The organism is Streptomyces sp. E2N166 (assembly GCF_003671715.1).
Taxonomy (GTDB): domain Bacteria; phylum Actinomycetota; class Actinomycetes; order Streptomycetales; family Streptomycetaceae; genus Streptomyces; species Streptomyces thinghirensis.
Genome location: NZ_RAIF01000012.1, coordinates 978,899 through 1,025,082, shown reverse-complemented (window position 1 = coordinate 1,025,082; position 46,184 = coordinate 978,899). Strand labels below are relative to the sequence as shown.

35 protein-coding genes, 2 tRNA genes and 3 pseudogenes are annotated in these 46,184 nt (G+C 70.6%); 29 read left to right on the top strand and 11 right to left on the bottom strand.

What is annotated here, in order from left to right:
• On the top strand, positions 1–616 hold a 616-nt coding region (locus EBH09_RS37790), incomplete at its 5' end, for a hypothetical protein (protein ID WP_193776257.1).
• 63 nt (positions 617–679) lie between these two features.
• Here EBH09_RS37790 and EBH09_RS12370 read toward each other — a convergent pair.
• The gene (locus EBH09_RS12370) at positions 680–3,988 is read right to left on the bottom strand and encodes a S8 family serine peptidase (protein WP_121747023.1); all 3,309 of its coding nucleotides are present in this window, start codon (positions 3,986–3,988) and stop codon (positions 680–682) included.
• Between the two features lie 250 nt (positions 3,989–4,238).
• On the opposite strand from EBH09_RS12370, the gene EBH09_RS12365 reads away from it, so the two are divergent.
• Together EBH09_RS12365 and EBH09_RS38835 are read left to right on the top strand one after the other, a co-directional pair.
• Entirely contained in the window at positions 4,239–4,724 is a 486-nt protein-coding gene (locus EBH09_RS12365; protein WP_238697280.1) for an NUDIX hydrolase, read from the top strand.
• 1 nt (position 4,725) lies between these two features.
• Positions 4,726–4,923, top strand: a pseudogene (locus EBH09_RS38835) (hypothetical protein); the annotation flags it as partial.
• A 127-nt stretch (positions 4,924–5,050) separates the two neighbouring features.
• On the opposite strand, the gene EBH09_RS12355 reads toward EBH09_RS38835, so the two are convergent.
• Together EBH09_RS12355 and pepN are read right to left on the bottom strand one after the other, a co-directional pair.
• Positions 5,051–6,127 carry a hypothetical protein gene (locus EBH09_RS12355; RefSeq protein WP_193776256.1) on the bottom strand — a complete coding sequence of 359 codons (1,077 nt, stop codon included), beginning with the start codon at positions 6,125–6,127 and terminating at the stop codon, positions 5,051–5,053.
• A gap of 205 nt (positions 6,128–6,332) precedes the next feature.
• Positions 6,333–8,912, bottom strand: coding sequence for an aminopeptidase N (gene pepN / locus EBH09_RS12350; protein WP_193776255.1), 2,580 nt, complete (start codon positions 8,910–8,912; stop codon positions 6,333–6,335).
• Between the two features lie 161 nt (positions 8,913–9,073).
• Here pepN and EBH09_RS12345 point away from each other — a divergent pair, with 161 nt between their 5' ends.
• Positions 9,074–9,712, top strand: coding sequence for a DsbA family protein (locus tag EBH09_RS12345; RefSeq protein WP_193776254.1), 639 nt, complete (start codon positions 9,074–9,076; stop codon positions 9,710–9,712).
• Between the two features lie 84 nt (positions 9,713–9,796).
• Positions 9,797–10,009: pseudogene (locus tag EBH09_RS12340) on the top strand (SAM-dependent methyltransferase); the annotation flags it as partial.
• Between the two features lie 137 nt (positions 10,010–10,146).
• On the opposite strand, the gene EBH09_RS12335 reads toward EBH09_RS12340, so the two are convergent.
• Entirely contained in the window at positions 10,147–10,788 is a 642-nt protein-coding gene (locus EBH09_RS12335) for a superoxide dismutase (protein WP_121747019.1), read from the bottom strand.
• 168 nt (positions 10,789–10,956) lie between these two features.
• Positions 10,957–12,339: an amino acid permease gene (locus tag EBH09_RS12330; RefSeq protein ID WP_121747018.1), complete on the bottom strand. Its 1,383-nt coding sequence runs from the start codon at positions 12,337–12,339 to the stop codon at positions 10,957–10,959.
• A gap of 331 nt (positions 12,340–12,670) precedes the next feature.
• Between EBH09_RS12330 and EBH09_RS12325 the strand changes: the two genes are divergently transcribed.
• The gene (locus EBH09_RS12325) at positions 12,671–13,252 is read left to right on the top strand and encodes a biotin transporter BioY (protein ID WP_121747017.1); all 582 of its coding nucleotides are present in this window, start codon (positions 12,671–12,673) and stop codon (positions 13,250–13,252) included.
• 341 nt (positions 13,253–13,593) lie between these two features.
• Here EBH09_RS12325 and EBH09_RS12315 read toward each other — a convergent pair whose 3' ends face one another.
• Complete coding sequence (locus tag EBH09_RS12315; RefSeq protein ID WP_121747015.1) at positions 13,594–15,045, bottom strand: amino acid permease; 1,452 nt, start codon at positions 15,043–15,045, stop codon at positions 13,594–13,596.
• Between the two features lie 206 nt (positions 15,046–15,251).
• Between EBH09_RS12315 and EBH09_RS12310 the strand changes: the two genes are divergently transcribed.
• Together EBH09_RS12310 and EBH09_RS12305 are read left to right on the top strand one after the other, a co-directional pair.
• Positions 15,252–15,737 carry a ribose-5-phosphate isomerase gene (locus tag EBH09_RS12310; protein WP_121747014.1) on the top strand — a complete coding sequence of 162 codons (486 nt, stop codon included), beginning with the start codon at positions 15,252–15,254 and terminating at the stop codon, positions 15,735–15,737.
• A gap of 162 nt (positions 15,738–15,899) precedes the next feature.
• Entirely contained in the window at positions 15,900–16,724 is an 825-nt protein-coding gene (locus EBH09_RS12305) for a DNA-formamidopyrimidine glycosylase family protein (RefSeq protein ID WP_121747013.1), read from the top strand.
• A 76-nt stretch (positions 16,725–16,800) separates the two neighbouring features.
• Here the strand turns inward: EBH09_RS12305 and EBH09_RS12300 are convergent, their stop codons facing one another.
• On the bottom strand, positions 16,801–18,063 hold the full coding sequence (locus tag EBH09_RS12300) for a GNAT family N-acetyltransferase (protein ID WP_193776253.1): 1,263 nt from the start codon (positions 18,061–18,063) through the stop codon (positions 16,801–16,803).
• A 162-nt stretch (positions 18,064–18,225) separates the two neighbouring features.
• On the opposite strand from EBH09_RS12300, the gene EBH09_RS12295 reads away from it, so the two are divergent.
• Both EBH09_RS12295 and EBH09_RS12290 read left to right on the top strand, forming a co-directional pair.
• Positions 18,226–19,443 carry a PP2C family protein-serine/threonine phosphatase gene (locus EBH09_RS12295; RefSeq protein WP_121747012.1) on the top strand — a complete coding sequence of 406 codons (1,218 nt, stop codon included), beginning with the start codon at positions 18,226–18,228 and terminating at the stop codon, positions 19,441–19,443.
• Between the two features lie 13 nt (positions 19,444–19,456).
• Positions 19,457–19,951 carry an HD domain-containing protein gene (locus tag EBH09_RS12290; RefSeq protein ID WP_193776252.1) on the top strand — a complete coding sequence of 165 codons (495 nt, stop codon included), beginning with the start codon at positions 19,457–19,459 and terminating at the stop codon, positions 19,949–19,951.
• Between the two features lie 29 nt (positions 19,952–19,980).
• On the opposite strand, the gene EBH09_RS12285 is transcribed toward EBH09_RS12290, so the two are convergent.
• Positions 19,981–21,171 carry an acyltransferase family protein gene (locus EBH09_RS12285; protein ID WP_121747010.1) on the bottom strand — a complete coding sequence of 397 codons (1,191 nt, stop codon included), beginning with the start codon at positions 21,169–21,171 and terminating at the stop codon, positions 19,981–19,983.
• Positions 21,172–21,833: 662 nt separating this feature from the next.
• On the opposite strand from EBH09_RS12285, the gene EBH09_RS12280 reads away from it, so the two are divergent.
• Entirely contained in the window at positions 21,834–22,028 is a 195-nt protein-coding gene (locus tag EBH09_RS12280) for a hypothetical protein (RefSeq protein WP_055416925.1), read from the top strand.
• Positions 22,029–22,051: 23 nt separating this feature from the next.
• Here the strand turns inward: EBH09_RS12280 and EBH09_RS12275 are convergent, their stop codons facing one another.
• Complete coding sequence (locus tag EBH09_RS12275) at positions 22,052–22,510, bottom strand: hypothetical protein (protein ID WP_238697279.1); 459 nt, start codon at positions 22,508–22,510, stop codon at positions 22,052–22,054.
• Positions 22,511–22,905: 395 nt separating this feature from the next.
• Positions 22,906–22,979, bottom strand: a tRNA-Gly gene (locus tag EBH09_RS12270).
• Positions 22,980–23,144: 165 nt separating this feature from the next.
• Between EBH09_RS12270 and EBH09_RS12265 the strand changes: the two genes are divergently transcribed.
• The 5 genes from EBH09_RS12265 to clpX all read left to right on the top strand — a co-directional run bounded on the left by EBH09_RS12265 (position 23,145) and on the right by clpX (position 28,090).
• Positions 23,145–23,221 (top strand) — tRNA-Pro (locus tag EBH09_RS12265).
• 179 nt (positions 23,222–23,400) lie between these two features.
• Positions 23,401–24,816: a trigger factor gene (gene tig, locus EBH09_RS12260; RefSeq protein WP_121747009.1), complete on the top strand. Its 1,416-nt coding sequence runs from the start codon at positions 23,401–23,403 to the stop codon at positions 24,814–24,816.
• Positions 24,817–25,211: 395 nt separating this feature from the next.
• A complete protein-coding gene (locus EBH09_RS12255; RefSeq protein WP_193776311.1) occupies positions 25,212–25,817 on the top strand; it encodes an ATP-dependent Clp protease proteolytic subunit in 606 nt (201 codons plus the stop codon).
• Between the two features lie 124 nt (positions 25,818–25,941).
• Positions 25,942–26,622 (top strand): ATP-dependent Clp protease proteolytic subunit, encoded by a 681-nt coding sequence (locus EBH09_RS12250; protein WP_121747007.1) that lies wholly within the window; start codon positions 25,942–25,944, stop codon positions 26,620–26,622.
• 181 nt (positions 26,623–26,803) lie between these two features.
• Positions 26,804–28,090, top strand: a complete 1,287-nt coding sequence (gene clpX / locus EBH09_RS12245) for an ATP-dependent Clp protease ATP-binding subunit ClpX (protein ID WP_121747006.1) — start codon at positions 26,804–26,806, stop codon at positions 28,088–28,090.
• A 73-nt stretch (positions 28,091–28,163) separates the two neighbouring features.
• Here clpX and EBH09_RS12240 read toward each other — a convergent pair whose 3' ends face one another.
• Positions 28,164–29,150, bottom strand: coding sequence for a hypothetical protein (locus EBH09_RS12240; RefSeq protein WP_121747005.1), 987 nt, complete (start codon positions 29,148–29,150; stop codon positions 28,164–28,166).
• A 138-nt stretch (positions 29,151–29,288) separates the two neighbouring features.
• Here EBH09_RS12240 and EBH09_RS12235 point away from each other — a divergent pair, with 138 nt between their 5' ends.
• The 13 genes and pseudogenes from EBH09_RS12235 to EBH09_RS38830 form a co-directional block, all read left to right on the top strand.
• Positions 29,289–31,913 carry a valine--tRNA ligase gene (locus EBH09_RS12235; protein ID WP_121747004.1) on the top strand — a complete coding sequence of 875 codons (2,625 nt, stop codon included), beginning with the start codon at positions 29,289–29,291 and terminating at the stop codon, positions 31,911–31,913.
• 162 nt (positions 31,914–32,075) lie between these two features.
• The gene (locus tag EBH09_RS12230) at positions 32,076–33,599 is read left to right on the top strand and encodes a folylpolyglutamate synthase/dihydrofolate synthase family protein (RefSeq protein WP_121747003.1); all 1,524 of its coding nucleotides are present in this window, start codon (positions 32,076–32,078) and stop codon (positions 33,597–33,599) included.
• A gap of 6 nt (positions 33,600–33,605) precedes the next feature.
• Positions 33,606–33,962 carry a DUF4233 domain-containing protein gene (locus tag EBH09_RS12225; protein WP_121747002.1) on the top strand — a complete coding sequence of 119 codons (357 nt, stop codon included), beginning with the start codon at positions 33,606–33,608 and terminating at the stop codon, positions 33,960–33,962.
• Positions 33,963–34,043: 81 nt separating this feature from the next.
• The gene (ndk, locus tag EBH09_RS12220; RefSeq protein ID WP_007449819.1) at positions 34,044–34,457 is read left to right on the top strand and encodes a nucleoside-diphosphate kinase; all 414 of its coding nucleotides are present in this window, start codon (positions 34,044–34,046) and stop codon (positions 34,455–34,457) included.
• Between the two features lie 318 nt (positions 34,458–34,775).
• Positions 34,776–35,795, top strand: a complete 1,020-nt coding sequence (locus EBH09_RS12215; RefSeq protein ID WP_052838153.1) for a rod shape-determining protein — start codon at positions 34,776–34,778, stop codon at positions 35,793–35,795.
• A gap of 181 nt (positions 35,796–35,976) precedes the next feature.
• Entirely contained in the window at positions 35,977–36,960 is a 984-nt protein-coding gene (gene mreC / locus EBH09_RS12210) for a rod shape-determining protein MreC (protein ID WP_121747001.1), read from the top strand.
• A 13-nt stretch (positions 36,961–36,973) separates the two neighbouring features.
• On the top strand, positions 36,974–37,645 hold the full coding sequence (gene mreD / locus EBH09_RS12205; RefSeq protein WP_121747000.1) for a rod shape-determining protein MreD: 672 nt from the start codon (positions 36,974–36,976) through the stop codon (positions 37,643–37,645).
• Between the two features lie 82 nt (positions 37,646–37,727).
• The gene (mrdA, locus tag EBH09_RS12200) at positions 37,728–40,037 is read left to right on the top strand and encodes a penicillin-binding protein 2 (protein ID WP_121746999.1); all 2,310 of its coding nucleotides are present in this window, start codon (positions 37,728–37,730) and stop codon (positions 40,035–40,037) included.
• On the top strand, positions 40,034–41,233 hold the full coding sequence (gene rodA, locus EBH09_RS12195) for a rod shape-determining protein RodA (RefSeq protein ID WP_121746998.1): 1,200 nt from the start codon (positions 40,034–40,036) through the stop codon (positions 41,231–41,233). The genes mrdA and rodA overlap by 4 nt, the downstream gene beginning before the upstream one ends.
• A 102-nt stretch (positions 41,234–41,335) precedes the next feature.
• Complete coding sequence (locus EBH09_RS12190) at positions 41,336–43,279, top strand: TIGR03960 family B12-binding radical SAM protein (protein WP_193776251.1); 1,944 nt, start codon at positions 41,336–41,338, stop codon at positions 43,277–43,279.
• Positions 43,280–43,330: 51 nt separating this feature from the next.
• The gene (locus EBH09_RS12185; RefSeq protein WP_121746996.1) at positions 43,331–44,419 is read left to right on the top strand and encodes a hypothetical protein; all 1,089 of its coding nucleotides are present in this window, start codon (positions 43,331–43,333) and stop codon (positions 44,417–44,419) included.
• A gap of 48 nt (positions 44,420–44,467) precedes the next feature.
• Positions 44,468–45,244, top strand: coding sequence for a TIGR03936 family radical SAM-associated protein (locus EBH09_RS12180; protein ID WP_121746995.1), 777 nt, complete (start codon positions 44,468–44,470; stop codon positions 45,242–45,244).
• 274 nt (positions 45,245–45,518) lie between these two features.
• Positions 45,519–46,184, top strand: a pseudogene (locus tag EBH09_RS38830) (ribonuclease E/G); the annotation flags it as partial.

Here is a 46,184-nt window from a genome sequence, read left to right as displayed (position 1 = left end):
CGTGGCGCTGCTGCGCGAACAGCTGGGTATCGTCGGGCGGTCGCTGAGCGAGCCGCTTCCCGGCCCCGAGGCCTCCCCGGCGGGGGCGCCGTCCCGCCGCCCCCGGCGCCGTCCGCTCGCCGTCGCCTTCGGCGCCCTCGCGGTGGCATGCGCCGGCGTGGTGGTGACGGGGCTCGGCTGGCTGGTGGTGCAGGGCGGGAACGGGGCCGAGGACGCGGCGAGCGGCAAGGCCGCGGCGAGCGACGGGCAGGCCGACTCCGCCGAGTCCGGTGGCGTCGCCTTCGGCAGCCCCCGCTACCTCGCCTGCGCCCGTCTGGTGGCCGAGGGCACGGTGGCCGGCGCCGAACCGGTGCCGGGGACCGGACAGCACCGGATCACCCTGGACGTGACCCGCAGCCACAAGCCGCAGGAGCGGCCGGGGAAGGCGGGCGAGCGGATCACGTTCGTCCTGGACGACACCACCGCCCGGCTCGTCGAGGGCGACCGCGCGCTGATCGGCATCCCCCTGCACGGCGACAGCCCGGACGCCGTGATCACCGGCGCGGAGGCCGTCGCCGCCGAACGCGCCTGGATCACCGCGTCCCTGCCGGAATCCCGCACCCTCACCTGCGACTGACCCCGGCATACGGAAAGGGCGGGCGCCCCGCGGAGCGCCCGCCCTCCCATGTGCCGCACCGGACTACGGCACGACCTTCCCGATCCGTACGCTGCCGAGGCCCGCGGCCGTGCCGTGGGCGTTCACCAGCTGGACCTGCCCGAAGAACTCGCGGCCCTCCGGAGCGGCGGCCAGCGCCGTGACGCTGCCGGAGACCGTCGCCGACTCGCCCGTGCCGAGCTTCACCGGCGCCGAGCCGTCCACGGCGACCGAGCCGAGGGACGCGGCGAAGTACACGTCCCGGTAGTCGTACTCCGTGGTGCCCGACGGCACCGCGTAGCCCACGACCTCGACGGTGTAGGCACCGGCGGCCGGCTTCGGCACGGAGACCGACTCCTCCGAGTCGCCGTCGGCGGACTGGCCGACGACGTTGCCGTCCTTGTCGTAGACCGTCAGGTCCAGGTCGGAGGCCGCGTCGGAGACGCCGCCGATGGCCACGTCCAGCGACTCGGCGCCCTCGGGCACCTCCACCGTGGAGGTCCTGGTCTCACCCTGCTCGATCGACGGGCGGGACGTCTCGGCCGAGCCGAGCGGACCGCCGACCAGCTTGCCCTCGATCGGGCCGTACTGGTTCGTCACCTTCCAGGAGGCGTCGGCCGGGGTGCCCACCTCGGCCTCGGGCACGGTCACGACCTCCGGGTCGAAGGTGGCGCCGAGGACGGTGACGTCCAGCTTGTACGGGTTGGTGAGCAGCGGCGAGGTGCGCCGCGACTCGACCTCGATCTCCCAGACGCCGGGCTGCGGGTCGGCGTACGCGCGCACGTCGGGCCGGCAGCCGTTGCCGTCGAGGTAGTTGTTGTAGCAGTACGGCGTGGAGGTGTTGTCGACCGGGACGCCGTACGGGTGGATGGCGATGAACCGGGTCTGGCTCCCGTCCTTCAGCCCGCTCATCGCCACCTCGAGCGCCTTCGCGCCCTCGGGGACGGTCACGAAGTACGACTCTGTGTCGTTGCGCTGCACGGAGTCCTTCGCGGAGAAGTCGTACTCCAGCGGGGCCGAGGCCACGACGGTGGTCAGGACCAGCTTGTCGGTGCCCTCGGTGCGCGGGTCGTCGACCTCGAGGATCGCGCTCTTGAGGCCCTCGGAGCGCGGCTTGGCCTGCACCTTGACGGTCACCGGCTCGTTCAGCGGCAGCTTCACCTCGTCTGAGCCGACGATGCGGAAGGTGCGGCCGGCGTTGTTCTCGAAGTGCAGTTCGTGCCGGATCGCACGGTCCTCGCCGGAGGTGCGGGTGAGCGTGATCTCGTAGGTCTTCCGCTCGCCGGCCTTCAGGCCGCCCTCGCGGTCGTAGAGGCCGGTGCCGTGGCCCGGGGTCTTCAGGAACTGGTCGATCGCGGTGTCGACCGGCGCCTCGACCGTGTACTCGTGGGCGGTGGCGCCCTTGCGGATCGATCGCCAGGCGTCGGGGATGTTGATCAGGCCCGCGCCCTCCTCGTACGCCTGCACGCCCTTGATGTGGTCGGCGGTGGAGGTCAGCGCCGTGCGCAGCTTCGCCGGGGGCAGGTCGATGTCCGCCTGCTTCGCGGCCGACAGCAGCAGCGCCGAGGCGCCGGCGGCCTGCGGGGACGCCATCGAGGTGCCCTGGAGCATCCCGTAGCCGGCCGGGAGGTCGTAGCCCGCCTCCGGGACCGGGGCGCCGGGCGCCCAGGTCTGGATGGTGTTGACCGCCGCGCCGGGCGCGGTCAGCGTCGGCGTGAAGCCGCCGTCCTCACGCGGGCCGCGCGAGGAGAACGGCATCATGGCGTACCTGGTCCGCACCGCGGAGCCGTAGTTGGCGGCCCAGGTCTCGCGGGAGATGGACGCGCCGACCGAGATCACCTTGTCGGCGAGCGACGGGTCGCCGATGGTGTTGGCGCCGGGGCCGGAGTTGCCGGCGGAGATCACCAGCTGGACGCCGTAGGTGTCGATGAGCCGCGTGTACAGCTCGGCACGCGCGTTGTTGCCGTCGTTGAGCGCGGGGAGGCCGCCGATCGACATGTTGACGATGTCGACGCCCCGGTTGACGACGAGGTCGATCATGCCCTCGGTGAGCGCGACGTTGGTGCAGCCGCCGCTCCAGGTGCAGGCGCGGGACGAGACGATCTTCGCGCCGGGCGCGGCACCGTCCATCCGGCCGCCGAACAGGCCGTTGGCGGCGGCGAGTCCGGCCACGTGCGAGCCGTGCGAACCCTCGATGACGCCGATGTTGACGAAGTCGGCCTTCGCGCCGGCCCCGTTGTGGACGACGTCCTCGCGGATCTCGACGACGAACGGCTGGCGCTCGGCCACGTCCGTCTTCGGGTCGTCGGTGCCGAAGTACCCGATCTGGAAGCCGTCCTTGTAGGGCTTCATCGGGGTGTCGTCGGCGAAGTCGTGGTTGTCGTTCAGGTCGACGCGGACCGTGCCGGCCTGCGCGTCGTAGAGGACGCCCCAGGAGTCGGTGGTGTCGCCGTCCCGGTTGGCGTCGCCCGCGGCGTCACCGCCGGTGGTGTACGACTCCAGGAAGGTGCTCACCTGGTACGAACCCGCGGGCGCCGTCCACGTCTCACCGCCGAAGGTGAAGGTCGGCCCGGAGACGGAGGTGGTCATCGGGCGCCAGGTGCGGTCGCCGTCGACGACCGGATCGGTCGCGGTGACCCAGTCGACGATCTTGCGCTCGCCGGTGGTGGTCTTCTGCAGTGCCGGGTGGGCGAGGTCGACGCCGGAGTCGAGGATGCCGATGGTGACGCCGCGGCCGTCCGCCTTCGGGTACTTCTTCACGAAGTCGACGGCGCCCGTCTCGAAGGACGGGTTGTACGGGTTCTCGGCGGGGGTCCGGCGGTCCGGCGCGGGGTAGGAGCGGCCCTTGTGGTGTTCGCCGCCCTTCGCCCGGTCGGCGCCCGGCGTCGGGTCGTCCAGCGGGATCTCGTCGCGCAGGTCGATGCCGTGCACGGAGGAGAGCTTCGTGGCGGCGGCGATGGCCGAGTCCGCCTTGGTGGTGGGCACGGTGGCGCGGACGTAGCCGAGCTTGTCGTACGTCCGGCCGACGGAGCCGCCGCCGACCGCGTCCAGTTCCTTCGCCACCTGCTCGGTCCGGCCCGGCGCGGTGGCGACCATCATCGTGACGTTCTTCGTGCCGTCGGCCTTCGCCTCGGCGAGCAGGTTCGCGTCGTCCGAACCGAGCTTGTCGTGGGCGGACTTGACGGAGGCGTCGGCGGGAGCGTCGACGGGGGGAGTGGTACCCGGGCCGTCGGCGGCCAGCGCCATGGGTATCGGTCCGACGGCGCAGAGCGCGGCGACGAGGCCCGTGGCCACGGCGACGCGGGCCGCGCGTCTCGCGCCCGGTATCGGTTCGCGCTGGGGGGTGTGGGTCATCGGCATCCCTTGTAGGTAAAGGAACGTGCGTGAACGACCGGGGCCGATCGGTCCTGGCCGCGGGAGTCCGGAATCCGATCCCGGACGACCGCTCAGCCTTACGTAAGGGTTCACTGTTTGGGGAGAGTTGTCCGGGGCGGGATGAACCCATGGCGTACTTCCGCCATACGCCATCGGGGACACAAGGGGCGCCCTGTGACAATCCTGTGAGCCGCGCCGCACCCCTCGCCCGGCGGGCTAACGTCTCGGAGTGCGCCGAAAGCTCAGGGTGGCGGCCTACGCCATATGTGTCCGCGACGGACAGGTGCTGCTCGCCCGGTCACCGGGCCCCGGCGGGGTCCCCGAGTGGGTGCTGCCGGGCGGCGGCACGGAACACGGCGAGGACCCCCACGACACCGTCGTGCGAGAGGTCGAGGAGGAGACCGGCTACCGCGTCGAGCCCACCGCCCTGCTCGGCGTCGGCTCCCACCGCGTCACCCGCCCGAGCCGCGCCGGACTCGGACGGCTCCTGCGGCGAACCGTCGACCATCACGCCGTACAGCTCGTCTACGAGGTCCGGGTCACCGGCGGCGGCCTGCGGTTCGAGGTCGGTGGCTCCACGGACCTGGCGGCCTGGCAGGACCTGACCGCCGTCCCGGGGCTGACCCGGGTGCCGATGGTCGACATCGGCCTGCGGCTGTGGCGGGAGAGACCGCCGTCGGGACGGGCGGACCGCCCGCGCGCCGAGGAGGGCTGAATCGCGCTCAACCACCCCGGGGCCCAGCAGCCGCGCGTACTCCAAGCCGGCCCCGACGGCCACGGGCCCGACCTGCGACGTCACCCGGCTCAACCCGTCCATCGCCGGTTCGGACGGCCGGCACGCGCTCGCCTTCAACCTCAACGGCGACTGGGCGGGCGACAGCGAGGTGGTGATCGAGGCGGAGTTCTGCGCCAAGTGGCGCGCCACGCACGAGGCACGCGCCACGCACGAGGAGGGGCCACGCACGAGGAGGGGCCACCGGCACAAGCGGTGGCCCCGGTGGCCCCTCCTCTCCCCTCCTGGTGACCGCCCCCGGTCCGTCACTAACGGGGCAGCACCACGACGTACGCGGCGGGTTCCCGGTCCCCGGCCGCCATCAACGCCGTACGGACGACGGCCGCCTGGTGTTCCGGGCAGTCCCGCAGCTTGCGCGGCGTGAGGTGGACGACCGTGATGCCGAGTCGTTCCAAGTGCTCGCGCTTACGGGCGTATTCCGCCCAGACCGCGTCGTCCTCCCGTTGCCGGTGGGCGCGGGTGTCCAGCTCCAGCGCCACCGAGTGCTCGGGCCAGAAGGCGTCGACGCCGCCGAGATGGGGGCCGCCCGGCAGGCGCAGGTCGACGTTCCAGAGCGGTTCCGGCAGGCCGTGCTCGCGCGCCATCCGGTAGAGGCGCTGCTCGGCCAGCGCCCGGCCCTCGGCGACCAGCGAGTCCACGGCGTCCACCACGTGCGGGCGGCTGAGCAGCCGGGCCCGGTTCAGTTCCCGTACCACCGCGGCCGGTTCGCAGTGCCCGCCGCGCACCGCCTCCGTCAGCAGCCGGCGGACGACGCCCGCGTCCGTCAGGTCCGCCACCGCGTCGGCCACGGCCCGCGCCACCGGCGCCACCGGAACCCCGGTGACCTGCATGGGGGTGGGCAGCGCGGTCGTGCGGACGATCCGCGCGCAGCCCGTCGTACGCAGCCGGCGCAGCCTCGGGACCAGGACGTCGATGGCGTCGAGGGACGGCAGCGGGGGAGCGGCGGAGAAGCCGTGCAGCGTCAGCGCGGCCAGCCCCGTGATCATCGCCTCGGCGTATGCGGGAGCGGGGGTCTCCTCCCTGCCCGGCTGGACCGGCACGGAGGCGGTGACACCGGCGGGCGCACCGCCGTTCGCGCCGGCGGTCCGCTCCCGCGCCGCGTACAGCAGCACCGCGTGCAGGCGCTCCTCACTGGTCGGCGGGCCCGGGTGGAGCAGGACGACGTTGGGGAGAAGCTGCTGCCAGGGCCCGCCGGGCCGGCACTGCTCGTTGGTCTCGGCGGCGGAGACACCGTGGGCCCGCAGCTGGGCGGCCGTCATCAGCCGGCGCCGGCCGTTGGCCAGGTGGTGGAGCGGGCGGGGGGAGAGCGGGGTGTTGTGCGTCATGACCGGGGGTTTCCCGCGCCCGAACCACCCCTTAACCGCTGTTACACGATCATCGCCGAATCCGGACAAGCCCGCCCTAAAGGACGGGTGTTCGGATGCCGAAAACCCCTGGTCCGTCGCAGTGCGGTCCAGGGGTTACGGCTGCTGTCGACCGAATTCCGTAACGATGACGGAACGCCCAATCATTGGCCAGAGGTTGGTGTGATCAGCGGCCCGCGGCCGCGTCGCACGCCTGGCCCCGCAGCGCCCGCGCCAGGTCGTCCCGCGCCTCCAGCACCAGCCGGCGCAGCGCGGGCGCGGCGTCCTCGTGCGCGGACAGCCACGCGTCCGTCGCGTCGAGGGTGTCCTTGGAGTCCCGCAGGGACGGGAACAGGCCCCGGACCACGTCCATCCCGATCTGGATGGACCGCTCGGCCCACACCCGCTCGATCGCCGCGAAGTACTTCTGCGCGTACGGCGCGATCAGCTCCCGCTGCGAGGCCTGCGCGAAGCCCGCGATGGTCGCCTCCACCAGGGCGTTCGACAGCGCGTCCGACTCCACGACCTGCGCCCAGGCCTGCGCCTTCACCACCTCCGACGGACGGGCCGCCAGGCAGCGGACCTGGTGGCGCTTGCCGGAGGCCGTGTCGTCGCGGGCCAGCTCGGCCAGCAGGACCGAGCCGTCGACCACTCCGTGCGCCGCGAGCGGCTCCAGGAACGCCCAGCGCAGCTCCTGGTCCACCTCCAGGCCCTCGATCTTCTCCGTACCCTCCAGCAGCCCGCGCAGCAGCCGCAGTTCGCTCTCGCCGGACGCCACCGCCGCCAGGAAACGCGCCCATGCCAGCTGCGGCTCGCCGCCCGGCGCCGCGTCCCGCAGCCGGCGCAGCGCGCCCTCGCCGAGCAGCCGGGCGCCGGTCTCCCGCCAGTCGGGGGCCGCGTAGTGCGTCAGCGCCGAGTTCGCCCAGGCGTGCAGCATCTGGAGGACGCCGATGTCGGACTCGCGTCCCGCGAAGCGCAGTACCAGGCCGACGAAGTCCCGCGCCGGGAGCAGCGCGTCCCGGGTCATGTTCCACAGCGCCGACCAGCACAGGGCACGGGCCAGCGGGTCGGTCAGGGCGCCCAGGTGGTCGCGCAGCGTCGCCAGCGAGGTCTCGTCGAAGCGCGTCTTGCAGTACGTCAGGTCGTCGTCGTTGACGAGCACCAGCTCGGGCGCCTCCGCGCCGGCCAGCTCCGCCACCACCGTGCGCGGCCCGTCGACGTCCACCTCGGCGCGCGCGTACCGCTCCAGCGCGCCCGCGCCCGTACGCCGGTACAGGCCCACCGCCACCCGGTGCGGGCGCAGTTCGGGGTGCGACTCGGCGGCCTCCTGCACCACCGCCAGTTCGTCGACGCGGCCCTCGGCGCTCAGCAGCACCTGCGGGGTGAGCGAGTTGACGCCCGCCGTCTGGAGCCAGGACCGCGCCCAGGCGCTCATGTCCCGTCCGCTGGTCTCCTCCAGCACCGAGAGCAGGTCACCGAGGCGCGTGTTGCCGTACGCGTGCCGCTTGAAGTAGCGCCGGGCGCCCTCCAGGAACGCGTCCTGGCCGACGTACGCCACGAGCTGCTTGAGCACGGAGGCGCCCTTGGCGTAGGTGATGCCGTCGAAGTTGAGCTTGGCGTCCTCCAGGTCACGGATGTCGGCCGTGATCGGGTGGGTGGACGGCAGCTGGTCCGCACGGTAGGCCCAGGCCTTGCGGCGGTTGGCGAACGTGATCCAGGCGTCCTTGAAACGGGTCGCGCCGACGTTCACGAACGTGCCCATGAAGTCGGCGAACGACTCCTTCAGCCACAGGTCGTCCCACCACTCCATGGTGACCAGGTCGCCGAACCACATGTGCGCCATCTCGTGCAGGACGACGTTGGCGCGGCCCTCGTAGGACGCCCGCGTCACCTTGCCCCGGAAGATGAACTCCTCCCGGAAGGTCACCAGTCCCGGGTTCTCCATCGCGCCGAGGTTGTACTCGGGCACGAACGCCTGGTCGTACTTCCCGAAGGGGTACGGGTAGTCGAAGTGGTCGTGGAAGAAGTCCAGGCCCTGCTTGGTGACCAGGAAGACGTCGTCGGCGTCGAAGTGCGGTGCCAGTCCCTTGCGGCACAGTGCGCCGAGCGGGATCTCCAGCCGCGTACCGTCCTCGAAGACGCGCTCGTAGGAGTCCGTCACGTAATGGTAGGGACCGGCGACGACGCACGTGATGTACGTCGAGATCGGCTTCGTCTCGGCGAACCGCCAGACACCGTCGGCGCGTTCGCCGGCGCCGTTGCTCCACACCGTCCACTCCTCGGGCGCCCGCACCTCGAAGCGGAAGGGTGCCTTCAGATCCGGCTGCTCGAAGTTGGCGAAGACCCGGCGGGAGTCGGCCGGCTCGTACTGGGTGTAGAGGTAGACCTCGCCGTCCTCGGGGTCGACGAAGCGGTGCAGGCCCTCACCGGTGCGGGAGTAGGCGCACTGGGCGTCGACGACCAGCTCGTTGTCGGCGGCCAGGTCCTCCAGGGCGATCCGGGAGCCGTCGAAGACCTCGCTCGGGTCGAGGTCCCGGCCGTTGAGGGAGACCGCGGTGACGCTCGGTGCGATCAGGTCGGCGAAGCTGCTCGCGCCGGGCTCGTTGCAGCGGAAGCGGACCGTGGTGACGGACCGGAAGGTGCGCGGACCCTCCCCCTCCGCCGCACCGGTGGCCGAGCGCACGTCGAGGGACACCTCGTACCCGTCTACGGAGAGCAGGGCGGCCCGCTCCCGGGCCTCGTCGCGGGACAGATTCTCACCGGGCACGGGCGGCACTCCCTCGGGTGGTGTTCAGTATGCGGACAGCACCGATCCTGCCATGCGGCCCTGACGCGCGGCAGCCGGGAATGACCGGGCGGGCCGGGAATGGCCGGAGCGGTGGGCGGGTTGCCTGGAGAAACGCTCGGTTGCGCCTCATGAGGAGAGACATGTCGGAGAAGACGCCCGTCGACTTCTGGTTCGACCCGCTGTGCCCCTGGGCCTGGATGACCTCCCGCTGGGTCCTGGAGGTGGAGAAGGCGCGGGACATCAAGGTCCGCTGGCATCTGATGAGCCTCGCCGTCCTCAACGAGGACAAGCTGGACGAGCTGCCCGAGGAGTACCGCGAGCTGCTGGAGACCAAGGCCTGGGGACCGGTCCGGATCGTCGCCGCCGCCCAGGAGGAGCACGGCACCGAGGTGCTCGGCGACCTCTACACGGCGCTCGGCACCCGCTTCCACAACCAGGGCGAGGGCCCGGAGAAGGAGACGGTCGCCGCCGCCCTGAAGGACGTGGGCCTGCCCGAGTCCCTCATGGACCACTGGGACTCCACCCCGTACGAGCCCCAGCTGCGCGCCTCCCACAAGGAGGGCATCGACAAGGTCGGCCAGGAGGTCGGCACCCCGGTCATCGCCGTCCCCGGCGCCGACGGCGAGCAGCTCGCCTTCTTCGGCCCGGTCGTCACCCCCGCCCCCAAGGGCGAGGACGCCGCGAAGCTCTGGGACGGCACCCTCGCGGTCGCCTCGGTCCCCGGTTTCTACGAGATCAAGCGCACCCGCACCAAGGGCCCGGACTTCAGCAACCTGTAGGGGCACCGCGGCGGCCTCCCGCCGGATTCCCGGCGGGAGGCCGCCGTCGTCGCCGTCGTGCCGCGCCCGCCCGTTTCAGCCGGCCCGGACTACGAGGCGGCCCAGGACGGCTACCACGAGACCGGCGCCGTCCCCTGCTTCCCGCGCCCGGTCGAGCAGATCGAGGCGTACTTCGAAGGGCTCGACCTGGTCGGCCCCGGCGTGGTGTCCGTCCCGCCGTGGCGTCCGGACCCGGCCCCGGACGGCACGGGTCCGCAGCCGGCCGGCCGGCACGGCGGCCTCGCCCGCAAGCCCTGACGCGCCTGTGCGGACACCTGGGCGCACACAGAAAGCCCCCGCGAGTCACGTCCTCGCGGGGGCTTTCCCTCTTCCGCCTGCCGCCGTGAAGGGTGAGAAGACGATCACGAGGCAGGACGACTCGGGAACTCAGCCGGTCACGGCGCCAGCAGCAGCGTGTTCGTACGGGACTTGGCGGCCTCGTAGCGCTTCGCCACGTCCTGCCAGTTGACGACGGCCCACATGGCGTCGATGAAGTCGACCTTCTGGTTCTTGTACTGGAGGTAGAAGGCGTGCTCCCAGGCGTCGAAGACCAGGATCGGCGTGGCGCCCTGACCGACGTTGCCCTGGTGGTCGTAGACCTGCTCGACGATCAGGCGACCGCTCAGCGGTTCGTACGCCAGCACACCCCAGCCGGAGCCCTGGGTGGTCGCGGCGGCCTTGGTGAGCTGCGCCTTGAAGCCCGCGAAAGAGCCGAACGACTCGGCGATCGCATCGGCCAGCTCGCCCACGCCGTCCGCCTCCAGCGGCTCGCCGCCGCCGTCACCGGTCATGTTGTGCCAGTAGATCGAGTGCAGGATGTGCCCGGAGAGGTGGAAGGCCAGGTTCTTCTCCAGGCCGTTGACCGATCCCCACGTCTCCTTGTCGCGCGCCTCGGCGAGCTGCTCCAGCGTGTCGTTGGCGCCCTTCACATAGGCCGCGTGGTGCTTGTCGTGGTGCAGCTCGATGATCTCGGGGCTGATCACGGGGGCCAGCGCGGAGTAGTCGTACGGCAGTTCAGGAAGTGTGTAGACGGGCATGGCGGGTCCCCTCCGACCTCTTATTGCAAAAGGCTTGCAAGTGCACGTTAGCAGCAGGAGGCTTCCGGGGGTGCGGGGGAGGGCCGGGCGTGCCGCGGCACGCGAAAGGCCCCCGCACGGATCGGTCTCCGTACGGGGGCCCTCGAAGAGCTGAGGGTCGGTGGCTGGCTAGCCGCGCGCCCGTCGCCGCTGCCACGCGTAGCCGACGGCGGCCAGGACCAGCGTCATCGCGCCCGTCGAGTACAGCTGCACCCGCGTGTCCGGCTCCCGGGCCATCAGTACGAACACCGTGGCCATGCCCGCCAGTGCCAGCCAGGTCAGGTACGGGAAGCCCCACATCCGCACGACCAGCTTCTCGGGCGCCTCCCGCTCCAGCCGGCGGCGCAGCCGCAGCTGGGAGGCGGCGATGAAGATCCAGACGACCAGGATGACCGCGCCGATCATGTTCAGCAGCCAGGAGAAGACGTCGTCCGGCCGCCAGTAGCTGAGCAGCACGCAGCCGAAGCCGAAGAGGGAGGAGACGAGCACCGCGATCCGCGGCACCCCGCCCGACACCCGGCCCAGCGCCTTCGGTCCCTGGCCGCGCTCGACCAGCGAGTAACCGATGCGGGAGGCGCCGTAGATGTTGGCGTTCATCGCGCTGAGCAGCGCGACGAGCACGACGACGTTCATGAGCTGCCCGGCGCCGGGAATGCCGAGTTCGTCGAGGGCGGCGACGTACGGGCCCTTCTCCACGACCTCCTTGGAGTCCCAGGGCACCAGGGTGACGATGACCGCCATCGAGCCGATGTAGAACAGCGCGATCCGCCACATCGCCGTGCGTACGGCGCTCGCCACGCCCTTGACCGGGTTCTCCGACTCGGCCGCCGCGATGGTCACCGTCTCCAGGCCGCCGTAGGCGAACACCGAGGCGAGCAGGCCGATGATCAGGCCGTTGCCGCCGTTCGGCAGGAAGTCGCTCAGGTGCGAGGTGCCGGGGGAGTCGGTACCCGGCAGGACCCCGGCGATCGCCAGCACGCCCAGCACCAGGAACAGCGAGATGGCGCCGACCTTGAGGGCGGCGAACCAGAACTCGAACTCGCCGAAGTTCTTCACGGCGGCCAGGTTCGTCCCGCAGAACACCACCATGAACAGCGCGACCCACACCCACTCGGGCGTGCCCGGCAGCCAGCCGTGCACGATCGCCGCCGCGCCGATGCCCTCCAGGCCGACGGCCGTGCACAGCAGTACCCAGAACGCCCAGCCCGCGGTGAAGCCGGCCCAGGGGCCGATCGCCCGCTCGGCGTGCGCGGAGAACGAGCCCGACGACGGATACGCGGCCGACATCTCGCCCAGCATCCGCATCACCAGCATCACGAGGAGGCCGGAGAGGGTGTAGGCGACGACGATCGACGGCCCGGCGGCGGCGATGCCGGCCCCGGAGCCGACGAACAGCCCGGCGCCGATCACCCCACCGAGGGCGATCATCGACAGATGGCGCTGCTTGAGGCCGTGGGAGAGGGCGGCGTCGTCCGACTCGGGCGGCGCCTTGGTGGTGGTGCTGTTGGACATGGGGCGGCTCGTCCAATGCGTGGGGGGCGGGGGCAGGGCAAAAACGCCCACAGTCTCCGGTCTCGCGCCGGTGGGCGACAGCGGTTGCCCACGATGCGGACGATGTCGATACGGAACGTGCTCGTCCGAATGCACCGTTCCGCTTCCGGGTGACGCTCGCCTCCCCTCCTCGGTGACCGGTGTCACGCGGAATCACGTGTATCCCGCCGTCTTTGTCGGGAGCCCACCAAGCTGCCGATCAGGCCTTTGTCGAGCGCTGCTGGTGATCAGGCCCGATCCGCTGGGATAGCGTCGCGGTGTCCCGACATGTCCACACCACCGCGGAGTCCCCATGAGCACCGCTGCCGTCCCCGCCCGATCCGGGCAGGTCCTCGCCGACCTCATCCCCTCCTCCCGTGTCCGGGACGTCGCGCTCGTCGCCGGCGGTGCCGTGCTCACCGGCGTCGCGGCCCAGATCGCGGTGCCCGTGCCCGGCTCCCCGGTGCCGGTGACCGGCCAGACCTTCGCGGCGCTGCTCGTCGGAACCTCGCTCGGCGCCCGCCGCGGCCTGCTCTCGCTCGCCCTGTACGCGCTGGTCGGCATGGCCGGCGTGCCGTGGTTCGCGGAGGGCGGCTCCGGCACCGGCGCCCCGTCCCTCGGCTACGTCTTCGGCATGCTGCTCGCCGCCACCGTCGTGGGAGCCCTGGCCCGCCGCGGCGCCGACCGCTCGATGCTCCGCATGGCCGGCACGATGCTGGTCGGCGAGGCGATCATCTACGCCGTCGGCGTCCCCTACCTTGCCCTCGCCGCCGACATGTCCCTCACTGCGGCGATCGCGGCCGGCCTCACCCCGTTCCTGATCGGGGACGCGCTGAAGGCCGCCCTGGCGATGGGCGTGCTGCCCACCGCCTGGAAGCTGGCCGACAAGCGGTAGTACCGCCTCAGTTCCGGCCGAAGAGGCTCGCCCGGTCGTACCGCGACCTGATCCGGGCGAGCCTCTTTCGCGTCTTTGGGTCCCACGGGCCGTCCGTGCGGTCTCCCGCGCCGAAGGCGAAGTTGAGCGCGCGCGCCCGATCGTCACCCGCCGCGCCGCGTACCGCACGGCCGCGACCACGTCGGCGGCCGAGGGCGCCGCGAAATCGTGAACGCATCACCTGGCAACAGCCGTCAGCTTTTCCCGGCGACGGCCTTGTGCGTCACCGGCTCCCTGTGCGCCACGGGCTCCCTGCGCGAGACGGGCTCCCTGTGCGTCACGGGCTCCCTGTGCGCGACGGACTACCGCGCGGCGGCCTTCTCCTCGGCGGCCTTCCGCGCGACGACCTTCTGTTTGGCGAAGGCGACGGCGAGCACGAGCGCCGCGACGAGCAGCGACAGCAGCACGGTCGTACGCCCGTTGTGCTCGGTGTCGGTCAGCATGTAGCCCAGCACGAAGACGATGACGCCGGCCGCCGCCCAGGTCAGGTACGGGAAGAGCCACATCCGCACCACCAGCTTCTCCGGTGCCTCCGCCTGGATGATCTTCCGCATCCGCAGTTGCGAGAAGCAGATCACCAGCCACACGAAGAGGGCCACGGCGCCGGAGGAGTTGACGAGGAAGAGGAAGACGGAGTCGGGGAACTCGTAGTTGAAGAACACGGCGACGAAGCCGAACACCACGGACACGAGGATCGCCGTCCGCGGCACGCCGCGCCGGGTGGTCCGGGCGAACGCCTTCGGCGCGTCACCGCGCTCGCCGAGCGAGAAGGCCATCCGGGAGGCCGTGTAGAGCCCGGAGTTGAGGCAGGACAGCACGGAGGTCAGCACGATGAAGTTCATGATCTGACCGGCGTTCGCGATGCCGAGCGAGTCGAGGGCGGCCACGTAGGAGCCCTGGTCGATGATCGACTGCGAGTCCCAGGGCAGCAGCGCGACGACGACGAAGATCGAACCGAGGTAGAAGACGGCGATACGCCAGATGATGCTGTTGGTCGCCTTGGTGACGGCCCGCTGCGGGTCCTCGGACTCGCCGGCGGCCAGGGTGGGGATCTCACTGCCCATGAACGAGAAGACGACGAGCAGCACACCGGTCAGGATCGCCCCCGCCCCGTTCGGCAGGAATCCGCCGTGCTCCGTGAGATTGGCCAGCCCCGCCTGCTCGCTGTCGACGCCGGGCAGCAGCCCGAAGACGGCCAGACCGCCGACGACGATGAACGCGGCGATCGCGACGACCTTGATCCCGGCGAACCAGAACTCGAACTCGCCGTAGGAGCCGACCGAGGCGAGGTTGGTGGCGGTCAGCACGATCATCACGATCAGCGCCCACCCCCACTGCGGCACGGCCGGTATCCACCCTTCGAGGATCTTGGCGCCGGCGGTCGCCTCCACCGCCAGCACCACGACCCAGAAGAACCAGTACAGCCAGCCGATGGAGAATCCGGCCCAGGGCCCGAGTGCCCGGTCGGCGTGCGCGGAGAAGGAACCCGAGGTCGGGTTGGCCGCGGACATCTCCCCGAGCATCCGCATCACCAGCACCACGAGGGTGCCGACGAGGGCGTACGAGAGAAGGATGCCGGGCCCGGCGGTGGCGATTCCCGAACTCGATCCCACGAACAGCCCGGCCCCGATGACACCACCGATGGCGATCATCGAAAGGTGGCGGTTCTTGAGCCCGGCCTGGAGCCCGGAGCCGGGGCCTCCGGGGCGTTCGGGCCCGTTCTCGGGCTTCGTCAGGGTCGGCTGCGAAGTCATGGGGTGGTTTTCCTTTGCGCCGGTCGAGCAGTCTCCCGTACGAGCGGTGTACGAGCCGGACCAGTGAAACGGAGGTGAACGAATTCGAGAACCTTTGATTTCGGATCTTTACTTGAGTTTTGCCTGAGCTTCCATAGTTTCACGCACTCTTTTCAGACCCGACACCCGGCGCTGCCGCCCCGTGACCCCCGTGTCACACTCAACCCATGCGCGTGTATCTCGGCTCCGACCATGCGGGCTACGAACTCAAGAACCACCTCGTCGAGTGGCTCAAGGCGGCGGGCCACGACCCCGTCGACTGCGGCCCGCACATCTACGACGCCCAGGACGACTACCCGCCCTTCTGCCTCCGCGCCGCGGAGCGGACGGCCGCCGACCCCGGCGCCCTCGGCATCGTGATCGGCGGCTCCGGCAACGGCGAGCAGATCGCGGCCAACAAGGTGAAGGGCGTGCGCGCGGCGCTGGCCTGGAGCGAGGAGACGGCCTCCCTCGGCCGCCAGCACAACGACGCCAACGTCGTCGCGGTCGGCGCCCGCATGCACACGCGGGAGGAGGCGACGAAGTTCGTCGAGACCTTCCTCGCCACCCCGTTCTCCGGCGACGAGCGCCACATCCGGCGCATCGACATGCTCTCGTCCTACGAGACGACGGGCGACCTGCCCCCCATCCCGCCGCACCACCCGCAGCAGTAGCGCCGCCGCCTGGTACGTCCCTCCCCGGGTGCGTGAGCACCGGGGGAGGACGAAGGAGACCCCCGAGGGGCGCGACGCCGGGCCCTCACGGGGACGCGGTGCGGTGCCATGGCCTCAGAAGGCCGGGCGCCGAAGCCGAAGGGGACGCAGGAAGGACACCCCGTGCCGGAAGGCCACACGATCCACAGGCTGGCCGAGGACTACGCCACCGCCTTCGCCGCCGGCCCGGCCCCGTACGTCACCAGCCCCCAGGGCAAGTTCGCCGACGCCGCCGCCCTGCTCACCGGCGTCCCCCTCACCCGCACCGAGGCCCACGGCAAACACCTCTTCCTCGGCTTCGGCGCCGCCGAGCCCGCCGAGTGGGTCCACATCCACCTCGGCCTCTTCGGCAAGGTCACCTTCGGGAAGACCCCCGCGCCCCCGCCCACGGACACCGTCCGCCTCCGCCTGGCGAACGACACCGCGTACGTCGACCTCCGCGGCCCCACCACCTGCGCCCTGATCACGGACCCGGAGAAGCAGGCGATACACGACCGCCTCGGCCCCGACCCCCTGCGCCCCGACGCCGACCCGCGGGCGGCCTACCGACGGATCTCCCGCAGCCGCTCCACCATCGCCGCCCTGCTCATGGACCAGAAGGTCATCGCCGGCGTCGGCAACGTCTACCGCGCCGAGGTCCTCTTCCGCCACGGCATCGACCCGTACCGCCCCGGCCGGGACCTCACTCCCACCGAGTGGGACGCGATCTGGCACGACCTCACCGACCTCATGCGCGAGGGCGTCAGGAACAACCGCATCGACACCGTCCGCCCGGAACACACCCCCGAGGCCATGGGCCGCCCGCCCCGCGTCGACGACCACGGCGGCGAGGTCTACGTCTACCGCCGGGCCAACCAGTCCTGCCACCTCTGCGGCGACGCGATCCGCACCGCGGACCTCGCCGCCCGCAACCTCTTCTGGTGCCCCACCTGCCAGCGCGAGCCCTAGGCCTGGCGGACCGATCCCGCCTGCCCCGCGGGCGGACTACGGGGTCTGTCGGACAGGCCCTGGTGCGCGACCGCCGTCAGAACCCGTGCGGCAACCACGGTGCGACGTCCGACCCGAACCCCGCCGACGCCTCGGCCAGCGCGCCCCGCCGCACCTCCCGCACCCGCCCGGCCGCGCCCAGCGAGACCAGGCTCACGCCGCCGAGATACGCCGCCCCCAACTCCCGTACCGTCAGCGCCAGATCCGCCGCGTCGGACGTCCGCTCGCAGGACGCCCCCTTCGCGTCCCCGGTCAGCCGCCAACGCCCCGCGTTCCAGGGGCAGAAGGCGTCCTCGACCTCGAACACCACGTCCACCGGCGTCTGATACGTCCGCGCCGTCAGCGCGGCTCCCACGTCCACCAGCCGCACGTACAAGGCGTCCCGCAGCACCGGCCGGCACCGCCGGATGTCGGACACCTGGTGCTGCCACGCCTCGTCGACCGGCCGCCCGCGCGCGGTCAGCACGGACGTCAGGTCGATGTCGAACAGGAACCGCCACAGCGCCGCATCGGTCGCCGGATCCACCCCGGCCAGGTCCTCCACGACCACCGTGCCCGCCGGCCCCTCGTTCCCCCAGGCCGGCCGCACCCGGAACCGCGCGTACCCCGTGACCTCGCCGTCCCGCCGGGCGACAACGCACTGCAGCGGTGACGCGCCCTCCCGCCCGCTCTCCGGGTCCAGCAGCCCCAGCCGCTCCCAGCCGGGCCGCCGGGCCAGCATGCCGGGCCGTCCGGGCACCAGCCGCGCGTACACCGCCTCGCACGCGTCCAGTACGTCCGCGGGCGCCGCGTACCGAAGCCGTACGTCATCCGTGCCGTCCGGCACGGACAGCCGGACCCGGTTCGTGTCGATCTCCGCGTTGATCTGGAAGGTCGCGGCGCCGTACCCGAACCTGCCGTAGATCGCCGGTTCGGAGGCCGTCAGCACGGCCAGCGGCTCGCCCCAGGACCGTACGTCGTCCAACTGCCGCCGCATCATCGACGTCAGCACACCCCGGCGCCGGTGCGTGGCGGCGACGCTCACCATCGTCACGCCCGCAGCGGCCACCTCCGCACCGCCAGGCACGGTCATCCGGAAGCTGAACGCCCCCGCCGTCCCGACGCAGTCGTCGCCCTCCCAGACGCCGAGCGAGCGGTCGACCTCGGTCAGGGAGTTGAACAGCGCCAACTCCTCGGCCGACTCCGGGACCCCGCTGAAGGCACGGACCAGTGTCCCGTACCACTTGTCCCACTCGTCCTGCCGCAGTACCCGCAGCTCGGTCGTCAGGTCGTCGACGCCGTTTCCCCTGGAACGTTCCATGGACCATGCGTACCAGGGCCGCGCGGGCCGGGCGAGGCAATTTCCGCCAGGTTGCGGCGCGACGGCCGTTCGTGAAGTTCACTGTGAAGTCGGGCCTCGGACGGGGGACAAGCAGTACCTCCCGTGCCAAGCGCCCGGTCCGATGGATAGGGTCCCGAACTAATGGCAGCAGGACGACAGCGGCGCGCGGAAGCCGACACGTTCACGGCCCGGTGGAAGAAGCAGTGGCACCGGGCCCGCGTCGGCATGCGCAGATCCGCCGTGGACTACTTCCGCGGCGACGGCTCGGACTGGATCGCCCTGGCCGGACTGCTGCTGATGATCCCCGTCATCGCCGCGACCACGATGGCGAACTCCGTGTGGTGCTCACCGGCCGCGCTGGTCCTGCCGATCGTCGCGGGCGGCCTGCTGCTGCGCCCGGCGAGCCTGCTCGGCCTGTACGCGGCGGCGGCCACGGCGCTGATCGTGGAGTCCGTGCAACTGGGCCCGTACACCGAGGGCCCCTCCCGGGTCACCCCCGGCGTGGTCCTGGTCGTCGCGGCCTGCGGCTTCTTCGGACTGCTGGTCGCCCAGTTCCGCAGCCGGGTCGGCGTCCCCTGGCGGCGCGGCGGCACCATGCTCTTCGACCTGCGTGAACGCATCCGGGTCCAGAGCAAGCTGCCCAAGCTGCCACCGGGCTGGCACCGGGAGATGGCGCTGCGCCCGGCCGGCGGCCAGTCCTTCTCCGGCGACTTCGTCGTCGCGGCCCGCACGAACGGCGGCCGGACGCTCGAGGTGGTCCTCACCGACGTGTCCGGCAAGGGCATGGACGCGGGCTCGCGTGCCCTGCTGCTGTCGGGCGCGTTCGGCGGACTGCTGGGCAGCCTGCCCCCGCACGCCTTCCTGCCGGCCGCCAACGGCTACCTGCTCCGCCAGGACTGGGACGAGGGCTTCGCCACCTCCATCCACCTCGTACTGGACCTCGACTCCGGCGACTACGAGCTGTACTCCGCCGGACACCCGCCGGGCCTCCAGCTCAGCGCGGGCACCGGCCGCTGGGAGGAGAAGACGGCCGAGGGGCCGCTGCTGGGCGTGTACGACGGCGCGCAGTTCGACCCGGTGAAGGGGGCACTGCGTCCCGGAGACGTGCTGATGCTGTTCACGGACGGTCTGGTGGAGACCTCGGACCGCGACATCGCCGAGGGCATCGACCGTCTCACCGGCGAGGCCGACCGCTATGTCGCGGGCGGCTTCCACGGCGCCGCCTGGCATCTGATCGAGGCGGTCGCCAAGGACGTCAACGACGACCGGGCGCTCCTGCTGATCTGCCGGGAGGGCGCCACGGCCCAGTCCCCGGTGACCCAGTCCCCGGTGGCCCAGTCCTCAACGGCGGCGGACTGACACACTGAACCGCGTGTCCCACACTCCGTCACCACCCCCATTCCCGGCCGGACCTCTCGGTCTGGCCGACGTCGAGGCCGCCGCCCGTGCCGCCCACGCCGGACAGACCGACAAGGCGGGGCGGCCGTACGCCGAACACCTGCGGGCCGTCGCCGAGGGCGTGCGGCGGCGCGGCGGGGACGACGAGCAGATCGCGGCGGCCTGGCTGCACGACGCCGTCGAGGACGACGCGCTGTCCGAGCGATGGCTGGGCGAGGCCGCGCTGAGCCGCCGTACCAAGGACATCGTCCTCGCCCTCACCAAGCGCGCCGGGGAGCCGCCCGAGGCGTACGCCGCGCGCATCCTCGCCACGCCCGGCGCGCCGTTGGTCAAGGAGGCGGACCTGGCGCACAACGCCGACCCGGCGCGGCTCGCGGTCCTGGACACGGCCACCCGCACACGACTGACCGAGAAGTACGCACGGATGCGCGCACTTCTCGGTCTGGTCGATCCGGACGAGGGTGTCTGAAGCGGAAAGCCGGCTTCAGACGGAGACCTTCAGACGGAGACCCTCTCGCCGGCCTCGCTCGGTGCACGCGCCTCGCGCACCTCTGTCTTCTCCGCCGTCTCCGCCTTCTCCCGCCTCTCGCGGCCCCGGGCGGCCTCGCCCGGATCCCGCTTGAAGAGCCACTCCATTCTCGGCTCCACCACACACCGCAGTACCCGCTGGACGGGCTTGGTGCACAGCAGGGTGATGACCGTGGCTCCGAGGACGGTGAGCCCGATCTCCCCGAGCGGCGAGTCCAGCACGGGGTGGGAGAACCAGCCGGCGTAGCTGCCCTCCTTCACCAGGAAGCCGTGCACCAGGTAGCCGTAGATCGTGCCCGCGCCGAGTGCCGTGAACCACATGCGCCGGCCCGGCACCCAGGCGAAGAAGCACGCGGACAGCACCAGCGAACAGCCGAAGAGGGCGAGCGTCAGCACGGGCCCGGTCCACCAGGGGGCGCCCGTGTCCTGCACGGCGGCGTTGCGGTAGAACCAGCCGGTCTCCATGCGCGGCACCGACCACCAGGCGACGGCCACGGCGGCCGCGACCACCGGCACGGACAGGATCCGCACCGAGCGGCGCCGTACCAGCTGGAAGTGCTCGGGGCGCAGTACCAGGCCCAGCACGAAGCACGGCAGGAACTGCAGCACCCGCTGCATGTTCAGGTCGTTGCCGACCGTGGGCGTCACGGAGGCCAGCGCGGCGATGCCCAGCGCGATCGGCAGCGGCCAGCGGACCGTCTGCCAGATGGGCGTGGTCAGCCGCCAGACGAACAGCGCGCACAGGAACCACAGCAGGTACGTGGGGTCCAGCAGGCTGATGTCGTTGGCCGGGTCCTCGCTGACGCGGCGGTGCAGCGCGTAGGCGACCTCGAAGACGAGATACGGGACGGCGACACCGGTGATCAGCCGTTTGACACGCTTGGGGCTCAGATCGAAACTGCGCGAGAAGTAGCCGGAGATGATGATGAACGCCGGCATGTGGAACGTGTACAGGACCCGGTACAGGGTCTCGACGGTCCGGTTCCCGTCCAGGATCTGTCCCCAGGCGTGACCTACACCGACCAGCACGATCGCCAGGTACTTGGCGTTGTCGAAGAACGCGTCGCGCTGCCGACTCGGCTGTGCCTGCTGGTTCGGTGCCTGCTGGTCCGAGCGGTACGGCGACTTCAGATCGCCGTGCGGTCGCAGCGAGCTCGTCATGCAACCCCCCGCCAAGAAATCGGCGGGTCGTAGCAGGACCTCACTGCTCTGGTGGGGGACGAGGCAGCGTAGAACATCTGAGGCACCCTAGCGTTCTCCCTGTCTTTCCGTAAAACCCTCGACGTCATTCCTGCATTCGTCTCCTGAGTGCCTCGCTAGTACCCGGCATTTCGGGGAACTCGATCTCTCCGGCCGCGTGACGGCTCCCACACCGCACCGCGTTGCGGGGCACGGAAGTAGCCCGCCGGCCACCCCACTTGTCATGACTCGTCATGACTAAGCGGTGCATAAGAGCGGAGGGCGACTCCGCTGGAATGTCCCCTTCAATACGCTTGTGCAGGGCGCCGGCGACTCTGTGAACTCCCTGTGAAGTGCTCGTGGATGTGCGTCCCGCGACAATTCGAAATATCTGCGAACGGGTTGTGTGGGCATCGAAACGAAGTGGCCGCAATTCCCCGTACGAGTGTCCTGTCGAATTTCTGTACGGGGTGTGATGGTCGGGTACGTCCGCGCGCGGGGGAGGTGCGCCGTCCCGAGATCCGGCCGGACGATGTGTCACCCGCCGCATAGCGGGGCCCGGTTGGTGGCACGATGGTTCTGGCGGGGGTGTGCTGGGCTGCACCTCCGGGCCGGGAGCGGACCGACCTAGGGTGTGATCAGTTGTGGCCATTTCGCTGTCAGTGGTGCTGCTGTTGGCAATCATCCTGGTGGTGCTGCTGCGAGGAGGGTCCATCAAGGCGGGCCCGGCGATCGTCGCGGTCCTCTTCGGCTTCTTCCTGGCCTCGACGGGCATGGCCGACGACATCCAGCGCTTCCTGGACTCGATAGCGGAGACCCTCAACTCCATCCAGTTCTAGCCCGGGACGGCCTCTGGCGCCTGTCAGCGCTCAGAGGGGTGGGCTGCCGCCGGACCGGCATGCCGGCCGGCTGCTCCCGCTCCAGGGCTCAGCCCCGCGCGCCGCTGCCGCACCACGAACACAGCCGCGACGACCGAGAGCGTCAGGGAGAACAGGGCGCCCCCGCCCGACATCACCGCCAGTACGGCTGCCCCGCCGCCCCCGACGTCCTCTTCACGGGCGACCGTCCGCGGATCGTCCGCCTGGTACCGGACGGTCAGAGGGCTGCCGGCAGAGCTCTTGCCGCCGCCGCTGCCCACCGGAAGATCCGCCACCACGGTCCGTCCCCCGGCCTCGAACTCGACCCGGCAGTGACCCAACATGCACGAGCCGCTCGTATGCAACGTCGCACGAGCCCGCTCGCCGTCCTGGAGGGAGCGCAGGTGCCGGGCCGCCGGAACCATCACCAGCACCGACAACGCGCCCAGCAGCAGCGCGAGCACCAGCGACCCCAGTAGGGACGCGCGAGGCCCCAGGCCGCCTTCCTGCCGGCGCGCGCTGGAGGCACCCGCTTTCGATACGGCGTCCAGGACTCTCACCGTCCGTTTCGGTTGGCGTCGGGGCGGAGTGCCATGCCTCACGCGTGGAGCGCACCTCGTGCCCGCATGGTGAGCAGGGTACGAGGCCTGCCGAGGTGACATCAGGTGCTGATGCGGCACCTCGGACACGGCCCGGCTGCCCGCTGTCGGCAACGAAGGCCGGCGGAGCGGCTTTGTCGGACACTCGGAAGGACGGAAAGCCCGAGGGGCACGCCGGGGACACGGCCGGCTGGACAGGTCCCCGGAAAGCGATCAGGGCCAGGTGGAGGAAGAATCCTCTGACCTGGCCCTGAGCCGTATGGAGCGGGCGACGGGAATCGAACCCGCGTAGCTAGTTTGGAAGACTAGGGCTCTACCATTGAGCTACGCCCGCACAGCGCGTGCGTCGCGGTTCGCCGACCGCGGCACTGGAGGCATCGTAGCGGGTCGTCCCCCCTCACCGCACACCCCTGCCGGTCCGCGCCGGACCCTCACGGACGCTCGGGAAACTCGGCGGTCCCCGATGCCCGGCGGCATGTACCCTACGTCTCGCACCAGACGGGGTGTGGCGCAGCTTGGTAGCGCGTCCGCTTTGGGAGCGGAAGGCCGTGGGTTCAAATCCCGCCACCCCGACCAACCACCGAGACCGCGGTCGCTGACGGTGATCGCCTTTTGGGCCGTGTAGTCGCTGCCGTTACTATGCAAGCTGCACGCCCGTGTGTCTCAGCGTCTGAAGTCTCCGGGCGGCGAAGTTTGCCGGATGCCGCTCTGGCTCCGGCAGAAACCAAGAAGTCAGCCACCAAGGAGACCGAACCGTGAAGAGCGCCGTGGAGACCCTGAACCCGACCCGGGTTCGGCTCACTGTCGAGGTGCCCTTCGAGGAGCTCAAGGACAGCCTCGACGCGGCGTACAAGAAGATCAACCAGCAGGTCACGGTGAAGGGCTTCCGCAAGGGCAAGATCCCGGCCCGAGTCATCGACCAGCGGTTCGGCCGCGGTGCGGTTCTGGAGGAGGCGGTCAACGACGCGCTTCCGAAGTTCTACACCGACGCGGTCAACGAGGCCGAGCTGAACCCGCTCGGCCAGCCCGACGTCGACATCACGGAGCTGAAGGACGGCGAGACGCTGAACTTCACCGCCGAGGTCGACATCCGCCCGGCCATCGAGATCCCGGACTACTCCGGCATCGAGGTCGAGGTGGACGCCGTCGAGGTCAGCGACGAGGACGTCGAGAAGGCGGTGGAGCAGCTGCGCGAGCGCTTCGCCTCCACCTCCCCCGTCGAGCGTGCCGCCGAGGAGGGCGACGTCGTCACCCTCGACCTGCAGGCCAAGGTCGACGGCGAGGTCCTGGAGGACGGCGTCGCCGACGGCGTCTCCTACACCATCGGCTCCGGCGAGCTGCTGGAGGGCATCGACGACGCCGTGAAGGGCGTGGAGGCCGGTGGCGAGGCCACCTTCACCTCCGAGCTCAAGGGCGGCTCGGCGGCCGGCAAGGAGGCCGAGGTCACCGTCAAGGTCACCCAGGTCGCCGCGCGCGAGCTGCCCGAGCTGGACGACGACTTCGCGCAGCTCGCGTCGGAGTTCGACACGCTCGAGGAGCTGAAGGCCGACAGCCGCAAGCGCCTGGCCAACACCAAGCAGTACGACCAGGCCACGCAGGCCCAGGAGCGCGTGCTCGACAAGCTCCTGGAGCTGGTCGAGGTCCCCGTCCCCGAGAAGCTCCTCGAGGACGAGGTCAACACCCGCAAGCACAACCTGGAGCACCACCAGCTCGGCCAGATGGGCCTGGACCTCGAGAAGTACCTGGAGCTCCAGGGCAAGACCGTCGAGGAGTTCGAGGCCGAGACCCGCGAGGCCGCGGTCAAGGGCATCAAGACCCAGTTCGTCCTCGACGAGCTGGTCAAGCAGGAGAAGCTCAACGTCAGCCAGGAGGAGCTCACCGAGCACCTCATGCGCCGCGCCGCCTCCTCCGGCATGTCCCCCGACCAGTTCGCCCAGGCCGTCGTCGAGCAGGGCCAGGTCCCGCTCCTCGTCGGCGAGGTCGCCCGCGGCAAGGCCCTGGCCGTCGTGGTCGAGAAGGCCACGGTCAAGGACACCAACGGCGAGGTCGTCGACCTGGACGACGAGGAGGAGACGGAGGCCACGGAGGCCGCCGCCGAGTCCGCCGAGTCCGGTGACGACAAGGCCGAGGAGAAGTCCGAGGAGAAGTCCGAGGAGAAGACCGAGGGCTGAGCCCCACAGCTCCTTGCGAAAGACGTGTGACGGGCTCCGGGGCGACAGCGCCCCGGAGCCCGTCGGCGTACGGCACGGCAGCGCGCCGAGGGCTGCGGGGGCCGTATCGATGTGCGCCGCGGCCCCGGGCGCGAGCACCCCGCACGGCCCGCGGCCGCGGCCGTCCCGAACCGCCCACGGCGCGGGCGAGCCCCCTGCTCACCCAGCGGAGCGACATGCGCTCACAGCGAACACCCGCGGAACCGGGATGGCACCGCAGGGCCTGCGCGTTAGGGTCCATGAATACGAGGGCAGGGGAGTCCCCGAAACCGGCCGGACGGCCCCGAGCCCCGGCAGAACACGTGAGACGGCCCGGCGCCGTCGTAAGACGAGCAGGTGGATACGTGACGAATCTGATGCCCTCCGCCGCCGGCGAGCCCTCCATCGGTGGTGGCCTCGGCGACCAGGTCTACAACCGGCTGCTCGGCGAGCGGATCATCTTCCTCGGCCAGCCGGTCGACGACGACATCGCCAACAAGATCACCGCACAGCTGCTGCTCCTTGCCGCCGACCCGGACAAGGACATCTTCCTGTACATCAACAGCCCCGGCGGCTCGATCACGGCCGGCATGGCGATCTACGACACCATGCAGTTCATCAAGAACGACGTGGTGACCATCGCGATGGGGCTGGCGGCCTCGATGGGTCAGTTCCTGCTCAGCGCGGGCACCCCGGGCAAGCGCTTCGCGCTCCCGAACGCCGAGATCCTGATCCACCAGCCCTCCGCCGGCCTGGCCGGCTCCGCCTCGGACATCAAGATCCACGCCGAGCGGCTGCTGCACACCAAGAAGCGCATGGCGGAGCTGACGTCCCAGCACACCGGTCAGACGATCGAGCAGATCACGCGTGACTCGGACCGCGACCGCTGGTTCGACGCCTTCGAGGCCAAGGAGTACGGCCTCATCGACGACGTCATCCCCACGGCCGCCGGCATGCCGGGCGGCGGCGGCACGGGGGCCTGAGCCGCTCCCCGCGGGCCTCCCGGGTCTCCCGGGCCCCGCGGAGCCGAGTCCAGCCCCCGCGGGCCCAGCGCGCCCGTCCAGCCGGCCCCGAGCCGACCGCCTCAGCCCCTTCCCAGGAGACACTGTGAACGACTTCCCCGGCAGCGGCCTGCACGACCGCATGCGTGCCGAGTACACCGGCCCCTCAGCCGAGTCCCGCTACGTGATCCCGCGCTTCGTCGAGCGCACCTCCCAGGGCGTTCGCGAGTACGACCCGTACGCGAAGCTCTTCGAGGAGCGGGTGATCTTCCTCGGCGTCCAGATCGACGACGCCTCCGCCAACGACGTCATGGCGCAGCTGCTGTGCCTGGAGTCGATGGACCCCGACCGGGACATCTCGATCTACATCAACAGCCCCGGCGGCTCCTTCACGGCGCTCACGGCCATCTACGACACGATGCAGTTCGTGAAGCCCGACATCCAGACGGTCTGCATGGGCCAGGCGGCCTCCGCCGCCGCGATCCTGCTGGCCGCCGGTACGCCGGGCAAGCGCATGGCGCTGCCCAACGCCCGCGTGCTGATCCACCAGCCGTACAGCGAGACCGGCCGCGGCCAGGTCTCCGACCTGGAGATCGCCGCCAACGAGATCCTCCGGATGCGCGGCCAGCTCGAGGACATGCTGGCCAAGCACTCCACCACGCCGGTCGAGAAGATCCGCGAGGACATCGAGCGCGACAAGATCCTCACGGCCGAGGACGCCCTGGCCTACGGCCTGGTCGACCAGATCATCTCCACCCGGAAGATGAACAACGAGTCGGTTCGCTGACACGGAGCGGGTATCGTCTGCTGCTCCTTGGCACGGTCCACGTCAAAGTGAACCGTGCCAAGGGGGGCCCGGACGGGGGGCCCGGCAAGGTACCGTCGGACATAAGGCAGCACCAGGAGTCCGCCGGCCGTTGACGCGACGTCGACGGCGGGGAGTCTCCCAGGCGAAGGGGAAGCACACCGTGGCACGCATCGGTGACGGCGGCGATCTGCTCAAGTGCTCGTTCTGCGGCAAGAGCCAGAAGCAGGTCAAGAAGCTCATCGCAGGGCCCGGTGTCTACATCTGCGACGAGTGCATCGACCTCTGCAACGAGATCATCGAGGAGGAGCTGGCGGAGACCAGCGAGGTGCGCTGGGAGGAGCTCCCCAAGCCCCGCGAGATCTACGAGTTCCTCGACGGGTACGTCGTCGGCCAGGAAGCGGCCAAGAAGGCGCTCTCCGTGGCGGTGTACAACCACTACAAGCGCGTCCAGGCCGGCGAGAACGGCGGCGCCCAAGGCCGCGAGGACGCCATCGAGTTGGCGAAGTCCAACATCCTGCTGCTGGGCCCCACCGGCTCCGGCAAGACCCTCCTCGCCCAGACCCTGGCGCGCATGCTGAACGTCCCCTTCGCGATCGCCGACGCCACGGCGCTCACCGAGGCCGGTTACGTCGGCGAGGACGTCGAGAACATCCTGCTCAAGCTGATCCAGGCGGCGGACTACGACGTCAAGAAGGCCGAGACCGGGATCATCTACATCGACGAGATCGACAAGGTCGCGCGGAAGAGCGAGAACCCGTCGATCACGCGCGACGTCAGCGGCGAAGGCGTCCAGCAGGCGCTGCTGAAGATCCTCGAGGGAACCACGGCCTCGGTCCCGCCGCAGGGCGGACGCAAGCACCCGCACCAGGAGTTCATCCAGATCGACACGACGAACGTCCTGTTCATCGTGGGCGGCGCCTTCTCGGGCCTGGAGAAGATCATCGAGGGCCGGGCCGGCGCCAAGGGCATCGGGTTCGGCGCGACGATCCGCTCCAAGCGGGAGCTGGAGTCCAAGGACCAGTTCGAGGCCGTCATGCCCGAGGACCTGGTCAAGTTCGGCATGATCCCCGAGTTCATCGGCCGGCTCCCCGTCATCACCTCGGTCCACAACCTCGACCGCGAGGCCCTGCTCCAGATCCTGGTCGAGCCGCGCAACGCACTCGTCAAGCAGTACGAGCGCCTCTTCGAACTCGACGGCGTCGAGCTGGACTTCGAGCGCGAGGCCCTGGAGGCCATCGCCGACCAGGCCATCCTCCGCCAGACCGGCGCCCGCGGCCTGCGCGCCATCATGGAGGAAGTCCTCCAGGGCGTCATGTACGAGGTCCCCTCGCGCAAGGACGTCGCCCGCGTCGTCATCACGGCCGACGTGGTCCTCTCCAACGTCAATCCGACGCTGATTCCGCGGGATTCGCGGGGGCGGGGGCCGGGGGAGCAGAAGACGGCGTAGCCGTCCCCGTACGAACGAACGCGGAAGGGGCCCGGTCGACCGACCGGGCCCCTTCCGCGTTGCCGCCGCGATGTCAGGCCTTGACGCGGACTTCCTTGCGGAGTTTGGCGGTGAGCTCGGCGGCCTTCTCCAGGTCGGCTGCCTTGCCGGCCATGGCGTCGGCCAAGTCCATGCTGATGACGACGCCAAGGGTGCTGTGGTCACCCCAGATGCACACCGGCATGCTGAACTCCGAGGGTCCGGAGGCCGCAGAGCCCGACGTCGCGTCGTCGTTCTTGATCTTGGTCTCCTGGCACTTCAGGATCGCGCCGTCCAGGTCGCTCGGCTTGTACTCCTTGGGGCTGCCGACGACCTCGCCCTCGGTCTCCTCGTCCTTGGAGGCGTTCTTCTTCAGCTCGGCGAACATGGCGTCGACGACCTTCTCCGGGTCCTCGATCTCGCCGTACACCCCCATGAAGTTGATCATCTTCATGGAGAGCGGATTGGTCTCGTCTCCGGCCTGGTAACCCGCGTTGACGTCCTGCGCGTTCTTGACGCCGTGCTTCTCGGCTTCCTCGATGTCGCTCTTGTCGAAGCCACCGCTGTCCGCGTTGCTGCCCTTCTTGTACTCGCCACCGAGCACCGTCGCCGGAGTCGTCAGCTTGTGCGGGCCGTCGTCGGCGATGTCCGAGCCGCCGGCACCTCCGCCCCCGCCGAACACGAAGTACGCCCCCACGCCGATCGCCGCGACGACGGCGACCGCGCCGATGATCAGGCCCGTCTTCTTCTTGCCGCCGCCCGGCGCCGGGGGCTGGGGCATGCCGTACGGCTGCTGACCGTAGGGAGGCTGCTGGCCGTACGGGGCCTGCTGGCCGTACGGCGGCTGCTGCGGCGGGACGCCGCCCTGCTGCGGCTGCTGCGGGTAGCCGTAGCCCGGCTGCGCGGGCGGGGGCGTCTGCTGGGGGTAGCCGTAGCCGGGCTGGGGGGCCTGCGGCGGCTGCTGGCCGTACGGCCCCGGCTGGCCGTACGGTCCGGGCTGCTGGGGCTGCCCGCCGTACGGGCCCGGCTGGTTGTGACTCATTTTCTGGGTTCCCCTCCAGATGCCTACGTGGTGCTCACATCCTGACGCAGACCTGGCGTGCGCAGGTCACCGGGGGCCACACCGTTACAGAGGAAACGCGTTTCGGGACACGGTCGTGACGCCCTTAAACTGACCCCCGTGACCGAGAACTCTCAGCAGCCGCAGCCCGCACCCACCACCGAACTGCCGACCCAGTACGCGCCGGCCGAGGTAGAGGGGAAGCTGTACGAGCGCTGGGTGGAACGGGGTTACTTCGAGGCGGACGCGGACAGCGACAAGCCTCCGTACACCGTCGTCATCCCGCCGCCGAACGTCACGGGCAGCCTGCACCTCGGGCACGCCTTCGAGCACACGCTCATCGACGCCCTGACCCGCCGCAAGCGGATGCAGGGGTACGAGACGCTGTGGCAGCCCGGCATGGACCACGCCGGCATCGCCACGCAGAACGTCGTCGAGCGGGAGCTGGCCAAGGAGGGCAAGTCCCGGCACGACCTCGGCCGTGAGGCGTTCGTCGAACGGGTCTGGCAGTGGAAGGGCGAGTCCGGCGGGCAGATCAGCGGGCAGATGCGACGCCTGGGCGACGGCGTCGCGTGGTCGCGTGAGCGGTTCACCATGGACGAGGGGCTGTCCCAGTCCGTCCAGACCATCTTCAAGCGGCTCTACGACGACGAGCTGATCTACCGCGCCGAGCGCATCATCAACTGGTGCCCCAGGTGTCTGACGGCCATCTCCGACATCGAGGTCGAGTACCAGGACGACGACGGCGAGCTGGTCTCGATGAAGTACGGGGACGGGGACGAGACGATCGTCGTCGCCACCACCCGTGCCGAGACGATGCTCGGTGACACGGCCGTCGCCGTCCACCCCGAGGACGAGCGGTACAAGCACCTGATCGGCAAGCTCGTCAAGCTGCCGCTCACCGACCGCTCCATCCCGGTCGTCGCCGACGAGCACGTCGACCCCGAGTTCGGCACCGGCGCCGTCAAGGTGACGCCCGCCCACGACCCGAACGACTTCGAGATCGGTCGGCGCCACGACCTGCCCGCCATCGCGGTCATGGACGAGCACGCCGTCATCACCGCCCACGGCCCCTTCCAGGGCCTGGACCGGCTGGAGGCCCGCTCCGCCATCGTCGCCGCGCTGCGCGCCGAGGGCCGCGTCGTCGCCGAGAAGCGGCCGTACGTCCACAGCGTCGGCCACTGCTCGCGCTGCAAGACCACCGTCGAGCCGCGCCTGTCCATGCAGTGGTGGGTCAAGGTCGGCCCGCTGGCGAAGGCCGCCGGTGACGCCGTCCGCGACGGCAAGGTCAAGATCCACCCGCAGGAGATGGAGAAGCGGTACTTCGACTGGGTCGACAACCTCCACGACTGGTGCATCTCGCGCCAGCTGTGGTGGGGCCACCGCATCCCGGTCTGGTACGGCCCGGAGGGTGAGGTCGTCTGCGTCGGGCCCGACGAGGAGCCGCCGACCGGCGAGGGCTGGCACCAGGACTCCGACGTCCTGGACACCTGGTTCTCCTCCGGCCTGTGGCCGTTCTCCACGCTGGGCTGGCCCGAGCAGACCGACTCGCTCGCGAAGTTCTACCCGAACTCCGTCCTGGTCACCGGCTACGACATCCTCTTCTTCTGGGTCGCCCGGATGATGATGTTCGGCCTGTACGCGATGGACGGCACCCCGCCGTTCCACACCATCGCCCTGCACGGCATGGTCCGTGACCAGAACGGCAAGAAGATGTCCAAGTCATTCGGGAACGTCGTGAACCCGCTGGACTGGATGGACAAGTACGGCTCCGACGCGCTCCGCTTCACCCTCGCGCGCGGCGCCAACCCGGGCGTCGACGTCCCGATCGGCGAGGACTGGGTCCAGGGCTCCCGGAACTTCGCCAACAAGATCTGGAACGCCACCCGCTTCGCGCTGATGAACGGCGCGACGGTCGACGGCCCGCTGCCGGACGCCTCGGAGATGTCGTCGACCGACCGCTGGATCCTCTCCCGGCTCAACACGGTGGTCGCCGAGGTCGACGCGTACTACGAGGACTACCAGTTCGCGAAGCTGTCCGACGCGCTGTTCCACTTCGCTTGGGACGAGGTCTTCGACTGGTACGTCGAGCTGTCCAAGACGACGTTCCAGGCGGGCGGCGAGGCCGCCGAGGTCAGCAAGCGCGTCCTCGGTGAGGTCCTCGACGTCACGCTGCGGCTGCTGCACCCGGTCGTTCCCTTCGTCACCGAGACGCTGTGGACGACGCTCACGGGCGGCGAGTCGGTCGTCGTCGCCGAGTGGCCGACCGACTCGGGCTTCCGGGACGCCGACGCCGAGCGGGAGATCGAGACCGTCCAGTCGGTGATCACCGAGGTCCGCCGGTTCCGCGCCGACCAGGGCCTCCAGCCCGGCCAGCGGGTCCCGGCGCGGCTGACGCTCGCGGGCAGCCCGCTCGCGGCCCACGAGGCGGCCGTCCGGCAGCTGCTGCGGCTCCAGCCGGAGGGCGATGCCTTCACGGCGACGGCCACCCTGCCGGTGGCGGGCGTCGAGGTCGCCCTCGACCTGTCCGGGGTCATCGACTTCGCGGCGGAGCGCAAGCGGCTCGCGAAGGACTTGGCGGCAGCGCAGAAGGAACGGCAGCAGGCCGAGGGCAAGCTCGGTAACGAGGCGTTCCTGGCAAAGGCTCCCGACAAGGTGATCGACGGCATCCGTGCTCGGCTGGCCAAGGCGGAGAAGGACATCACCCGAATCGAGAGTCAGCTCACCAAGCTGCCGGTGCAGTAACTGAGAGTTGCTCTCCGTCAACGCGGAGATGGTCCCGACCTGGCCGCAGCCGAAAGGGACAAGGCGCAGTGCTCTCCGCCCACGCGGAGATGTTGGGGTCCGGTGCGTGCACCACGTGGACGCGCCGGACCTCTCCCTTCACGGATACGTAAACTGGTCCCCGTGAGCGACAACCCCGGCGAGAACGACCAGCCCGACCCCGCTGACCCCACCGACTCCTTCGAGGAGATCATCGCGGCGGAGACCACCCGCGACCCCGACCTCGCCGTCATCGAGGCCGGCAGCCGCACCCTCCGTACCCAGGGCGGCCCCCCGCAGGCCGACGTGCCCGCGCGGCCGGAGGATCCCGAGGTGGACAAGGCCCTGCGCGAAGTGGAGACGGAGCTGGCGACCCGCTGGGGCGAGACCAAGCTGGAGCCGTCCGTCACCCGGATCGCCGCGCTGATGGACGTACTGGGGGACCCGCAGCGGTCGTACCCGTCCATCCACATCACGGGGACCAACGGCAAGACCACCACCGCCCGCATGATCGAAGCCCTGCTCGGCGCCTTCGAGCTGCGCACCGGGCGGTACACCTCGCCGCACGTGCAGTCGGTCACCGAGCGCATCAGCCTGGACGGGGCGCCGATCTCCGGCGAGCGCTTCGTCGAGACGTACGAGGACATCAAGCCGTACGTCGAGATGGTGGACGGCCGCCAGGAGCACCGGCTGTCCTTCTTCGAGGTGCTGACCGGCATGGCGTACGCCGCCTTCGCCGACGCGCCCGTGGACGTGGCCGTCGTCGAGGTCGGGATGGGCGGCTCCTGGGACGCCACCAACGTCATCGACGGGGACGTCGCCGTCGTCACCCCCATCGACCTGGACCACACCGACCGGCTCGGCGAGACGCCCGGCGCGATCGCGACCGAGAAGGCCGGCATCGTCAAGCAGGACGCCACCGTGATCCTGGCCCAGCAGCCGGTGGACGCGGCGCAGGTGCTGCTGAAGAAGGCCGTGGACGTCAACGCCACCGTGGCGCGCGAGGGGCTGGAGTTCGGCGTCGTCGCCCGGCAGGTCGCCGTCGGCGGGCAGCTGATGACCCTGCGCGGGCTCGGCGGCGAGTACACCGAGGTCTACCTGCCGCTGCACGGCGCCCACCAGGCGCACAACGCGGCCGTGGCGCTGGCCGCCGTCGAGGCGTTCTTCGGCGTCGGCGCGCAGCGTCCCGAGCCGCTGGACATCGACACCGTGCGCAAGGCCTTCGCCGCCGTCGCCTCGCCGGGGCGGATGGAGGTCGTCCGGCGCTCGCCGACCGTGGTGCTGGACGCCGCGCACAATCCGGCCGGCGCCCGGGTCACCGCGGAGGCGGTCGGGGAGGCGTTCCAGTTCAGCCGGCTCATCGGTGTGGTCGGCGCCAGCGGCGACAAGAACGTGCGAGGGCTGCTGGAGGCCTTCGAGCCGGTCTTCGCCGAGGTCGTCGTCACCCAGAACTCCAGCCACCGCGCGATGGACGCCGACGAGCTGGCCGGGATCGCCGTCGAGGTGTTCGGCGAGGACCGCGTCCAGGTCGAGCCGCGGCTGCCGGACGCCCTGGAGGCCGCGATCACGCTGGCCGAGGAGGAGGGCGAGTTCGCGGGCGGCGGTGTGCTCGTCACCGGTTCCGTCATCACCGTCGGCGAGGCCCGACTGCTCCTCGGGAGGGGCTGAGAAACCGTGCGTATGCTCTGTGCTTCGACTCTGATCAGCGAGTTCCTGGTGATCGGCTTCGCCGGACTGGTCGCCATGAAGGACCCGGACCTGTCCGTCGGGACGGTGTGGACGGTCAGCGGCGTCGCGATGTTCCTGTGCGTCGCGCTGTGCGGCGTGGTCACCCGGCCCGGCGGCATCGCCTTCGGCTGGGCCCTGCAGATCGCACTGATCGCCTCCGGCCTCGTCGTGCCGTCCATGTTCTTCCTGGGCGCGATCTTCGCCGCCCTGTGGTGGGCCTCCGTGCACTACGGACGGAAGATCGACGAGGCGAAGGCGAGGTTCGCGGCCCAGGCCGAGGCCACCGCGCCCGACGCCGCCTGACGCTGCGTGACAGGCGCCGCGACACGCCCGGTAACCTCAGTCATCACCTCGCACAACCGCACACCCACAAGGGAGCCCCTCGTGACCCAGCGCAGCCTCGTCCTCCTCAAGCCCGACGCCGTCCGTCGTGGCCTGACCGGCGAGATCATCAGCCGTATCGAGCGCAAGGCCGGCTGGCAGATCACCGCGCTGGAACTGCGCACCCTGGACGCCGAGACGCTCGAGCAGCACTACGGCGAGCACAAGGGCAAGCCCTTCTACGAGCCGCTGGTCGAGTTCATGGCGTCCGGTCCGGTCGTCGCCATGGTCGTCGAGGGCGAGCGGGTCATCGAGGGCGTGCGCGCGCTGGCCGGCCCCACCGACCCGATCGCCGCCGCACCCGGCTCCATCCGCGGGGACTTCGGCGTGATCGTCCGGGAGAACCTGATCCACGCCTCCGACTCCGAGGAGTCCGCCGAGCGCGAGCTGAAGATCTTCTTCCCGGGTCGGGTCTGAACCTTCTTCGGGACACGCCGGACGGCCTTTTTTCTGACAGGCCGTCAGTCGAATGGCCGAGGCGGAGCCGGGGCGGTCGCGTAAAAGCGACCGCCCTGTGGCATATGCGCGCCTGTTCGGGGGAACGGATGCCCCCGTTGGACCGTCTCCACAAGCGAGGCGCCGCGCCATCTGCTGACAATGGCGAAGACCCTCGCGCAGTGTTCGCGAAAGCGCGTCTACGATGGAAGCCTCCACGCGTCACTGCACCCACTTCGCCTACCTGAAAAGCCCTCAAAAGCTCCTGGGAAGGCCAGTCGAATCCTGATGGGGAACTCAATGTCGTTCATCGGCCGTGACATGGCTGTCGACCTCGGGACCGCCAACACGCTGGTGTACGTCAGGGGTCGCGGGATCGTACTCAACGAGCCGTCCGTCGTCGCGATCAACACCAACACCGGTGGCATCCTCGCGGTCGGCGCCGAAGCGAAGAAGATGATCGGGCGCACGCCCGGCAACATCGTTGCCGTGCGCCCGCTGAAGGACGGCGTCATCGCCGACTTCGAGATCACCGAGCGGATGCTCCGCTACTTCATCCTGAAGATCCACAAGCGGCGTTATCTGGCTCGCCCGCGGGTCGTCGTCTGTGTGCCCTCGGGTATCACGGGCGTCGAGCGCCGCGCCGTCATCGAGGCGTCGTCCCAGGCCGGCGCCCGACAGGTGCACATCATCGAGGAGCCCATGGCCGCGGCCATCGGCTCCGGCCTGCCGGTCCACGAGGCCACGGGCAACATGGTGGTGGACATCGGCGGCGGCACCACGGAGGTCGCGGTCATCTCCCTCGGCGGCATCGTCACCGCCCAGTCCATCCGTGTCGCGGGTGACGAGCTGGACAACGCGATCATCCAGCACGTGAAGAAGGAGTACAGCCTTCTGCTGGGTGAGCGCACGGCCGAACAGATCAAGATCACGATCGGTTCGGCGTACGACCTCGACGCTGACGAGCACACCGAAATCCGTGGCCGGGACCTCGTCTCCGGGCTGCCCAAGACCGTCGTCATCTCGGCCGCCGAAGTACGCAAGGCCATCGAGGAGCCGGTCAACGCGATCGTCGACGCCGTCAAGACCACCCTCGACAAGTGTCCGCCGGAGCTGTCCGGCGACATCATGGACCGGGGCATCGTCCTGACCGGCGGCGGCGCGCTGCTGCGCGGGCTCGACGAACGGCTGCGCCGGGAGACCGGAATGCCGATCCACATCGCCGAGGACCCGCTGGACAGCGTGGCGCTCGGCAGCGGTAAGTGCGTCGAGGAGTTCGAGGCACTCCAGCAGGTGCTGGACGCCTCGCCCCGCAGATGACGTAACACTTCGGTTCCGCCGTACGAGACGATCTCCTCTCGTACGGCGGATCGTTGATATAGAGGGTTCCGGTACCGGATGCGCGTGAAGCGCCCGACGTACCGAATCAGCTGAATTCCTGAACACCGCCACGTACATTCCGAGATTCCCGAATTCGACGAGGAAGGCACGGCCGCCGCACGTGAGGGACACGAAAGAGAGCCGGCTGCTCCTGGTGCTGCTGATCGCCATCGCGTTCGCACTGATCACGGTGGACATCCGCGGTGGGGAGGACTCCCCGGTCGACGGTGCCCGGCAGGCCGCGGCGGGCGTCTTCGGTCCGATCGAGAACGGGGTGTCGTCCGCGGTCGACCCGGTCGGCAACGCGGTCTCCGCCATCCGCGACTCCGGCGACCGGCACGACCGGCTCGCCGAGCTGGAGACGCAGAACGCGGCCCTGAAGGCGAAGCTCGGCAGTGACGAGCGCGGCCGCAGCCGCCTCAAGCAGTTCGACAAGATGCTCGGACTCGCCGGCGCCGGCCAGTACGGCATCAAGGGCGCCCAGGTCATCGCCATAGGAGCCGCGCAGGGCTTCTCCTGGACCATCACCATCGACGCCGGCGCCGACGACGGCATCAAGCGCGACATGACCGTCCTCAACGGCGACGGCCTCGTGGGTCGCGTGACCACCGTCGGCCCGGGAACCGCCACCGTGCTGCTCGCCAACGACCCCGACTTCACCGTCGGCACCCGGATGGAGGCCGGTGACGAACTCGGCTTCGCCTCCGGCCAGGGCGGCCGGCCCCTGCGCGTCGAACTCCTCAACGGCAAGGCCGACGTCAAGAAGGGCGACCGCCTGGTCACCTTCGGCTCCCAGGCCGACAAGCCGTTCGTGCCCGGCGTACCCGTAGGCGTCGTCTCCCGCATCGACCCCTCCGGCGGCGACCTGACCCGCACCCTCGACGTCACGCCGTTCGTCAGCTTCACCAAGCTCGACATCGTCGGCGTCGTCGTCCAGGCCCCGCAGAAGGACCCGCGCGACACGGTCCTCCCGGACAAGCCGAAGCCGAAACCCACGCCGACCGTCACGGTGACCGCGACCCCCTCCGCCGGGGCCGGCACCGACGGGGGGACACAAGGCGAAGAGAACGAGCAGACCGAGCAGAACCAGCAGAACGAGCAGTAGGAGTTTTCACCCCATGCGCGTCAACCGGATCCTGCTGTCCGTCTCCCTGGTCGTCGTCGCCCTGGTGCTCCAGGTGAGCGTCCTCGCCCGCCTCCACCTGCCCGGCGCCGTACCCGACCTGCTGCTCCTCACCGTCCTCGGCCTCGCCCTGGTCTACGGCCACGTCGGCGGCGCCCTCGTCGGCTTCGGCGCCGGACTGCTCGCCGACCTCGCCCCGCCCGCCGACCACGCCGCCGGCCGCTACGCCCTGGTGCTCTGCGTCATCGGCTACCTCGCCGGCCTCGCCAAACCGGAGAACGGCCGGCTCAGGACGGCCACCGGCCCCATGGCCGTCGTGGTCGTCGCAGCCCTCGGCACCACCCTGCTGTACGCCGGCGTCGGCGCCCTCGTCGGCGACACCGCCGCCCGCCATGTCGGCCTGCCCAGCCTGCTGTTCACGGCCGCCCTGTACGACCTGCTGCTCGCGCCCTTCGTCGTCCCCGGCATCATGGCCCTGGCCAGACGCGCCGACAACGACCCGCTGGCCGAGACCAACTCCGCCGGCCAGAAGACCGACATCGCCTCCGGCTGGCTCTCCGGCGGCACCGGCCTGCGCATCGGCAACCAGCGCAACGGACTGCGGGTGAGGGCGGCGCGGGCGCGGGTCGCCCGGGCCGGACGCATCAAGGGGGTCAAGCGGCTGTGACGACGCGGCAGCACACGACGCGGCCGTGCGCGACGCGGCCCCACCCAAGGACCACGCACCTCACGAGGGGGAGGCAGCCGCGGTGACCAACATCCCCGAGACCGGCCGCAGCACACGTGTCCAGACCCGGCTCGTCGTCATCCAGATCCTCGTCCTCTCCCTCCTCGGCACCCTCGGCGGCCGGCTCTGGTACCTCCAGATCCGCCAGGGCGACGAATACGCCAAGGAGGCCTCCGGCAACCACGTCCAGCAGGTCGTCCAGCCCGCCCCCCGCGGCTCGATCCTGGACGCCCGCGGTGTGGCGCTCGCCGACAACGAGACCCGGCTCGTCGTCTCGGCCTCCCGCACCGACCTGCTCAAGATGAAGGACGACGGCAAGGCCGTTCTCACCAAGCTCGCCGGGGTCCTGGGCATGACGCCCAAGGAGGTCATGGAGAAGGTCCGGCTGTGCGACGCCGAGACCCCCCAGCCCTGCTGGAACGGCTCGCCCTACCAGCCGATCCCCGTCACCGACGAGGCCACCCCCAAGCAGGCCCTCCAGATCCGCGAACGGGCCGAGGACTTCCCCGGCATCACCGCCGAGCCCCAGGCGATGCGCCGCTACGCCGCCCCTGGCCAGTCCAACACCGCACAGGTCCTCGGCTACCTCTCGCCCGTCACCGACGAGGAGATCCAGAAGGCCCAGGACACCGACTCGCCCTTCCTGCGCTCCGACCAGGTCGGCCGCTCCGGCCTGGAACGCCAGTACGACAAGGCGCTGCGCGGCAAGGCGGGCGTCACCCGCTACGAGGTCGACAACCTCGGCCGCGTCATCGGCCAGGCCGAGTCCGACCCCGGCGTGCCCGGCTCCAACCTCGTCACCAGCATCGACGCCCGCGTCCAGCGGGTCGCCGAGTACGAGCTGAACGAGGCGATGAAGGAAGCCCGCAAACAGTACGACGACAACACCGGCGAGAACTACAAGGCCGACGCCGGCGCCGTCGTGGTGATGGAGGCCAAGACCGGCCGCGTCGTCGCCATGGCCTCCAACCCGGCCTACGACCCCAACGCCTGGGTCGGCGGCATCTCCGCCGCCGACTACAAGAAGATGACCGGCAAGGACTCCAACTACCCGCTGCTCAACCGCGCCACCCAGGGCCAGGCGGCCCCCGGCTCGATCTTCAAGGTGATCTCCACCTCCGCCGCCGTCGACGCCGGCTACGACTTCAACGGCAGCTACGACTGCTCCAGCTCCTACTCCGTCGGCGGCCAGGTCTTCAAGAACTACGAATCCGCCAGCTACGGCGCGATCGACCTCGGCCGCGCCCTGGAACTCTCCTGCGACACCGTCTACTACCGCCTGGCCCACCAGGAGTGGAAGAAGGACGGCGGCAACAAGCCGAAGAACCCCAACGACTACTTCTACAAGGCCGCCCACGAGTTCGGCCTCGGCAAGAAGACCGGCATCGACCTCCCCAACGAGGTCACCGGCCGCGTCCCCGACCGCGCCTGGAAGCAGGACTACTGGGAGGCCAACAAGGACGCCTGGTGCAAGTCCGGCAAGAAGGACGGCACCTACGTCGAGAAGCTCGCCTACGAGGGCTGCCTCGAAGGCAACAAGATGCGCGCCGGTGACGCCATCAACTACTCCATCGGCCAGGGCGACACCCTCACCACCCCCATCCAGATGGCCACCATCTACGCGGCCATCTCCAACGGCGGCACCCTGTACGACCCGACCATCGGCAAGGCGGTCATCAGCCCCGACGGCAAGGAGATCCGCGCGATCGAGCCCGAGGCGCACGGCAAGCTGCCGATAAGCAAGACCACGCTGGCCAAGATGGACGACGCCCTCGAAGGCGTCGCCACCCGCGGCACCGCCGCCTGGCGGTTCGCGCAGGACGGCTGGCCCCAGGACAAGATCCCGATGCACGCCAAGACCGGTACGGCCGAGGTCCACGGCAAGCAGACCACCTCCTGGTTCGCCACGTACACCGACGAGTACTCCATCGTCATGACGATCTCCCAGGGCGGTACCGGCTCCGGCGCCTCCGGCCCCGCCGTCCGCAACATCTACGACGCGCTGTACGGCGTCTCGGACGACGGGGAGGTCGACAGCAAGAAGGGGCTGCTGCCCAAGCCGCAGGCGAAGCTCCCGACGATCAAGGCGGACGGCACCATCCCCGCGCCGAAGATGCCCAAGGACGCCGTCAAGGACCTGCTGCCGAAGGAGAAGGCCTCCCCGGAGGAGGAGTACGCCCCCATCGACGGCCAGGAACAGGGAGCGACGACGCCGACGCAGAACGGCGACAACCGCGACACGCGCCGTCACCGACGACGCGGCGGCGCGGGCCGGCGCGGCGGCGGAAAACGCGGTGCGGGCAGAAACGGAAGCCGGAGGGCGCGCGCATGACCGGTTCCAACAGCTTCCAGGTCTCCGGATACGGACCCGAGAAGGCCGGGTGGACCCGACTGCTCGCCCGGGACTCGATGGCGCGCCGGCTCGACTGGCCGATACTGCTGGCCGCCGTCGCGCTCTCGCTGATGGGCTCGCTGCTCGTCTACTCCGCGACCCGCAACCGCACCGAACTCAACCAGGGCGACCCGTACTACTTCCTGACCCGGCACCTCCTGAACACCGGCATCGGGCTCGCCCTGATGGTCGGCGTCGTCTGGCTCGGCCACCGAGCCCTGCGCACCGCCGTGCCGGTCCTCTACGGCGCGTCCGTCTTCCTGATCCTGCTGGTGCTCACCCCGCTCGGCTCGACCATCAACGGCGCCCACTCCTGGATCAAACTCCCCGGCGGCTTCTCCCTCCAGCCCTCGGAGTTCGTGAAGATCACGATCATCCTGGGCATGGCGATGCTGCTGGCCGCCCGCGTCGACGCGGGGGACCGGCCGAACCCGGACCACCGGACCGTGCTCCAGGCCCTGGGCCTGGCCACCGTGCCGATGCTGATCGTGATGCTCATGCCCGACCTCGGCTCGGTCATGGTCATGGTCATCATCGTGCTGGGCGTGCTGCTCGCCTCCGGCGCCACCAACCGCTGGGTGTTCGGCCTCATCGGCGCCGGAACCGCCGGCGCGCTCGCCGTCTGGCAGCTCGGCATCCTCGACGACTACCAGATCGCCCGCTTCGCCGCCTTCGCCAACCCGGCACTCGACCCCGCCGGCGTCGGCTACAACACCAACCAGGCGCGCATCGCGATCGGCTCCGGCGGCCTCACCGGCTCCGGCCTCTTCAACGGCTCGCAGACCACCGGCCGCTTCGTCCCCGAACAGCAGACCGACTTCGTCTTCACGGTCGCCGGAGAGGAACTCGGCTTCCTCGGCGCGGGCCTCATCATCGCCCTGCTCGGCGTGGTGCTCTGGCGCGCCTGCAAGATCGCCCGAGAGACCACCGACCTGTACGGCACGATCGTCGCCGCCGGAATCGTCGCCTGGTTCGCCTTCCAGACCTTCGAGAACATCGGCATGACGCTCGGCATCATGCCGGTCACCGGTCTGCCGCTGCCCTTCGTGTCGTACGGCGGCTCGTCGATGTTCGCCGTCTGGCTCGCGGTCGGGCTGCTCCAGTCGATCACGGTGCAGAGACCGATGTCCGCCTGAGCACGGGCCCGGCCGGGCCGCGGGCCATGGGCGGTACGGGGGACCTCCTTCGCCGGGTTAGGCTGGATGGTCCCCCTTGTCAGCACACAAAGGTTCCCTGAGATGCCTGCCGAAGCCGCCGAGCCTGTGAAGTCTGTGTTTCCGCAGCTCGAAGCTCTGCTCCCGCATGTGCAGAAGCCGATCCAGTATGTCGGCGGAGAGCTCAACTCCACGGTCAAGGACTGGGAATCCTGCGACGTCCGCTGGGCCCTGATGTACCCCGACGCGTACGAGGTCGGTCTGCCCAACCAGGGCGTCATGATCCTTTACGAGGTGCTCAACGAGCAGCAGGGCGTCCTCGCCGAGCGCACCTACAGCGTGTGGCCGGACCTGGAGGAGCTGATGCGGGAGCACTCCGTCCCGCAGTTCACCGTCGACAGCCACCGCCCGGTCAAGGCCTTCGACGTCTTCGGCCTCTCCTTCTCCACGGAGCTGGGCTACACCAACATGCTGACCGCCCTGGACCTGGCCGGCATCCCGCTGGAGTCCAAGGACCGCGGCATCGACGACCCGGTCGTCCTGGCCGGCGGACACGCGGCCTTCAACCCCGAGCCGATCGCCGACTTCATCGACTGCGCGGTCATCGGCGACGGCGAGCAGGCCGTCCTGGAGATCACCGCGATCATCCGCGCCTGGAAGGCCGAGGGCCGCCCCGGCGGCCGCGAGGAACTCCTCCTCCGCCTGGCGAAGACCGGCGGCGTGTACGTCCCCGGCTTCTACGACGTCGAGTACCTCCCCGACGGCCGTATCGCCCGCGTCGTCCCCAACCGCTCGGGCGTCCCGTGGCGCGTCTCCAAGCACACCGTCATGGACCTCGACGAGTGGCCCTACCCCAAGCAGCCCCTCGTCCCCCTCGCCGAGACCGTCCACGAGCGCATGTCGGTGGAGATCTTCCGCGGCTGCACCCGCGGCTGCCGCTTCTGCCAGGCCGGCATGATCACCCGCCCGGTGCGCGAGCGCTCCATCACCGGCATCGGCGACATGGTCGAGAAGGGCCTGAAGGCCACCGGCTTCGAAGAGGTCGGCCTCCTCTCGCTCTCCTCCGCGGACCACTCGGAGATCGGCGACGTCGCCAAGGGCCTCGCGGACCGGTACGAGGAGGACAAGATCGGCCTGTCCCTCCCCTCCACCCGCGTCGACGCCTTCAACATCGACCTGGCCAACGAGCTGACCCGCAACGGCCGCCGCTCGGGCCTCACCTTCGCCCCCGAGGGCGGCTCCGAGCGCATCCGCAAGGTCATCAACAAGATGGTCTCGGAGGACGACCTCATCCGGACCGTCGCCACGGCCTACGGCAACGGCTGGCGCCAGGTGAAGCTGTACTTCATGTGCGGCCTGCCCACGGAGACCGACGACGACGTCCTCCAGATCGCCGACATGGCCACCCGCGTCATCCAGAAGGGCCGCGAGGTCTCCGGCTCCGGCGACATCCGCTGCACGGTCTCGATCGGCGGCTTCGTCCCCAAGCCCCACACCCCCTTCCAGTGGTCGCCGCAGCTCTCCGCCGAGGAGACGGACGCCCGCCTGCAGAAGCTCCGCGACAAGATCCGCGGCGACAAGAAGTACGGCCGCTCCATCGGCTTCCGCTACCACGACGGCAAGCCCGGCATCGTCGAGGGCCTCCTCTCCCGCGGCGACCGCCGCACCGGCGCCGTCATCCGTGCCGTCTACGAGGACGGCGGCCGCTTCGACGGCTGGCGCGAGCACTTCTCGTACGACCGCTGGATGGCCTGCGCCGACAAGGCCCTGGAGCCCTTCGGCGTCGACGTCGACTGGTACACCACCCGCGAGCGCGGCTACGAGGAGGTCCTGCCCTGGGACCACCTCGACTCGGGCCTCGACAAGGAGTGGCTCTGGGAGGACTGGCAGGACGCCCTCGACGAGACCGAGGTCGACGACTGCCGCTGGACGCCGTGCTTCGACTGCGGGGTGTGCCCGGCGATGGACACCGAGATCCAGATCGGTCCGACCGGCAAGAAGCTGCTGCCGTTGTCCGTGGTCAAGTAGGACCGCAGGGCACGACGCCGCGGGATCCGAACCGGGCCCCGCGGCGTCTTCATGGGCATGGTGGATCTGGAGAAGGCGGCCGGGGCGGGCCCGCGGGAGGAAGCGGCACGGCGGTCGGATGCCGAGGGGTGTCTGGTCGTGGCGATCCGGATTCCGGTGCGGATCGTGGTCCTGGTGCTGGTCCTGCCGGTGCGGATGGTGTGGGACGCGCTGGTCGTCGCCGGGAGGGTGCTGCGGGACACGGTGCTGCGGCCGTTCGGGCGGGCGCTGGCGTGGCTCGGGCGGGCCGTCTTCGTGTGGCCGCTGGTCGGGGTGTGGCGATATGTCCTCGTGCCGCTGGCCAAGGGGGCCGCCTGGCTCGGGAACGTGCTGCTCGTCGTACCGGCGGTGTGGGTGTACCGGTGGCTGCTGACGCCGGCCGGGCATGGGCTCGCCTGGTTCTTCTTGGGTGTGGGCGCCGTGTTCGCGGCCGTCGGGCGGGTGCTGTACGCGGGTCTCGCCTGGCTGGTGCGGTATCTCGTCGTCGTACCGGCGGTGTGGCTCTACGCCTGGGTGCTCACTCCTGTCGGGCACGCGCTCGCCTGGTGCGGCAGAGGGCTGGCCTGGTGCGGCAGGGGACTGGCCCGGTGCCTGGGCATGGTCGTCACCGGTGTGGGCACGGCCCTGTACTGGGCCGTCCGGGTGCTGCTGGTGCTGCCCGCCCTGGCGCTGTGGCGGTGGGTGCTCACGCCGGTCGGCCGGGTGCTCGCCGTCGTCGGGAGGGAGGTCCTGGACGCCCTCGGGCACGCCTGGCGGATCGCGGGGCACATCTCGCGCGCTGTCGGGCGGTTCCTCGGCACCCTCTTCCGGTGGACCGTCGCCGAGCCGGCGCGATGGGTGTACCGGAGTGTTCTGACGCCGGTGGGGCACGCCGTGCGGGACACCGTTCTGCGGCCGCTCGCCGAGGGCGCGCGCGGCGTGGGGCGGGCGGCCCGGCAGGCGCTCGGCTCCGCCCGGTCGTCCGTGCGGCAGGCCCGCGCCGATGTGCGCCGGATGCTCTTCGGAGAGCCGGTGAGGCAGCGGACGGGGGTACGGCGGGAACCATCCGCGGCGCAGGCACGTACTCTTGGTAGCAGTACGACCGCTCTCACGAAGGACTGAACGACACTGGGCAAGCGACAGCCCGAAGGCCCGCCGCCCGTACCCGCGGTGCAGCGCATCCGACTGCGTTACACCAAGCGCGGCCGCCTCCGGTTCACCAGCCACCGTGATTTCCAGCGCGCCTTCGAGCGTGCCCTGCGCCGCGCCGAGGTGCCCATGGCGTACTCGGCGGGGTTCACGCCGCATCCGAAGGTGTCGTACGCCAATGCCGCACCCACCGGCACGGGCAGTGAGGCGGAGTACCTGGAGATCGCGCTCACCGAAGCGCGCGACCCGGAGCGGCTCAGGCTGCTCCTCGACGAGTCGCTGCCCAACGGGCTCGACATCGTGGAGGCGGCCGAGGCCCGGACCTCCGGACTCGCCGACCGGCTGACGGCTTCCGTGTGGGAGCTGCGGCTGACCGGTGTGGATCCCGCGGAGGCCGAACGCGCCGTGGCGGCCTTCAACGCGGCCCCGGCCGTGGAGGTCCAGCGCAGGACCAAGAACGGCGTCCGTACCTTCGACGCCCGCTCGGCGGTCGCGCGTCTCGAGAGCGTCACCACGTACGGTTCGCCGGCTGATAGGCCGACCGACCAGCCCTGTGCGATACTGCGGCTGGTTGTTCGGCACGTGACGCCTGCCGTACGACCCGACGACGTCCTGTCCGGTCTTCGCGCCGTGGCCGACCTGGCGCCGCCGGTCCCCGCAGCGGTGACCAGGCTGGCGCAGGGGCTGTTCGATGAAGAGACCGGTGCGGTGACCGACCCGCTCGCGCCCGACCGCGAGGCAGAAGCGCCCGAGCCGCAACCGGCCGCCGCTTCCGCCGCCGCGAAGGCGTCGGCGTAAGGAAGGTTCCGCTCAGGGACGGACGTCGCAGCGCCGCCCTCGAACTCGGGAGCCACCTGGGTCGGGCAGCGCACCGACCACAAGACTTTCGCCAGGCCGTGCACGACAAGGGGTACGGAACCGGCGAGACAAGACACGGAGAGCTTCCGAGCGGCGCCCGCGCCCCGGACGGCGGCGACCGCGCATCGCGCGAGCCGCGGACGTCACCGGCGGTCGACATGATCGATGCCGGACCAGGCGCGGCGCCCGGGAGCCTGACGGGAGAAACCCCCGCATGCTCGAACCGACCGAACCCACAGAGTCCTCGACCACCTCGACGGGCTCCGAATCGAACACCCCCAGCGACACCCTGCCGCCGCGCCGTCGGCGCAGGGCCGCGTCCCGCCCGGCGGGCCCGCCGTCCGGTGCTCCCGAGACGCCGGCGGAGACCGTCGCGCCGGCCGAGGTGACCGACGAGGCGGAAGAGGCGGAGGCCGAGGCCGCCGCCGAGGTGCCCGAGGCGGCTCCGGAGCCCGTGTCCGCGGGTCGGCCGCGGCGCCGTGCGGTGCGTCGCGCCTCCGCGCCCGCCGGGGCCCCGACGACGGCGGAGACGGCCGAGACCGTCGTGCCGGCGTCCACCGCCGCCGAGCCGCAGGCCCGGCCCGAGTCGGACGCGGCGCCCGCTGCCGCTGAGGTGTCCGCGCCTGTTGAGGCCGAGGAGGCCGCTCCGCGCCGTAGTCGGCGTCGTGCGACGCGCAGTGTGACCGCGCCGGCCGCGTCGGCTGCCGAGGAGGCGTCCGCCGCTTCGGTGCCGGACGCCGTGCCCGCTGCCGCTGAGGTGTCCGCGCCTGTTGAGGCCGAGGAGGCCGATCCGCGCCGTAGTCGGCGTCGTGCGACGCGCAGTGTGACCGCGCCGGCCGCGTCGGCTGCCGAGGAGGCGTCCGCCGCTTCGGTGCCGGAT

Bases quoted from the DNA above. Each gene is read 5' to 3' on its own strand.
- EBH09_RS12295 (WP_121747012.1), top strand. From the start codon at position 18,226: ATGGCAGCAGGACGACAGCGGCGCGCGGAAGCCGACACGTTCACGGCC.
- rodA (WP_121746998.1), top strand. From the start codon at position 40,034: ATGACCGGTTCCAACAGCTTCCAGGTCTCCGGATACGGACCCGAGAAG.
- EBH09_RS12315 (WP_121747015.1), bottom strand. From the start codon at position 15,045: ATGACTTCGCAGCCGACCCTGACGAAGCCCGAGAACGGGCCCGAACGC.
- EBH09_RS12190 (WP_193776251.1), top strand. From the start codon at position 41,336: ATGCCTGCCGAAGCCGCCGAGCCTGTGAAGTCTGTGTTTCCGCAGCTC.
- EBH09_RS12285 (WP_121747010.1), bottom strand. From the start codon at position 21,171: ATGACGAGCTCGCTGCGACCGCACGGCGATCTGAAGTCGCCGTACCGC.
- EBH09_RS12355 (WP_193776256.1), bottom strand. From the start codon at position 6,127: ATGACGCACAACACCCCGCTCTCCCCCCGCCCGCTCCACCACCTGGCC.
- EBH09_RS12370 (WP_121747023.1), bottom strand. From the start codon at position 3,988: ATGACCCACACCCCCCAGCGCGAACCGATACCGGGCGCGAGACGCGCG.
- EBH09_RS12345 (WP_193776254.1), top strand. From the start codon at position 9,074: ATGTCGGAGAAGACGCCCGTCGACTTCTGGTTCGACCCGCTGTGCCCC.
- EBH09_RS12330 (WP_121747018.1), bottom strand. From the start codon at position 12,339: ATGTCCAACAGCACCACCACCAAGGCGCCGCCCGAGTCGGACGACGCC.
- mreD (WP_121747000.1), top strand. From the start codon at position 36,974: ATGCGCGTCAACCGGATCCTGCTGTCCGTCTCCCTGGTCGTCGTCGCC.
- EBH09_RS12240 (WP_121747005.1), bottom strand. From the start codon at position 29,150: ATGAGTCACAACCAGCCGGGCCCGTACGGCGGGCAGCCCCAGCAGCCC.
- EBH09_RS12335 (WP_121747019.1), bottom strand. From the start codon at position 10,788: ATGCCCGTCTACACACTTCCTGAACTGCCGTACGACTACTCCGCGCTG.
- EBH09_RS12185 (WP_121746996.1), top strand. From the start codon at position 43,331: ATGGGCATGGTGGATCTGGAGAAGGCGGCCGGGGCGGGCCCGCGGGAG.
- EBH09_RS12255 (WP_193776311.1), top strand. From the start codon at position 25,212: ATGCCCTCCGCCGCCGGCGAGCCCTCCATCGGTGGTGGCCTCGGCGAC.
- EBH09_RS12215 (WP_052838153.1), top strand. From the start codon at position 34,776: ATGTCGTTCATCGGCCGTGACATGGCTGTCGACCTCGGGACCGCCAAC.
- EBH09_RS12325 (WP_121747017.1), top strand. From the start codon at position 12,671: ATGAGCACCGCTGCCGTCCCCGCCCGATCCGGGCAGGTCCTCGCCGAC.
- EBH09_RS12310 (WP_121747014.1), top strand. From the start codon at position 15,252: ATGCGCGTGTATCTCGGCTCCGACCATGCGGGCTACGAACTCAAGAAC.
- EBH09_RS12300 (WP_193776253.1), bottom strand. From the start codon at position 18,063: ATGGAACGTTCCAGGGGAAACGGCGTCGACGACCTGACGACCGAGCTG.